This is a genomic window from Methylobacterium indicum (assembly GCF_001043895.1).
Classification (GTDB): Bacteria; Pseudomonadota; Alphaproteobacteria; order Rhizobiales; family Beijerinckiaceae; genus Methylobacterium; species Methylobacterium indicum.
Genome location: NZ_JTHF01000081.1, coordinates 1 through 46,051, shown reverse-complemented (window position 1 = coordinate 46,051; position 46,051 = coordinate 1). Strand labels below are relative to the sequence as shown.

Here is a 46,051-nt window from a genome sequence, read left to right as displayed (position 1 = left end):
GCAATCAGTCAAACAGGCTCTCAGAAAGCCATATCATGAGATTAAATGTCCGGAAAATCGTCGTGACCGGACATTGCTGCCATAGTTTGCGAGGCGCCGCTTTGGGTCAGGACCGGCGGTTCGGGCCGGGGTGAGCGCCAACCTCGCCCTATCGAGCCCGACCCTCGGCTCGCACAGTCATCACCACAGTTGCGGAAGTGCGGGCTGGCGCCGACAACGCCGCTATATCATCAGCGATCATGCCGGTCGGTGCGACAGCGTCGAATTCAGCTGACAACCGCATCAGGCAGGACAGGTTGGTTGCGGTGTGCCAAACAGCCTCCACCAGGCGATGGATCACGTCACCACGGTCGCGGACTTCCCGTTTCCAACTCGCAAAGGCTTTGCGAGCGAAGCCCGCGTATATACCCCAGGGAGATTGAGGCGAAATTCGTCGCCCGACAGCAACAATCAAGCGTCCACGACAGCGTGCCGCGTCACGAGATCATGATACACCGTCGCCACAGAAGTGTGCTACATTGCTGGTACAGGCAACCATGAAAACGCTCAAAAAACAATGTTCTATGGTGACGTGCCTCAATCCCGTAGGGCGCGCCATGCGGTGTAATCATTGAGCTATTGGCTTTTTCGGACTTTCCCGGGAGGGGCGCTAGGACCGGTTGCGATCGTGCCTCCCCGCCATGGGCGATGCGGCGGCCGGAGCCCGGTCCGGCTGACCGCGCCGTCGAAGGGCGGCTGAGCAGCCGTGCCCTGTCTTCAGCCCGCGGGCGCGGTCGCCGTCATCGAGGGGCGCTGCGCAAAATCGGCATACCATGACGCCACGCGCGGACGACCGCTGCGCCAGTCCAGATCGGGGAAGCGAAAATCCAGGTAGCCGAGACCGCACCCAAAGGTGACCGTGCCGATGTCGAGGCGCGAGCCGAGGTCCATCCTCTCCATGCTGTCGATCGCGTCTGTCACCTTCTCGATCTGACCGCGGCTCCAGTCGGCCCAGCGCAGGCTCTCTGGCCGGAGCACCGCTTCGTAGCGTGCAAGCAGGGCGGCCCCGAGCAGGCCGTCTCCCAGGGCCGCGTCAGTCAGGTTGCGCCAGCGCTCCGTGCCCGTTCCGAAGAAGCGGCCGCCGCCGAGATCGTCGAGGTACTCGCAGATCACTCGGCTGTCGTACAGGACGGTGCCGTCATCTGTGAAGAAGGTCGGGACCTGACCGATCGGGTTGTGCTGCCGGATCGTCGCGTCGCGCTGGACCGGACCAGCGGCGCTCGGCAGGCGCTCGATCCGGTCGGCAAGGCCGAGCTCGTGGGCCACCACCATGACCTTCCGGACGTAGGGCGAGGCGGGGGAGTAGTAGATCTTCATCGGGGACGTTTCTCCGGTGATCGGATCAGGCCGGCTCATCGCCGGGCTTGGGTTGAACGCGATCGAAATTGTCGCGCAGGAACAGGCCGGCGAAGTACACGTGCTCGCGCATCAGGTCCTCGGCCCGGGCCGGGTCGCGGGCGAGGAGCGCCGCCAGGATCCGGTGGTGGTCGTCGTGCGAGCGCCGGATCACCCCGTAATCGTGCCAGAGAATCACCCGGCCGGACACGAACGGGATCGAATGGGTCTGACGCACGAAGCGCTCGACCCACGGATTGCGCGAGAGCGAGATAATCGCGTCGTGGAAGCGCTCGTTCATCGCCTGGTAGGGCTGCAGGTCGCCATCCGCCAGCGCGCCGCCCGCGAGGATGCGGTCGCCCTCCTCCAGGCAGGCGCGCAGGGCCGCGGCGACCGCGTCCGGAACGCCGTTCGCCGCGGCCAGCCGGCAGGCCAGCCCCTCGATCGAGGCGCGGACCTCATAGGCGGCGAACACGTCCTCGGCCCCGAACCGCCGCACGACGTAGCCGCGCTTGGGCTGGTAATCGAGCAGGCGCTCGGTCGCCAGCAGGGTCAGGGCCGCCCGCAGGGGCGTGCGCGAGACGCCCAGACGATCGGCCAGGGGCACCTCCTCCAGCCGCTCGCCCGCCGGCAGGGTCCCGTCGAGGATCCAGCCGCGCAGGATCTCCGTCACGTCCTGAGATCGCGTTCGCATCATGGATACATAGACCCGCTTTTGACGCTCTGAAAGAGTAATTTTTCCTTGACAACAGGGATTCATGTATCCAAGTTCGACCTAACAAGAACCGAGGAGGAAACGGCCGTGAACCGCATCGCGCTCGTGACGGGAGGGGGCCGCGGCATCGGGCAGGAAGTCTGCCGCGTCCTCGCGGAGGCCGGCCTGACCGTCGCTGCCGCGGATATCGACGCGGAGTCCGCCCGCCGCAGCGCCGCCGGCCTGCCCGGCCCGGGCCATGCCGGCTACACGGTGGACGTGGCCGACGAGGCCTCTGTCGAGGCGCTGTTCGCCGCGGTCGAGGACGATCTCGGGCCGGTCGCGGTCCTGGTCTGCAATGCCGGCAAGCTCCTCCTGCACGAGGGGCGCCGGCCGCTCATCGCCGAAACCTCGCTGGCCAACTGGCACGACATGCTGGGGGTGAACGCCACCGGGACCTTCCTGTGCGCCCGCGCCTTCCTGCGGCGGCGCCAGAAGCGGCCGGTCCCGCACGGGCGGGTCGTGACCTTCTCGTCGGTGGCGGCCCAGCTCGGCGGCTACAACGCCAGCGCCGCCTACATCGCCGCCAAGGCCGCCATCCTGGGCCTCACCAAGGCGGTCGCCCGGGAGGGCGCGCCGCTCGGCATCACCGCGAACGCGGTCGCCCCGGGGCTGATCGACACCGACATGATGCGGCTCGCCGCCGGCGGAGCCGGCACGACGCCGGCCTCCACAGCCAACGTGCCGCTCGGCCGCCTCGGCCAGCCCCGCGACGTCGCCGAGGCCGTGGCGTTCCTGGCCTCGCCGGCCTCCGCCTACCTGACCGGGACCACGCTCGACGTGAACGGCGGCTACCGGATGCAGTAGATCGGGTCACGCCGACACCAAATCACGAAAAAACAAAGACGACATGAGACGGGAGGAAGCGGTGACGAAGCACAGTCTGAGCCGGATCGCGCTCGCCGTGGCGGCGCTCGCAGGCCTGGCCGCCCCGGCCCGGGCGGACGAGCCCGGGCTGACGCCGACGAGCATCAAGATCGGGATGTTCGGCCCGCTCTCGGGCGCCTCGATGGCCTACGGCTTCGACGTCATGAACGCCGCCCGGATGTACTACGACAAGATCAACAAGGAAGGCGGCATCCACGGACGCAAGATCGTGATCGTCCAGGAGGACGACCGCTGCAACGCCAACGACGTCGTCGCGGCGGTCAAGAAGCTCGTCGAGCAGGACGGCGTGTTCCTGCTCAACGGCGGATCGTGCTCCGCGCCGGTCGTCGCCGCCAAGGACTACGTCGTGCGCGCGGGCGTGCCGTGGGTGATGCTCAACGCCTCGGGCGACGGCGCGCTCTACCCGCCGCAGCCCAACATCTACGGCGCCTTCTCGATCTCGCAGCGCGCGATGGGCGGCTCGGTCGTCGAGTTCGCCAGCAAGGAGCTGAAGGCGAAGAAGATCGCCTACATCAACCACGACGACGCCTACGGCGCCTGGAACCTGGAGGGCGCCCGCTTCCAGGCCAAGGACAACGGCGTCACCTTGGTGCCCGAGTCGGTGAGCCCGTCGATCACCGACGTCACCGCCCCGGTCCTGAAGATGCGTGCCTCGGGCGCCGACGCCCTGGTAATTGCCACCTACGCCCGGCCGGCCCAACTGATCCTCAAGAAGGCGCAGGAGCTCGGCTTCAACAAGCCGATCGTCATCGCGGTGAACGCTATCGCCAACCTGAAGCAGCTCGCCGACAACGTCGGCTCGAAGGACGCCTTCCGCAACGTCTATATCGAGGAGGTGCTATCGGCCAAGCCCGGCTCGGAGAAGCTGTCCTGGATCTACGACCTCTACAAGGCGAACTATCCCGACCTCGCCGGCAAGCCCGACCACCCGCAGGTCTACATGCCCTACGGCATCCCCTCGGCGATGACCGTGGTGAAGGCGCTCCAGGCCGCCGGACCGAACCCGACCCGCGCCAAGGTGATCGAGGCCCTTGACCGCACCGATTTCGACAGCGGCGTCATGGCCGGGCCGATCGTACTGACGAAGACCGAGCACGCCGCCCAGAAGGCGTCGACCTACTTCAAGTTCGACGGAGAGGGGCTGACGGCGGTGCCTGGTAGCTTCGCCAGCCGCTGGACCTATCAGAGCCAGTAATCTCGGGCCGCTATTCTTGGCCTAATAACCTTCGACCCTTCATCTCGGGCCAGTGATCGCCAGACCATGGATTCCGACATCGTCTTCCTGTTCCTCCAGCAGGGCATCGCCTCCGGTCTGGTGACCGGCTCGGTCTACGCCCTGCTGGCGCTCGCCCTGGTGATCGTGTTCCGCACGACCGACGTGGCGAACTTCGCCGAGGGCGAGTTCTACATGGCGGCGGCCTACCTGGCGTTCTTCCTGATCGCGATCGTCGGGCTGCCGCTCTGGGCGGCGGCACCCGCGATGGTGGCCCTGATCGCCGCCGCCTCCGGCCTGTTCCAGCGGGTGGTGCTGCGGCGGGTCGCGGCGGCGCGCGGGGTCTCGGTCAACCTCGTCATCGCGACGCTGGGCCTGTCCTACGTGCTCAAGGGCGCGGTGCGCGCCACGGGCTTCGGCGACACGCCGCGCTCCTTCCCCTCGGTCGTGCCCGATGGGTCGGTCACCCTCGGCCAGGCATCCCTGAGCTACCTCGACCTCGCGATCCTCGTCACTGCGCTGGCGGTGATGGCGGCGTTCTTCGCGGTGTTCAACCTGACCCGCACCGGGCGGGCGATGCGGGCGGTCGGCATGAACCGGCGCGCCGCCCAGCTCGTCGGCATCAATCTCGGCCGCACCGAGCGGCTGGTCTGGATCTTCTCCGGCGGCATCTCGGCGATCGCCGCGATCCTGATCGCCCCGAAGCTCCTGATGACCGCCGAGATGGGGGGCGTCGTCACCCTCGCCTTCGCGGCGGCGATCGTCGGCGGGTTCACGAGCCTGCCGGGGGCGGTGGTCGGCGGCTTCATCATCGGCATCGCCGAGAACCTCGTCGGCCTCTTCGTCTCGACCCGGGCGATCACCGTCGCCCCGTTCGTGATCATCATGCTGGTCCTGATCTTCAAGCCGCAGGGTCTGTTCGGCGGCCGTCTCCGGGTGAGGAAGGTATGAGCGCGCGCACCCTCGCCGCCGTCGCGGTCCTCCTCGTCGGGCTCGGCGTCGCGCTGCCGGCGCTCGCCACCGGCTACGTCGTCTATATCGGCAACCTGCTCCTCGTCTTCGTGGTGCTGTCGCTCGGGCTCCACGTCGTCATCGGCGAGGCCGGCCAGTTCTCCCTAGCGCATGCGGCCTTCTACGGCATCGGCATCTACACGGCGGCGCTCGGCGCGGGTGTGCTGGGACTGCCGTTCTGGGCCGCCCTCCTGGCCGGCGGCCTGCTCGCGGCCCTGTGCGGGCTTGCCATCGGGGTCCTGTCCCTGCGCATGCGCGACATCTACCTGGCCCTGTCGACCTTCGCCTTCGGCGAGGCGATGCAGTGGGTCTTCCTCAACTGGACCTCGGTGACGGGCGGGCCGAACGGGCTCGCGATCCCGCCGACCTCGGTGTTCGGCCACCCGATCCTCTCCGACAAGGCCGCCTTCCCGCTCGTCGCCGGGGTGACGCTGGTCTTCGTCGCCCTGGTGGCGGGCCTGCACGCCTCGGGCCTCGGCCGCGCCTTCCGGGCGGTGCGGGAATCCGAGGTCGCGGCGGCGGCCGTCGGCATCGACGTGCGGCGCACCAAGCTCCTGGCCTTCACCCTCTCGGCCTTCCTCGCCGGGGCGGCGGGCGGCCTGTTCACCACCTTCTCGACCTTCATCCACCCCGACAGCCTCGGCTTCCAGACCACGATCCTGGTCCTGACGATGATCGTGGTCGGGGGCGTCGGCTCGGTGACGGGGGCGCTCGGCGGCGCGGTCGTGTTCGGGCTGGTCTCGGAGCTGCTGCGCCAGGTGCCGTCCTACCAGGAGATGATCTACGGCGGCATCCTGATCCTCGTGATGATGTACGCGCCGCGCGGCGTCTTCGCGCGCCTCGGCCGGCGGTGAGCACCCCGATGGACGATCTCCTCAGCCTCGACGCCCTCACGATGCGCTTCGGCGGCCTCACGGCGGTGAACGGCCTGTCGATGGCCGTGAAGCGCGGCACGATCCACGCCCTGATCGGCCCCAACGGCGCCGGCAAGTCGACCGTGTTCAACTGCGTGTCGCGGATCTACCGCCCGAGCGCCGGCCGCATCCGCTTCGACGGGCGCGACGTCACCGGGCTGCCCGCCCACGCCATGGCGGGGCTCGGCATCGCCCGCACGTTCCAGAACCTCGAGCTCTTCAACGAGCTCACCGTGCTCGAGAACGTGATGCTCGGGGCCTATTCCCGCCACGAGACCCGCCTGATCGATCGCCTGCGGCCGGGCTCGCCCAGGACCCGGGCCTGGGCGGAGGAGATCCTGGAGGGCACGGGCCTGAAGGATTGCCGCGAGACGAAGGCGAACGGCCTCGATTTCGGGCGCCAGAAGCTCCTCGAGGTCGCCCGCGCGCTCGCCCTGTCGCCGACGCTGCTGCTGCTCGACGAGCCGGCCGCCGGCCTGCGCTCGCGCGAGATCGAGCGCCTCGACGCGATCCTGACCGGGCTGAACCGGGAGCGCGGCATCACGGTGCTGCTGGTGGAGCACGTGATGCAGCTCGTCATGTCGATCTCCGACACGATCACCGTCCTGAGCTTCGGCGAGAAGATCGCCGAGGGCACGCCGGCCGGCGTGCGCGGCGATCCCCGGGTGATCGAGGCCTATCTCGGCACGACGCAGCCGGGCGAGGCGGCGCGCGAGGAGACGGCATCCGGGGAGGCGGCGCATGGCTGACCTCCTCGAGCTTGCCGACGTCTCGGCCGGCTACGGCCGCATCGAGGCCCTGTCGGGCGTGAGCCTGCGCGTGCCGGAGGGCGGGATCGTCGCGCTTCTCGGCGCGAACGGCGCGGGCAAGACCACGACGCTCAACGTCATCTCAGGCATCGTCGCGCCGACACGCGGCGAGGTCCGCTTCCGCGGCCGCTCCCTGCGCGGCCTCGGCTCGGACGCGATCGTCGCCGCCGGCATCTCGCAGGTGCCGGAGGGGCGCGAGATCTTCCGCGACATGAGCGTGCACGAGAACCTCGTCATCGGCGCGCACGGAAGGCGCGACAAGGCCGGCATCGCCCGCGACATCGAGGTGATGACCGGCTATTTCCCGATCCTCGCCAAGCGCTTCCGGCAGATGGCCGGCACCATGTCGGGCGGCGAGCAGCAGATGCTGCTGATCGCCCGCGCCCTGATGGCGCGCCCCCATCTCCTGCTGCTCGACGAGCCGTCGCTCGGCCTGTCGCCGCTCCTGGTGCAGCAGATCTTCGACATCATCGTGCGGCTGCACCGCGAGGAGAAGCTGACGCTCCTCATCGTCGAGCAGAACGCCGCCGTGGCGCTCGCCGTCTCGGACCACGCCACCATCCTCGAGAACGGCGAGGTGGTCGCGCAAGGCCCCTCCGCCGCGCTCGCCGCCGACGACAGCCTGCGCGCGGCCTATCTCGGCGCCTGATCGCCCGGGAGCGCATCCGCAAGGAGATCCACCATGAGCGACAGACCCACCGCCCTGGTCACGGGGGCCGGCAGCGGCATCGGGCGGGCGATCGCCGAGCGCCTGGCCGAGGACGGCTTCCACGTGGTCGTGGCCGATCTCGACGCCGCCCGCGCCGAGGCGGTGGCCGACGCGCTGCGCGCGCAGGACCGCTCGGCCGAGGCGCGCCAGGTCGACGTCACCGACGAGGCCGCGGTGACGGCGCTCGTCGCCGACCTCCCGCCGCTGCGGGCGCTCGTCAACAATGCGGGCTTCTTCCGCGACAAGCCGATCGCCACGACGACGCCCGAGGATTTCCGGCGCGCCTACGAGGTCAACGCCATCGCGCCGTTCCTCCTCGCGAAGGCGGCGCTCGCGCGGATGGAATCCGGCGCCCGGATCGTCAACATCGCCTCGCGGGCCTATCTCGGGGCGCTCAACCAGGTCGACTATGTCGCCTCGAAGGGGGCCGTCGTCAGCCTGACCCGGGCGCTCGCCATGGAGGTGATCCGGCGCGGCATCCTGGTCAACGCGGTGGCGCCGGGCCTCATCGACACGCCGCTCCTCCAGCAGATGACGCCGGAGCGGATCGCCGCCCAGCTCGCCCTCCAGCCGACCGGCCGGGCCGGCCGGCCCGAGGACGTGGCCAACGCCGTGTCCTTCCTGGTCTCGCCCCGCACCGACTTCATCACCGGCCAGGTTCTGTTCGTCGACGGCGGCAAGTCGCTCGGCGGCACCGCCGTCTGACCACCCCGGGAGCCCGCGCCATGACCGAACCCTTCGTCGCCCTCGTCACCGGTGCCGGCTCCGGGATCGGCCGCGCCACCACCCTGCGCTTCGTGCGTGCGGGTGCGCGGGTGCTCGCCGTCGATCTCAACGAGGCGGGCCTGACGGAGACGAGCCGCCTGGCAGGCGAGTCCGAGGCGGTCGCGCTCCTCGTCAAGGACGTCACCGCCGACGACGCGCCGAGCGCCGCCGTCGCCGCGGCGCTCGCGCAGTTCGGCCGTCTCGACTGGCTCGTGAACAATGCCGGCATCGGCAACGCCAAGGCGGCGGACCAGACGAGCGACGCGGAGTGGGACCGCTACGTCGACATCAACCTGCGGGCTTTGTTCCGCTTCTCGCGCGAGGCGCTGCCGCACCTGGCGCCGGGCCGGGGGGCGATCGTCAACCTCGCCTCGGTGTTCGGGCTGTTCGGCCATCCGCGGGTCGCGCCCTACGCCGCCACCAAGGCCGCGGTCGTCGGTCTGACCCACCAGATGGCGGCCGATTACGGGCCGAAGGGGATCCGCGTGAACGCCGTCGCGCCCGGGGTGATCGAGACCGCGCTCACGCGCGAGCGCATCGACACGGATGCGCGCTTCCAGGCGCTCAACATCGACCCGATCCCCTTCCCGCGCCTCGGCCGGCCGGAGGACGTCGCCAACGCGATTTACTTCCTGTGCTCGGAGGAAGCCGCCTATATCAGCGGCCACGTGCTGGCGATCGACGGCGGCTGGAGCGTCACCAACTACTCGCGCCGGGGCGACGCGCTGTGAGCGGGCCGCCAGCCGACGCCCTCCCGGCGACCTTCGATGTCGAGACCGACGTGATCTGCGTCGGCGCCGGCGCCGGTGGCATGAGCGCCGCGCTCACCGCCGCGATCGAGGGGCTCTCGGTGATCATCGTCGAGAAGACCGACAAGGTCGGCGGCTCGACCGCCGTCTCGGGCGGGGCGGTCTGGATCCCGAACACCGACCGCGGCGCGGCGGCCGGCCATCCCGACACGCTGGAGCGGGCGAAGCTCTACCTCGACCGCATCGTCGGCAACTGGTCGAGCGATGCGATGAAGCTTGCCTATCTCGAGGCCGGGCCGAGGATGCTCGACTATCTCGAGCGGCACACCGAATTGCGGCTCGCGGCGCGGACCTCTTCGCCGGACTACTACCCCGATACCGAGGGCGCCTCGATGGGCGGGCGCGCGATGGACCCGCTGGCCTTCGACGGCCGGCGGCTCGGGGCCCATTTCGCCACCCTGCGCGACCCGCTGCCCGAGTTCACGGTGCTCGGCGGCATGATGGTGACGATGACGGACGTCTACCATCTCCTCGGCGTGACCCGCTCGCTGGCCTCGTGGAAGCACGGGATGACGCTCGTCGCCCGCTACGCCGCCGACCGCCTGCGCCACCACCGCGGCACCCGCCTCGTCCTCGGCAACGCGCTCGCGGCGCGGCTCTACCGGAGCGTCCTCGATCGCGGGATTCCGGTCTGGCTCGACAGCCCGGCGCGGCGCCTCCTCGTCGAGGGCGGGCGCGTCGTCGGCCTCGTGGTCGCGCGCGAGGGGCGCGAGGTCGCGATCCGCGCCCGGCGCGGCGTCGTGCTCGCCACCGGCGGCTTCCCGCACGATCCGGAGCGCCGCGCCGCCCTGCTGCCGCATCCGGTCGGTCCCTGGTCGATGGCGCCGGCCGGCAACACCGGCGACGGGCTGCGCCTCGGCGAGGCCGCCGGCGCGGTCGTGCGGGGCGAGAACGCCGCGAACGTCTTCCACGCGCCGGTCTCGCTCCTCGAGAAGCCCGACGGCACGGTGCTGCGCTATCCCCACCTCGTCTGGGAGCGGGCGAAGCCCGGCCTGATCGGGGTCAACGGCGCGGCCAAGCGCTTCGTCAACGAGTCGACCTCGTACCACGAGTTCGGCCTCGCCATGCACGAGAGCCACCGGAGCGTGCCGAGCATCCCGGCCTTCCTGATCTGCGATGCGGATTTCCTCCGGCGCTGGGGCCTCGGCCTCGCGCTGCCCGGCGGGCGCCCGTTCCGCAAGCTCGTGAAGGCCGGCTACCTCGTCGAGGGCCGCACCCTCGACGATCTCGCGCGCCAGCTCGGCCTCGACGGCACCGTCCTCGCCGAGACCGTCGCGGCGTTCAACCGCGGCGCGCGGGAGGGGCGCGACGCGGCGTTCGGCAAGGGCGGCGACGCCTACAACCGCTATCTCGGCGACCCGACGGTCAAGGACGGCAACCCTTGTCTCGGCACGGTCGAGACCGCGCCGTTCTACGCCGTGCGGGTCTATCCCGGCGACATCGGCACCGCCGGCGGGATCGTGACCGACGAGAACGCCCGCGTGCTCGACCGCGACGGCGCGCCGATCCCCGGCCTCTACGCCGCGGGCAACGACATGAACTCGGTCATGGGCGGCACCTATCCGGGGCCCGGCATCACGCTGGGACCTGCCCTCACCTTCGGCTGGCTCGCCGGCCGCCACTTGGCCGGGGCGTGAGGTCGGAAGCGTGATCCGATTTCGAGTGGGACAATGGTTTCCGGGCCCGAATTCGGACGTGACGGCGTTGTCCAATACCGCCGCAAGGGCTTCCTCCTTCACAGCGGACATCCAAAGCAGCAGGGCTGATGGTCCGCATGGGGTGGGGAGCGGGATTTGACCAGCCTGCCGTGAGCGGACGTGCTGTCCTGCGCGCGATCCAGACGCAAAGCGGGCCCTACCGCAGCCCCCAAAGATCAGATTTGCGGCGACGAGATCCTCGAGCCTAATGTCGGATACCTCCCCCTCCTCTTTCGGTGAGCGATCCCCGACGATCAGGATCGATACCTTCGGTGCCTGCGGATATGATCCAAAAGGGCGCGCAGCTTCGGGGCCACGTTTCGCCGGCTGGGATAGTACAGGAAGAACCCCGGAAAGAACGGGCTGAACGCTTCCAGTAACGGGACGAGTTCGCCCCGTTCGATCCATGGCCGAAAAGACTCTTCCAAGCCGAACGTGATGCCGCCACCCGCAACGGCCATGCGGATCATGAGGGCCATGTCGTTGGTCGTCACCTCAGGCTCGACGTCGACCACGAAGTCCCGCCCGGCTTCCGTAAATTCCCAGCGGAACGCCGCTGCACGCGGTGCCGGCCGCCATCCGATGCAGCGATGCGTAGCGAGATCGCGCGGATGGGTTGGCGCGCCCTGCTGCGCCAGGTAACTGGGCGCGCAAACGGCGAGCTGCCGCTGGTCGTCCGAGACCGGTAGCGCGATCATGTCCCCCTCAATCACCTCGCCAAGGCGCACACCGGCGTCGTAGCCGTGCGCAATGATATCGATCTCCTCGTCGCTCACGAGCACGTCGAGTTGGACGTCGGGGCAAGCCTCGGCGAAGCCGACGAGGAGAGGGCCCGACAGGAAGCCCTCCGCAATGGACGACACGACGAGGCGCAGCTGACCACGAGGCCCGGCCCCGAGGTGGCGGATCGTCCCCAACGCGGCCCGAATGTTGCCAAGAGATGGTGCGATCTCCGCGTGGAGCAGTTCGCCGGCTTCCGTGAGGCCCACGCTCCGGGTGGTCCGCTGGACGAGCGCGACGCCCATGGCGTCCTCCAGGCGGCGGATCGTCTGGCTCACCGCCGAGCGAGTAACGCCCAGGCGATCCGCCGCCGCACGGAAGCTACGTTCCTCGACAACGAGGATGAAAGTTGCGAGCGCATTCAGGTCGGGTATCATTGTTAAGCCATTCTAACCAAATTGTCGTGCAAGAGCCAGCTATCGACGACGGCGCGCATCACTCACCCTCCTCGTCACGATCCGGAGCAGGCGAACGGGCTTCGCGCATCGGTCGAACTGACGAGGAGGTTCAGGATGTCCTTGAACAAGACGGTACTGGTGACGGGGGCATCGAGCGGCATCGGCGTCGGCATCGCCCGGGAACTCGCCGCCGCCGGCGCCCGGCTGATGCTCGGAGCGCGCCGCACCGACCGCCTCGAGGCTCTCGCCGAGGAGCTCCGGCGCGCGGGAGGCTCCGTCAGCACGCGGCGCCTGGACGTGACGGAACGGGGCGACGTCGCAGGCTTCGCCGATGCCGCCCGGCGAGAGTTCGGGCAGGTCGACGCCATCGTCAACAACGCGGGCGTGATGCCGCTGTCGCTTATGGCATCGCTCAAGGTTGACGAGTGGGACCGCATGATCGACGTGAACGTCAAGGGCGTCCTCTACGGGATCGCCGCAGTTCTCCCGGAGATGACTGCCCGCGGCTCGGGCCATGTCGTGAACATCGCCTCGATCGGCGCGCTCGCCGTGTCGCCTACCGCCGCTGTGTATTGCGCGACGAAGTTCGCAGTGCGTGCGATCTCGGATGGCCTGCGCCAGGAGCGCGGCGATATCCGGGTCACTTGCATCCATCCGGGCGTGGTGGAGAGTGAGCTGGCTGACACGATCACCGATCCGGCGGCGGCAGAAGCCATGAAGGTTTATCGCGCCATCGCTCTCCAACCCGACGCTATCGGTCGGGCGGTGCGCTACGCACTGGAACAGCCCGACGACGTCGACGTCAACGAGATAGTTGTTCGTCCGACGAAGGCGCCGCACTAGTGCGAGTGATCGTCCTGGTCGCAGCGACGAGCCTCATTGGATCTCTCGGAACCCTCGCGCGTGCGGAGACCGTGGTGGCGACGACTGCGCACCCATATGCTGGCCTGTGGATCACCGACGATGCCCGGGTTCGCCATGAACTGCTTCCGAGCGGCCGCTACATCGAGGCGCGTGGCACGCGCGAAGGCGCCTATCGCGGGCGCTACGAGGTGAGCGGCACCCGTATCGAGTGCTGGGACGATACCGGCTTCACGGCCGACGGTGTCTTCGTCGATGCCAACACGCTCCACCATGGCGGCATGGTGCTGCGCCGTCGGGAGCAAGCACCTCTCGCATTACCGGCTCGATAGACGCCGCCGCCATAGGCACGTGCCCCAACGCAAGGTCGCCCCCTGAGCGCCCTGCTATCCTCCCCTCACGGAGATCGACGATGACGACAACCCCGATGTTCCGGCTCGCACTCCCTGTCCGGCGGCTCGCTCTCGCGGCGGCCGTCGCGCTGAGCGTCACGCCCATGCTCGTCTCCAGAGCCTCGTCCGACACGCCCGTCGCGAAGCGTAACGAAACCACCGTGCGCGAGGCTTTTCAGCGGTGGGCCGCAGGCGCCAGCATCTTCCCGACGCTGCTCGCCCCGGACGTCGTCTGGACGATCCCGGGCTCGGGCCCGGTGGCCGGCACCTATAGAGGTCTGACGGACTTCTCCGAGCGGGCGTCTGGACCGCTGTTGAGCCGTCTCGCGACGCCAATCGTTCCGCAGGTTCACCACATCTGGGCGATCGCGGACACGGTCATCGTCCGCTTCGAGGCGAGCGCTACGACGACCGCCGGGCATCCGTACCGAAACCAGTACGTCTGGATCCTCCGCATGAAGGACGGTGTCGTCGCCAATGGGGAAGCCTTTCTGGACCTCGGCGCCTACCAGCAGGTCGTAGACGATAACCCGCGTCGGCCGCGATAGGAGCGTCTTGTACGAAATTCGGTTGATTGCGTCGCAATGCGGATTTCGGCTTTGCTCATGTGGGTCGAGGAAGCTGCGCCGCGCGGGCTGGCGAGCCGGGTTCCGGCGGAGGATCACCGTTTGGCCGAGCAGCGGGACGCCCAGGTATCCGTGCAACATGCCCGGCTCGAAGCTCAGGCCCAGTAGTAGCGGCTCGCTCTGACCATTGCCCCGCTTTTCATTCGGCGTCAGGCTGCCGCGAGGGATGAGCCGCCTGGAAAGCGGGATGCGCCTCGCCAAGCGCGACCGCGCGCGCGATCCTCGGGAATGGGTCTAAGGAAACCGCGAAGCGCCGGGCGGCGTAGACCTGTGGGACCAGGTACACGTCGGCGAGCCCGGGCTCTGGGCCGAAGCAGAAGCCGTCGTCGCCGATCAGCGCCTCGATCGCTGCGAAACCCTCGGAGATCCAGTGCCCGATCCAGGCCGCTACGTCCTCGTCGGAGCGGCCGAGGTCGCGCCGCAAGTGGTTGAGCGGCCCGACATTGTGAAGCGGATGGATGTCGCAGCCGATGATCGCCGCCGCCGCCCGCACCCGGACCCGCGCGACCGGATCAGCCGGTAGGAGCGGCGGGTCCGGGTAGACCTCCTCCAGGTACTCGATGATCGCCGGGGACTGGATCAGCACGCTCCCGTCGTCGAGGACGAGACTCGGCACGCGTCCCTGCGGGTTGATCCGCCGGTAGGCCTTGCTGCGATGCTCGCCGCCGTTGCGCACGAGATGGACCGGCACCTGGTCGGGCGTTAGGCCCTTCAACGCCAGCGCGCTGCGCAGGCGATAGGACGAGGTCGAACGCCAGTAGCTGTAGAGCCTCATGCGACCGCTCCGAGGATGACCGCGCGACACTCGCCGAACCCGACAGTCGCAAAGCCTTCGCGCACGCCGCGGGCCCGCAGGATGATCTCATCGCCATCCTCCAGGAAACGGCGCTCCTCCCCTGAGGCGAGCCGGATCGGCTCCTTGCCCCCAAGAGTCGCTTCGACAAGGCTGCCGCAGGCGTCGCGGCCTGGCCCAGAGATCGTCCCAGTGCCGAGGAAGTCGCCCGGCTGGAGATTGCAGCCACCGCTGGCGTGATGGGCCACCATCTGAGCCATGGTCCAGTACATGTGCCGGGTGTTCGAGGTCGAAATCCGGTGCGGGGCGAGGCCGGCCGCGCGCAGGCCCGGCGTCATCAGGAGCACGTCGAGACTGATGTCGAAGGCGCCACCGCGCTGGTCGGCGGCGTCGAGGAGGTAAGGCAGGGGCGTCGGATCGCCCGCAGGCCGAGCCGCCTGCGGCACGCGGAACGGCGCCAGCGCCTCCGGGGTGACGATCCATGGCGAGATCGTCGAGGCGAAGTTCTTGGCAAGGAAGGGGCCGAGGGGCTGGTATTCCCAAGCCTGGATGTCGCGGGCCGACCAGTCGTTGAGCAGGCAGTAGCCCGCGATATGGTCCTGCGCCTCTCCGATCGGGATCGGCGTGCCGAGCTCGTTGCCGGGCCCAATCCAGACGCCGAGCTCGAGTTCAAGGTCGAGCCGCTGCGACGGCCCGAAGGACGGCTCTGCCGCGTCCGGCGCCCTGGACTGTCCATGCGGCCGGCGCACCGGTGTGCCGGAAGGCCGGATCGATGAGGCGCGACCGTGGTAACCGATCGGCACGTGCTTGTAGTTCGGCAGAAGTGGGTTGTCGGGCCGGAACTGCTTGCCGATGTTCTCGGCATGGTGGATGCCGACGTAGAAGTCGGTGTAGTCGCCGATCTGCGCTGGCAGATGCAGTGTGCAGGCGGCCGCCTCGTGCAGGAGCGGAGCGATCCTGCCGCGTTCGGTACAGCCCTCGCTGAGCAGCTCGGAGAGGGCTGCGCGCAGGGCGCGGCGCGGCGCGGCGCCGAGCGCGAGCAGCGCGTTGAGGCCAGTGCCCGTGGCGGCCTCGGCCGCTGCTCCGGCCGCGCCCGAGAGCAGGTTCGCGGAGAGCAGAGCCGGCAGATCCAGGATGGAATCGCCAATCGCGACGCCGGCCCGCGGCGTGCCTTGCGGCGGCGAGAAGATGCCGAGCGGCAAGTTCTGGATCGGGAAGTCCGCGTGGCCGGCGGTACCAGGAACCCAGGACCGCAAGGCGGGATCGTGGGTATGGTCGAGAGTGTCCAGAGGTTTGGAAGGGTGTGTCATCGTGACCGCTCTCACTGCAGGAGGTCCGTGCCCCGGGTTTCGCGGGTCGTCACCATCGCCCAGATCCCAGGCACGACCATCACCGCCGCGTAGATCCCGACCGCCAACGGCGTATGGAAGACTTCCAGCAGCCATGTGCCGATGACGGGAGCCATCGCCCCGCCGAGTACGGCCGCGGCGGAGTAGGCCGTCGACATGGCCGTGTAACGAACGCGAGCCGGAAACAATTCGGTGAAGTAGGCCGACATCCCACCCACGATCACACCGTGGCAGGAGAGTGTGAGAAGCGTCGCTGTCGTGAGTTCCGCGGAGGACGCACCCTTGCCGAGCGTGAAGAGGTAGAAGGCGGCCATCACGCCAGTGACGAGACCAACCAGCGTTACGGGCCGGCGCCCGAACCGGTCCGCCGCGGCACCCGCAGCCAGGATCGCTGCCACTTCGAGGAGAGAACCCCAGAACAAGGCATTCAAGGCGTCCGATCGCGAGGCTGCTAGATAGACCGTAGCGAGGACGATGAAGAACGACGAGAAAAGATAGAATAGAGCGCTCTCAGCCGCCTTAACGAAGAGGACGCGGGCCATATCCGACGGATGTCCGGCGAGCGCCTCGCGCAAAGGTGCGCGTGGAACATCGTGCCGGTTCTTCTGCACTTCGATAAAAGCAGGGGACTCCTCGACACGGCGGCGCACCCAAAATCCGAACAGTATGAGCACCGCCGAGGCGAGGAACGGCAGGCGCCAAGCCCAGTCCGCGAAGGCAGCCTGACCGAAAAAGCCGAGCGCTGCACCAATCGCGGCCGTCGCGAGTACGTTACCGGCTGGCCCGCCGACCATCGGGAAGCCGGTCCAGAGGCCGCGCTGTCGGGCCGGAAGGCTCTCGGCGACGATGACGAGGGCGCCGGTAGACTCACCGCCGACAGCGAAACCTTGAAGAAGGCGTAGCACCACGAGGAGAATGGGTGCGAGCGCACCCACCTGGGCATAGGTGGGCAGTAACCCCATGGCGACGGTCGAGCCGCCCATGAGCAGGAGGCTCGCGACAAGGCTGCGCTTGCGGCCGATCCGATCACCGAGCGCCCCGAAGAACCAACCACCTAGCGGCCGCGCGACAAATCCTACGGCCTGGGTCGCCAGAGCTGCGAGCAGACCTGCGAGTGGATCCGACACAGGAAAGAACGCGGTGTTGAACACCAGGGCCGCGCAAACGGCGAAGATCGCGAAATCATACCATTCCACGATCGTCCCGATGCTACTGGCAACCAAGAGGCGCACTCGCGCTGCCTGATTAGATCGCAATTTTTGCGCGCCGACAGACTGAACATTCATGGAACCTCCTCCCTAAGATCGATTTTTTACTCAAGCGATAGTTGCCCGGCTTTGAGCCGCAACAACATGCGTGCGTATTTGGCGTAAACCAAAATGTATTCCGCGGACTATGATTTTTATAGCCACAGTACGTAATGCAAGATATATGTTGTCAATCCAATATTGATTACGTGTTGGCAGGCGGGTTGAAGTGCCTGGCGAGCTTGCGCCCGTAGCGACCGTAGTCCTTCTGCAGCGCCGGGATCTCGGCGGCGAAGCGGCTGACCTTCTGGGGAAACCGCGTCTCGAACATGAAGGCGAGCGTGCCTTCCAGCTTGTGGGGTTTCAGCTCGGCGTTCGAGGCTTTCTCGAAGGCATCCATGTCGGGCCCGTGCGGCAGCAGCGTGTTGTGCAGCGAGGCGCCGCCCGGCTGGAAGCCGCCGCCGGTCTTGGCGTCGTAGACGCCGTAGACCAGCCCCATGAACTCGCTCATCACGTTGAGGTGGTACCACGGCGGCCGGAAGGTGTTCTCGGCCACCAGCCAGCGGTCGGAGAAGATCACGAAGTCGATGTTGGCGGTGCCGGGGGTCTCGGAGGGCGAGGTCAGCACCGTGAAGATCGACGGGTCGGCGTGGTCGAACAGGATCGGGCCGACCGGCGAGAACTTCCTGAGGTCGTACTTGTAGGGCGCGTAGTTGCCGTGCCAGGCGACCACGTCGAGGGGCGAGTGGTCGATCTCGGCCGCCCATACGGTCCCGCCCCACTTCACCAGCATCGTGCCGGGGGCGTCGCGGTCTTCGTAGGCCGCGACCGGTGTGAGGAAGTCGCGCTGGTTGGCGAGGCAGTTGGCTCCGATGGGTCCGCGCTCCGGCAGGGTGAAGGCGCCGCCGTAATTCTCGCAGAGATATCCGCGAGCGGGGCCGTCGAGGAGGTCCACGGCGAACTTCACGCCGCGGGGGATCACCACGATCTCGCCGGGCTCGACGTTGATGATTCCGAACTCGGTGCGGAAGCGCAAGCGGCCCTGCTGCGGCACGACCAGCATCTCGCCGTCGGCGTTATAGAAGTATTCGTCCTGCATCGAGCGGGTGGCGAGGTAGAGATGCGCGCCCATACCGGCTTGGGACCCGGCATCGCCGGCGGTCGTCATGGTGCGGATGCCATCGATGAAGGAGAGAGGCTCGGCCGGGATCGGGATAGGGTCCCAGCGGAGCGGCGCCGGCGGCAACTCGATGGCCTCGGCGGGCGATGTGAGCCAGAGGTGGGCTTCAACCTTCCGGAAATCGCCCCAGTGCATGACCGTGGGTCGGATGCGGTAGAGCCAGGAGCGCTCGTTGGTGGTGCGCGGCGCGGTGAAGGGCGAGCCGGAGATCTGTTCGGCGTAGAGGCCGTAGGGGCATTGCTGGGGCGAGTTGCGGCCGACCGGCAGGGCGCCGGGCAGCGCCTCGGTCTCGAAGCCGTTTCCGAAGCCCGACATGTAACCACGAGTGATCCCGACCTGGGTCGTGATTCCGCTCTCCGGCGACGCTTGCACGTTCATGGGGTTGCCTCCCTGCACGCCCGCATATAGTTTCATTCGAAACCAACTGAGGAGCTGTTAGTTTCTTATGAAACCATTGTCAACCGCGAGTGAGCCGCTGGCTGTGCATGGTGGGGCGGATGAGCCGAGCCCGGCGCTGCGGTTGGCGACGTTTATGCCTTACCGGCTCAATGTCCTCGCAACGGTCATCAGCGAGGGTTTGGCTCAGCTCTATGCAGAGCGCTTCCTCCTCGACATCCCAGGCTGGCGGGTGCTCGCAACGATAGGAGAATTCGGGGAAATCACTGCCAAGTCGATTGGGCAGCACGCGCACATGAACAAGGTGAAGGTGAGCCGCGCGGTTGCAGATCTTGAGGCGAGAGGATGGATCGAGCGACAACAAAACCCCGATGACATGCGGGAATCCTTTCTCACGCTAACGGTAGAAGGCCAACGCAACTACCGTGAGATTGTACCGCTAGCACATAGCTACGAAGCTCGACTGAGAGCCAATCTTAATGAGCAGGAGCAGCAAATATTCGATCTTGTAATCGACAAAATTCTTGCCAGTGTTTCTGCACGAGAGACACATGAGAATTAATCGCGCTGGTAGAGCAGAATTCATAGTGCCCGAGTTGAATTATGCATAAATTTAATTAGCTCAGAAACACTCGAATGATTCGTCGTAGGTTTCCTTATAATCGCTACGATAGTTACGTCATGAAAACAACCAATAAATATTTGCAATGATAACTGGGAATTTATGCAATGAAATCGAAATAATTTGATGTTTCGAATGCCGCTGTAAATATTAGCTCGATCTTCGAGCTCATTTTGTGCGTTATATTTGTCTAGTCCGGGCATGGTAAGGCAATCTCGCCAGATACAACTATTGCATACTTTGCCGAAATCGGACTTACGTTACCATATGCGGCTTATGCTGTCACAATCATCATCGAACTGGTAGTTGGAATAATGTTTGTTTTTGGGTTATTTACAAGACTTGCCGCACTTATTTTGGCTGTTTGGTGCATCTCAAAAGCATTAACCGCACACTATAATTTTGCTGATAGAAATATGCTTATTAATTTCCACAAGAACGTCGCGCTGCACGGCGGCTTTGTCTATGCCGCTCTTCTTGGCGCAGGTGCATACAGCCTGGATGCTATCTTGAGCGCAAGGGGTTCAAACGGCCGTACCTCGACTTAACATTACTCTGCCAGGTTGGTGTCTCCTATCTCTTGTTTGCTGAGGCGAGCGGGAGAACCGTAATGGATGAGCTCGGGTCGAAGGCGTGGCTGGACCACCTGGAGACATGGCTGGCTCCCTTTCTGGCCGCCTTGCCCCGCGCCGAACAGCGACGCTGGGCGCCGCTCTATCTGCGCGGCCCGCTCCTGGCCCGGCGAGCGCAAGAGCGTGGAACCGATGTCAGCGCGCGTTGCTCCCGGCAACGTGCAGCAACTGCACCACTTCGTATCCGCCTCGCCCTGACGACGCCGCTCCTGCGAGCGCTCCTCGCCGAAGTGCTGGCGATGCCGGTCCTCTACGACGAACTCGGACGGGAGGGCCGGCTCGTCGACCTCCTGCTCGCGGAGATCGGCCGGATGCCCGCCTCCTCGCTCCATGTCGCGGTGCCGCAGGACGATCGTCTCGGCCGGATTTGCGAGAGCGTGCTCTCCCGCGCCGGCGAGATCCGCACCCTCGATGAATGGGCGCTCCTCACGGGCTTGAGCCGCCGGACGATCACGCGCCTGTTCCGCCGCGAGACCGGGATGAGCTTCTCGGCCTGGCAGCAGCGGGTGCGGCTCATGGAGGCGCTAGCCCGCCTCGGCGGCGGCGCCTCCGTCACCAGCGTCGCCCTTGACGTCGGCTACGACAGCCCGAGCGCCTTCACGGCGATGTTCAAGCGGGTCCTCGGCACCTGCCCGCGGACCTACCTCGACTGGGCCTGAGCGCCGGGCTCCGCGAGGCCATGACGGGACAGGGCGGCCTTCAGGATGGCGGCGGTCTCGGGCCGCCGCGCGAGGCAGCGCGAGGTCGGCCCCGCGACGACGATCGAGAGCCGGCGGTCGCCGAGGGGAAGCGGGAGGGCGACGCCGGCGAGGTCGGCGATGTACTCGGAGTCGCTCTGGTGATAGCCGCGCTCCTCAGCCTCCAGCAGCGCACGCTCCACAATCTCTACGCCCAACGGCGTCGTGTCGGAGAAGCGCTCGAACGCGACGCGGCGGTAGATCGCCTCGCGCGAGGCCGCAGGATACTGGGCGAGGATCGCCCGCCCGGCGGAGCTGGCATGGACCGGAACCCGGTCGCCGACCCGGGCGTGGTAGCGCACCTGGTGCCGGGATTCCGCCACGACGAGGAACAGGGCGTGGATGCCGGTCAGGGTGCCGACCGCCGTGGTCTCGCCGGTGGCGGCCGCCACATCGGCCACGAGGTCGTCGACGACGCCCGGCAGCGGCTCGGCCTCCGCCACCGTGAGGGCGAGCGTGAGCCAGCGAGGGGTCGGGTAGTACCCGGCCCGCGGCCGCGGCTCGTAGAGATAGCCCCTCTCGACGATCGTCCCGACAAGGTTGAACGTGCTCGAGCGCGGCCAGCCGAGATCGTCCGAGATCTCGGCGAGGGTGGCCGGCCGCCGCCGCTCGGCGAAATACTCCAGCAGTTCGAGAACGTTGGCCGCCTGCTTGACCTGCATCTGTCCCGTCGCCCCGTGCCGGTGCGGGGTTCGACCGCCGCCCGGGTTCATGGCTGCGCAACCTAACGGCTGGTGCTTCGGGGCACCACACGCATCCCGCCTCCCCCTCTGCCTCTCAGAGCGCTTGACTTATTCATAATCAGGAATGAAAAATTCTTACATAAGAATTTAGCGGGCCGCGACGATCGGCACCGTGATGCGGACAGCCGCGACAAGTCGGCCCGCCGCAGGGAGGAATGCATGTCGCTTCGCCGTACCCTCGGGACGCTCGCCCTCGCCGCCTCGACGACGCTGTCTTCGGCCGCCCTGGCGCAGGTCCCGGTCAAGATCGGCGTCCTCGCCGACATGTCCGGGATCTTCTCGGATATCGGCGGCGCCGGGGCCGCCGAAGCGACCAGGATGGCCGTCGAGGATTTTGCCAAGCTGCCGGAGGGGAAAGGCCTGACGGTCGAGGTCGTCGCCGCCGACGCCCAGAACAAGCCCGACGTGTCTAGCACCATCGCGCGCAAGTGGTTCGACTCGGACGGGGTGGACGCCGTCGTCGACATGCCGACGAGCGCGATCTCCCTCGCCCTCGCGCCGCTCGTGCGGGAGAAAAACAAGGTCGCGCTGTTCACCGCGTCCGGCTCCTCGGACCTGACCGGCAAATCCTGCACGCCGAACTCCGTGCATTGGACCTACGACACCTGGGCGCTCGCCCACGGCACCGCGGAGGCGATCACGAAGGCCGGCGGCAAGTCCTGGTACTTCATCACGGCCGATTTCGCGCTCGGCCATGCGCTCGAGCGCGACGCCAGTGCCGTGGTGAAGGCCGAGGGCGGCCGGGTGGCGGGAACCGTGCGCCATCCCACCGACGCCAAGGACTTCTCGTCGTTCCTGCTGCAGGCCCAGGCCTCGCAGGCGCAGGTGATCGGCCTGACCAATGCGGGCGGCGACACGATCAACGCCATCAAGCAGGCGGCGGAGTTCGGCATCGTCCAGAGCGGGCAGCAGCTCGCCGGCATGCTCTTATTCCTCTCCGACATCCATTCGCTGGGCCTGCGCACCGCCCAGGGCCTGCGCCTGACGACAGGGTTCTACTGGGACCTGAACGCGGCGACGCGGGCCTTCGGCGAGCGCTTCGCCGCCCGCAACAACGGTCGCTACCCCACCATGAACCAGGCTGGCGCCTATTCCGCCACGATCGCCTTCCTTCGGGCGGTCGCGAAGGTCGGATCGGCCAAGGACGGGGGCGCGGTGGTGAAGGCGATGCGGGAAGCGGGCACCTTCGACGACCCGCTCTTCGGCAAGACGAGCTTACGCGCCGACGGCCGCGTGCTGCACGACATGATGCTCGTCGAGGTCAAGAAGCCGGACGAATCGAAGAAGCCCTACGATTACTACAAGGTCTTGGCCACCATCCCGGGCCCGGAGGCCTTCCGTCCCCTGAAGGACGGCGGATGCCCGTTCGTGAAGTAGCGGGCGCCGCCCCGACGGCATCGACGCAAGCTAAGGATCAACGACCATGCGACTGGCCAACAAGCTCGTGGTGGTGACGGCCGCGGCCTCCGGGATGGGACGCGCCGGCGTCGAGCTCTTCCTGCGCGAGGGGGCGCGGGTCGCGGCCATCGACGTGAACGCCGAGGGGCTCGCGCGGCTTTCCGCCGATATGGCGGCGCAGGGCCATGACGTCGCGACGGTGCGGGCCGACCTCTCGCAACCCGAGGAGATGCGTGGCTCGATCCACGATGCCGCCGCCGCTCTCGGGGGCATCGACGTGCTGTGGGCCCATGCCGGCATCCCCGGGCCCGGCGGCATCGAGAACCTCGACGTATCGGCCTACCGGCTCGCCATCGACCTCAACGTCACCGCGGCGGCCCTCGCCGCCGGCGAGGCGATCGGGCACATGCGCCGGCGCGGCGGCGGGTCGATCGTGTTCACCGCCTCGGTCTCGGGCCTCGTCGGCTCGATGTGGAGCCCGATCTACTCCGCCGCCAAATTCGCGGTGGTCGGGTTGACGAAGTCCCTCGCCCAGACCTTCGCGCCCGACAACGTCCGGGTGAACGTCGTCTGCCCGGGCCTCGCCGAGACGCCGATGAAACTCGGCTTCACCGGCCGCTCGGGCGATCCGGCCGAAGCCGCCGCCGCCGAAGCGCGCATGGTCTCCGCGGTACCGATGGGGCGCCTGTGTCGGCCGGAGGAGGCTGCCCACGCGGTACTCTGGCTCGCCTCGGACGATGCCTCCTACGTGACGGGCGTGGCCCTGCCCGTCGATGGCGGCTTCACGGCGCGCTGAGCGCGCCGGGGCCCGAGTACGAGGAAGGGAGAAGCGCCATGCCGGGTCCGCTCGCAGGCATCAGGGTCGTCGACCTGAGCACGGTCGTCGCGGGGCCCTTCGCGACGCAGATCCTCGCCGAGCTCGGCGCCGAGATCGTCAAGGTCGAGGGACCGAGCGGCGACATCCTGCGCGCGCCGGGCCCTGCCCGCTCGCCCGGCATGGGAGCGGCGTTCCTCAACTGCAATCGCGGCAAGGACAGCGTCGTCCTCGATCTCAAGCAGGTGGGAGACCGCGCCCGGCTCGACGACCTCGTCCGGAGCGCCGACATCCTCGTCCACAACATGCGGATGAAGGCCGCCGCCCGGCTCGGCCTCGACGATGCGCGCCTGCGCACGATCAATCCGGGGCTGATCACCTGCGCAATCGTCGGCTTCGGCCAGGACGGGCCCTACCGCGACCGGCCGGCCTACGACGACATCGTCCAGGCGGCGTCGGGCTGGGCCGATCTCGAGCGGCGGGCCGGGGGCGAGCCCCGCTACGCGCCGACCATCGCGGCCGACAAGACCGCGTCGCTCTACGTCACCACCGCGATCAGCGCCGCCCTGTTCCACCGCGCCCGCACGGGAGAGGGACAGGCGATCGAGGTGCCGATGTTCGAATCCATGGTGTCGTTCCTCGCCGTCGAGCACCTCGCCGGCCTCACCTTCCGGCCGCCCCTCGGCCCGTCCGGCTACGCGCGCCTCCTCTCGAAGCACCGCCGGCCCTACCCGACCCGCGACGGCCACATCGCGGTCCTGCCCTACAACGCGAGCCACTGGCGCGCGGTCTTCCGCGCCGCCGGCCGCGAGGATTGGGCGCAGGACGCGGCGCTCGGCTCCGATGCAACCCGCGCCGCGATGATCGACACCCTCTACGAGCGCCTGGCCGGCTGCCTCGCGCAGGACACGACCGAGGCGTGGCTCTCGCGCCTCGCCCCCCTCGACGTGCCCTGCACGCGGGTCAACCGGATCGAGGACCTGCTCGACGATCCTCACCTCGCGGCCACCGGCTTCTTCGAGGCGGTTGACCATCCGACGGAAGGGCCGCTCCTGGCGACGCGGCCGCCGGTCCGGTTCTCGCGCACGCCCTGCGGCGCGACGCGGCCCGCGCCGCCCCTGGATTCGGGCAAGCCCTGAGGCCGGCACCCGGAGGGCGCGGGCCGCCGCGGCATCACCGCGTCGCGAACTTGATGCTGAACGCGGCCTTGGCCGTCAGGCCGGGGCTCGGCAGCAGGTTGAGCTACTGCGTGTGGCGCTTGTCGAAGGCGTTCTGCACGATGACATCGGCGCGGATGCGATCGTCGAGCCGAGCGCAGACCGACGCCGGTATGCCGGGGGATGGTGGGAACGAAGAAGTACAAGCCGGAAGAAGTGGTGGCCGAGCCGCGGCAGGTGGACGTGCTGGTCTCGCAGGGACAGAGCGTGGCTGACGCGATCCGGGCGATCGGCGTGACGGAGGTGACCTACGATCGTTGGCGCAAGGAGTTCGGCGGGCTGAAGTCGGACCAGGTGCGCCGAATGAAGGAGTTGGAGACCGAAAGCCAACGGCTGCGCAAGGCGATCGCGGATCTCACGCCTGACACGCTGATCCTGCAGGAGGCCGGCCGGGGAAACGTCTGAGCCCCGCGCACTGGCGCACATGCATCGAGTCACGACCTGATGCCAAGGACTGGAAAGCGCCACTTCCGGACCTCCGATCCTGGTCGTCCGAATGGCCGCTCGCAAGGCGGCACCGGACATTCGAGCTTCGATGGTTGCGCTGCAGCCTCTGCGACCAGCCGCGCAAGATTGGCGCGTGGAGCGCTACGTATTCATTGAACGTGCGTACGTTCGGAACTGCCCGCCCGGGGGCAGTGCGCCGTTGACATCGGCTATGGCGGCTTTGCCTCCCGGGCCGGGGTTCCTCTCATGCGGGATCCGCGACCCAGGCCCGCGTGTCCTCCAGAGCCTGTGCGAAGCGGGAGACGACCTCGTCGACCTCGTCCTCGGTGATGATCATCGGCGGGCAGAAGGCGATCGTGTCCTGGATCGCCCGAACAATCAGACCGTGCTCCTGTGCGCGCTCGAACAGGTGGAACGCGGTTCGCCCGGGCGGGTCGAACTTGCGCTTCGATGCCTTGTCGGCGACGAGCTCGACGGCAGCAATCAGCCCGACGCCGCGGACCTCACCGACGAGCGGGTGGTCGGCGAAGGGGGCGAGCCGCTCCTGCAGCCGGGCGCCGGAGCGGGCGGCATTCGCGACGAGGCCGCGCTCCTCGATGATCGTCAGGTTCTCGAGCGCCACCGCGGTTGCCACCGGGTGGCCGCTGCCGGTGAAGCCGTGGCCGAAATTGCCCAGGGCCTCGGTGTGGTCGGCGAGCCCCTGGTAGACGGCATCGCTGAACAGGACCGCGGCGAGAGGCTGGTAGGACGAGGTGATCTGCTTGGAGACCACCATCAGGTCGGGGCGGATGCCGTAATGCTCGCAGGCGAACAGCGTGCCGAGGCGCCCGAAGCCGTTGATGACCTCGTCGGCCACCACCAGCACGTCGTGGCGCCGGCACACCGCCTGCACCTTCTCCCAGTAGGTGCGCGGCGGCGGCAGCACGCCGCCGGCGCCCATCAGCGGCTCGCCGATGAAGGCCGCCACGGTCTCCGGTCCCTCCTCGAGGATCGCCGCCTCGAGCTCCGCCGCCAGCCGGTCGGCGAAGGCCTCCTCGGTCTCGCCGGGTAGCGCGTTGCGGTAATGGTGCGGGCAGGTGACGTGGCGCACGAACGGCAGCGGCAGGTCGAAGCCGCGCTGGTTGGTCGGCAGGCCGGTCAGGCTCGCCGCCGCGATGGTGATACCGTGATATCCACCTTGGCGGGCGATGAATTTCTTCTTCTCCGGCCGTCCTCGCCCGTTGTTGTAGTACCAGACGAGCTTCACCACCGTATCGTTTGCCTCAGACCCCGAGTTGGTGAAGAACACGTGGTCGAGGCCGTCCGGCGACATCTGGACGAGTTTTTCCGCGAGCAGGATCGCCGGCTCGTTCGCCTTGTGGGTGAAGGTGTGATAGTAGGGCAGCCGGCTCATCTGCCGGGTGGCGGCCTCGACGAGCCGCTTCTCGCCGAAGCCGACCCCGACGCTCCAGAGGCCCGCCATCGCCTCGATGTATTGCCGGCCCTGGTCGTCGTAGACATGGATCCCCTCCCCTCGCTCGATGATCATCGGCCCGACCCGCTCGTGCCGCCGGGCATTGGTGTAGGGGTGGAAGTGGTAGGCGACGTCGCGCGCCTGGAGCGAGTTCGGCAGGAGGGTCATCGAGAGCGTCTCTCCGATAGGTGCGAGGCGGCTTTCAGCCGGCCGTGTAGACGGTGCGGGCCTGCTCGGGCGTGATGAACCCGTCGACGAGGTCGTCGCGGACGCGCTCGGGATCTCGTGCCTCCGGCGGCCCCCAGCCGCCGCCGGCCGGGGAGCTGATGCGGATGCGGTCGCCGGGGGCGATCGGTACGTTGGCGAACTTGCTCGGCGAGACCTTGCCGAACGCTTGCGTGACGGTGAGCCACTCCTCGCTGCCGGCCCGCATCATCAGGAGTTCGGCCTTCGCGCCCTCGTGCCCGCCATGGAGGCCCCAGGGGCTGACCTTCTGGCGGTCGCTCATGTAGCTGAAGGTCATCGGAGTACCGGTGCTGCGCACGGTCTTCGAGAGTGCGAGGCCGCCCCGGAAGGTGCCAGGGCCCCCCGAGCCGTCGACGAGGCGGAACTCCTCGACGTGCCAGGGGAAGCGGTACTCGAACACCTCGACCGGGATGTGCGGGCAATTGCCGTTGATGCCGCCGACCGCGTCGTTGCCGTCGGCGAAGCTGCGTCCGCCCCAGCCGACCGGGGTGAGGTCGTAGCAGCAGAAGAACTCGCCGGTCGCCGGATCGGTGCCGCCGAACAGGAAGTTGCTGTGCGTCGCCCCGTCGGTCGCCGCCGAGCGCTCCTTCAGGCCGGGCGCCAGCGCGCCCATCACGCAATTGGCGATCCGGCAGTGGGTCTCGGTGTTGCCGCCGACCGAGGGGCCCGGGAAGTTCACGTTCACCACCGTGCCGGGCGGGGCCAGCACCCGGATCGGCCGGAAGCAGCCGGAATTCTTCGGGATCGTCGAATCGGTGAGCTGGAGCACTGCGTTGTAGGCCGCCCCGTAGGCGACCCCGAGGGTGCCGTTGATCGGCCCCTTCGCCTGGGGCGAGGAGCCGTGATAGTCGACCACGAGGTCGGAGCCCGCCACCGTGACCTCGGCCCGGATGCTGAAGGCCCGATCCTCGATGCCGTCATCCTCCATGCAATCCGAGAAGACGTAGCGCCCGTCCGGGATCTTCTCGATCTCCGCCCGCATCCGGCGCTCGGAATAGTCCATCAGCGCCGCGACGTGCTCGCGGAAGGCCGAAACCCCGTGCTTGCGCACGAGGTCGGCCATGCGCCGCTCGCCGAGATCGGTGGCGGCGATGAGGGCGCGGAAGTCGCCGTAATTGTAGCGCGGCGTGCGCACGTTCGCGAGCATCAGGCGCCAGACATCATCGACGTCGCGGCCCGCCCGCTTGATCTTGACAGGCGGCACCCGCAGCCCCTCGTGGAAGACCTCCGTCGCCTCGCCCGCGAAGCCCGCCGGCGCCATGCCGCCGACCTCGCAGACATGACCGATCGCGACCGAGAAGCCGATCAGGCTGCCCTCGACGAAGACCGGCTTGAAGAAGGTGTGCTCGGGCGTGTGCAGGCCGCCCCGGTAGGGATCGTTGTGGACGAGGACGTCGCCCTCCTCCAGCTCGGCGAGCGCGATCTCCTGCACGCAGGAGCGCAGCAGCAGCGGCATGCCGCCGATCATCGAGGGACAGAAATCGCCGGTGGCGACAAGCTCGCCGGTCGGCAGGGCGAGGCCGCAGGTGAAGTCGAGGGATTCCGAGAAGATCGTCGAGTAGGAGGTGCGCATCAGCGTCACCCCCATGTCGCGGCAGATCGAGACCAGGATGCCGCCGACGATGTTGAGCGAGACCATGTCCATGGCGATTGGCTCCCCGGGCTTCAGGCGCTGATCAGCAGGTTGCCGGTGCGGTCGACCGTTAGGCTCTTGCCGGGATCGAGCACCGTGACTGACGCCGCCTCCTCGACCAGCGCCGGGCCGGCGAGCGCGTGGCCGGCTCGCAGGTCGTCGCGGGAGTAGACCGGGGTGTCGATGAAGCCGTCGCCGAACCAGACCTGGCGGCGACCGCGTGGCACAGCCGGGCCGTCGGCCTCCGGGATCGCGGGAAAATCGAGGTTGCCGGTGCGGGCCGTGCCTGTGACCAGGAAGTTGACCATCTCCATCGGGTCGTCGAGGCGAAAGCCGAACCGGACCTCGTGCTGGGCGTGGAAGGTCGCGAGCAGCGCGGCAACCTCCTCCTCGGTGAAGGACTCGGCTTCGGTCGGGATCTCGAGCTCGTAGTTCTGCCCGAGATAGCGCATCTCGACGCTGCGCCGGATCGCGACCTCCGGATGGCCTTGCGCGGCGAGCTCGGCCAGGCACTCGGCGACGAGGTCGCCCATCGCGGCCGCCGCGCGGGCGCGGTCGAAGGCCCGGGAGGTGAGCTGCACCGTGCGGGCGCGGTCGACCCGGGCATCCGCCATGGTGAATCCGAAGGCGGAGAACTGGCCGGGAAAGTTCGGCACGAGGCCGCGGGGGATCGCGGCCTCGCTCATCAGGTCGCTGACATGAGGAGGCCCGGCGCCCCCGAAGGCGACGAGGACGAAGTCGCGCGGGTCGAGACCCTGCTCGGTCAGCACCGTGTGCAGCGCCCCCACCATGTTGTTGTTGGCGATCCGCACGATGGAGAGCGCCGCCTGCTCGACCGAGAGGCCGAGCGCCTGCCCGATCGGCGCGACCGCCGCGCGGGCGGCCTCGGCATCGAGCGCCATGGCGCCGCCGAGGAAGTTCGCCGCGCCGATGCGGCCGAGCACCACGTTGGCATCGGTGACGGTCGGCAGGCGGCCGCCGCGGCCGTAGCAGGCAGGTCCCGGATCGGCCCCGGCGCTCTCGGGGCCGACCACCAGCATGCCCCCGGCATCGATCCGGGCGATCGAGCCGCCGCCGGCGCCGATGGTGCGGATGTCGATCATCGGGACCTGGATCGGACGGCCCCAGGAGATCTCGAAATCGGTAGTGAACTTCTCCTGCCCGTCCACCACCGTCGAGACGTCGGTGGAGGTGCCGCCCATGTCGAGGGTGACGAGGTTCGGCAGGCCGAGATGGGCTGCGACGCGCTTGGCGGCGATGACCCCGCCGGTCGGCCCTGAGACGGCGATCTGGATCGGCTGCGCGACGGCGGCGTCGAGGCTCATCTCACCGCCGTTCGAGCGCATCACCACGATGCCCGCCGCGACGCCTTGCTCGTCGAGCTGCCGGCGCATCGCCCCGAGCTGGCGCCCGACCACTGGCTTGATGAAGGCATCGCAGATCGTGGTCGAGGCACGGAAATGCTCCTTCCACTTCGGCAGCACCTCGTAGGAGATCGAGACCGGCAGGCCGGGCAGCCGTTCTGCGAAGATCGCCTTGATGCGCCGTTCGTGCTCGGGCGCGAGGTAGGAATGCAGCAGCACCACCGCGACCGCCTCGACCGCGCCCTCGGCCGCGAGCCGGTCGGCGAGGTCGGCCACCGTCGCCTCGTCGAGGGGCTGGAGCACCGCCCCGTCGGCGCCGACCCGCTCGTCGACCTCGTGGGCGTCGCGCCGCATCACGAACGGCTTCGGCTTGACCCAGGCGAGGTCGTAATGGTGGCGCCGGTTGCCGCGGCCGATGAACGGCACGTCGCGAAAACCCCGGGTCGTCACGTAGGCGACCCGGGCGCCCTTGCCCTCGAGGAGCGCGTTCGTCGCCACCGTGGTGCCGAGCCGGATCGCCCGGATTGCCGGGATGTCGCCGAAAGCGCGAAGGCCCGTCATGATGCCCTGGATCGGATCCTGGGGCGTCGAGAGGTTCTTCCAGGCTCGCAGCGCCCGGCCCGATTCGTCGTAGGCGACGAAATCCGTGAAGGTGCCGCCGATGTCGATGCCGAGGCGGTAGGCCATGGTGCGTCCTCCCTTCGTCAGGCCTCGCCCGCGGCATAATCGACCGGGGTCGCGTGCCAGCCCCCGGCGCGCTTGCCCCAGAAGGCGTCGTGCAGGCGCCGGAAGACCGGGCCGGGTCGGTCGTTGCCCATGATCCGGCCGTCGATGCGCGAGGCCGGCATGATCCCGCCGGCGGTGGTGACGAGCAGGATCTCGTCGGCGTCGCGCAGCTCCGCCACGCCGACCTTCCGGACCGCGACCGGCATCCCGAGCTCGTCGGCGAGCTCGATCACCGATTGGCGCGTCAGCCCTTCGAGCACGCCGGCATCGGGGGTCGCGAGGCGCCCTTCGGCGACGACGAACAGGTTGAAGCCCGGCCCTTCCGTCACGTGGCCGTCCTCGTCGAGGAGGACGCAGAAATCGGCGCCGCGGTCGCGGGCCTCGAACTGGCCGCGGGTCAGGTCGGCCCAGTGGAAGTTCTTCGCCCGCGGATCGACCGAGCGGGTCGGGATGCGCAGGGTCTCGGCCACGACGAGGTGGGCGCCGCGCTCCATGACGTCGGGCCGCACGAGCGAGATCCACGGCAGGGCGAAGGCCGCGAGGTAGTTGCGGGCGAAGGCCGGGTGATAGGGCTGCCCGGCAGGCGGGCGGCCGCGCAGGCAGTCCATCGCCACGTAGGCGTCGCGAAGCCCGGCGAGCGCGACGCAGCGATGCAGCACCCGCTTGATCGCCGCGTCGTCCTCCGGGGGTTTCAGCCGGAAGGTCTCCATCGAGGCGCGAAATCGCCGGACGTGGTCGTCGAGCCGGAAGAAGGCGCCGTCGCGCACGCCGACCACGTCGTAGGTGACGTCGGAGCGGCGATAGCCCCAGTCGGTGATCGGGATCGCGGCCTCGGCGATCGGCATGAAGCGGCCGTCGATGTACGCGGCGCCGGCCGCCCAGGGGGTCGGGGTCTGCGTGGACGATGTCTCGGTCACGGGCATCCTCCGGGCTGTCACGAGGCCGCCTTCGGGCGGGGGCTCAAGGCCGTCCGGGCGGCGCGGGCGGACCGGCCCGCCGGCAGGGCGAGCTCGCGCCCGCGGCTGAGGCCGTCGGGACGGAAGATCAGGATCAGCGCCATGACGAGGCCGAGCCCGATCTCCTGGCTGCCGGCGGGCAGCGCCAGGGTGGTTCCGCCAAGCGCGATCCCGCGCTCGAGGAGGCGCAGCACCTCGACGACGGCCGTGACCGCCACGACCCCGGTGACGGCGCCGGTGAGGCTCGCCTGGCCGCCGACCACCAGCATGGCGATCGTGATGAAGGACAGGCTGAGGTAGAACGGGTCGACCGTCAGGATGCCGAGGAACTGGGCGTAGAGCCCGCCGCCCATGCCGGTGATCGCGGCGCTGAGCACGAAGGCGACGAGCCGCATCCGCACCACCTTGACGGCCGAGGCGCGCGCCGCGACCTCGTCGTCGCGGGAGGCCCGCAGCATCAGGCCGACGCGCGAGACCTGGAACCCGTAGGCCGCGAGAATCGCGAGCCCCGCGAAGGCATAGGCGGTCCAGGGGCCGACCACCGTCGGGATGCCGACGATCGAGCTGACGCCGGCGGTGACCGAATCCCAGTTGGCGTACACGCTGTTGACGATGATCAGGAAGGCGAAGGTGGCGATCGAGGCCGCCGTTCCCGACAGCCGCATGATCGCCAGCCCGAGCCCGAACGCCACGAGGGCCGGCAGCAGGGTCGCCCCGAGGATCGCGGCCCAGAACGGCAGCTGGTTCTCCTGCAGCAGCGCGGGCAGGCCCTGCAGCATGATCTGCTTGAACGACGGCTCGGCGGTGGCCCAGGCCGCCGCGTAGGCGCCGATGCACATGAAGCCGACCTGGCCGAAGGAGATGATGCCGGAATTGCCGATGAAGACGAACAGTCCGACCACGACGACGACACGGATGAACATCTCGGTCAGCGTCACCTGCACGGCGTCGCCGCCGATGAGGCTGAAGCCTGCGATCAGCCCGAGGAGCCCGATCAGCAGGAGCGGCGTCTGATGGCGGGCGAGGAGGCGCATCGCGGTTCCCATCAGACGCGCTCGATCGTGCTGCGGGCCGGCACCAAGCCGCTCGGGCGCACCAAGAGGACCAGGATCACGAAGGCGAAGGCGAAGGCGTCGCGGAAGGCGCGCAGGTCCGGCGGCAGGTAGGCCTGGAGCATCGTGACGATGAGCCCGATGGTGAAGCCGCCGACCACCGCCCCGACGAGGCTGCCCATGCCGCCGACCACCACCGCCACGAAGGCGAACAGGGCCAGCGGCACGCCCATCATGTGGCTGAGCGATCCGGATTGCGTGGTGGTGAGGAGCGAAACCACGCCGGCGAGCACGCCGCTGATCGCGAAGGCAAGGCCGATCACGAGGTTGCCGCGCACGCCGAGATACTGCGCCATGCGGAAATCTTCCGCCGCCGCCCGCATCTGGATGCCGTAAGGCGTCTTCTTGAGGAACAGCGTCAGGCCGCCCATCAGCGCGAGGGTCACCACCAGCGTGACGAGCTGGAGCATCGGCACGCGCAGCTCCCCGATCAGGATCTGGCTGTTGGCGCCGCTCCACAAATCGACGGCCTTCGGCCGCGCGCCGTAGGCCATGAGGACGCCGTTCTGGATGATGTAGCTCACCGCGAAGGAGGCGATCATCAGGGAGGGCGAGGAGGCGCGCCGCAAGGGGCGGAACACCAGGGCGTCGGTGAGGAGCGCCGCCACGATCACGATCAGGCAGATCGTCGGGATCATCACGGGCCAGGGCCAGCCGCCGATGAGGAGGCGAGCGGTCACGTCGGTGGACGGCACGATCAGCGCGTAGGCGCCCACCGTGATGAAGTCGCCGTGGGCGAAGTTGATGAGGCGCAGGATGCCGAACAGGAGCCCGATGCCGAGCGCCACCAGGGCGTAGATGCTCCCTAAGCTGACCGCATCGATGAGGTTCTGCAGGAACGGGATCACGCGCTCGCCTCCGCCGGTTGGGCCGCCCGCTCGCCGAAGCCGAAATACGCCTGCCGGATCGCCTCGCCGTCCTTCAGGTCGGCCGCCCGGCCCTCGAGCTGGATGCGCCCGCCGCGCAGGACCGAGATGCGGTCGGCGTGCTTGAGGATGCGGTTCGAGCTCTGCTCGTTGATGAGCAGGGTGAGGGAGGCCTGGCGGCGCAGGTCGAGCAGGATGTCGTAGATCTGGTCGATGATCTTCGGCGCGAGGCCGAGCGACGGCTCGTCGACGAGGAGCAGGCGCGGCCGGGTCATCACCGCGCGGGCGACTGCCAGCATCTGCTGCTCGCCGCCCGACAGCCGTCCGGCCGGGCTGTGCAGCCGCTCGCCGAGGCGCGGCAGCAGCGACAGGATGCGCTCGCGGTCGGCCCGCGCCGCGGCGCGCTCGCCGCGCAGGTGGCCGCCGATGGCGAGGTTCTCGTCCACCGTCAGGGTGCCGAAGACATGGCGGCCCTCCGGCACCAGCGAGACGCCGAGCCGGGCGATCTTTTCCGGTCGCTCGCCCCGGATGCTGGCGCCGTTGAGCCGGATGTCGCCGGCATGGAGCACGACGCCGCCGGCGATGGCGGCCATCGTCGTCGACTTGCCGGCGCCGTTCGGCCCGATGATGCAGACGACCTCGCCCTCGGCGACCGACAGCGAGACGCCGCGCAGGGCCACGAGGTCGCCGTAGCGGACCTGGATATTCTCGACGCTGAGCAGCGGCGCCATGGGGTTCAGGCCTCCATGCCGAGATAGGCGGCGAGCACCGCCTCGTGGCGCTGGATCTCCTCGGGCGTCCCCTCCGCCAGGGTGCGGCCCCCGTCGAGGACGTGGATGCGCTGGCTGATGCCCATCACCACCCGCATGTTGTGCTCGATCAGGAGGACGCCGCAGGTGAAGGTCGCGGGGATCGAGGCGACGAGCTCCATCAGCTCCTCGCACTCGGCGTCCGACATGCCGGCGGCCGGCTCGTCGAGGAGCACGAAGGCCGGCGACAGGACCAGCGCCCGGGCGATGCCGAGGCGGCGCTGATCGGTATAGGCGAGCGCGCCTGCCGACAGCGCCGCCTTGTCGGAAAGCCCGATCCAGTCGAGCATCGCCCGGGCGTGCTCGCGGGCGGCGCGCAGGGAGAGGCCGAGCCCCGCCCCCGTCACCTCGACGTTCTCGATCACGCTCATGTCGCGAAACAGCCGGCCGGCCTGGAAGGTGCGGGCGACGCCGCGGGCGCGGAACTCCGCGGCGCTCCAGTCCGCCGTGTCGGCCTCCCCGAGCAGCACCTTCCCCTCGGTCGGGCGCTGGAAGCCGGTCAGGCAGTTGACGAGCGTCGTCTTTCCGGCGCCGTTCGGGCCGATCAGCCCGAACACCTCGTGGCGGTGCAGGGTCAGGCTGACGCCCGCGATCGCCGCGAGGCCCTGGAAGCGGACCGCGAGCCCGTCCGCGGACAGCAGCGAGGCGTTGGTCAGGCCGCGGTCGACGCCCCGGGCGGCCGGTTCGACGTAAGCGTGCTGCATGGAAGGCCGTATCCTTCTCGCCCGAGGAGCCGCCGGCTACTTCTTCAGCCGGTAGAGGACGGCGTCCGGAATGGTCTCCTTGATGGTCCATTCCTCGACCGGGCTCTCCTTGCCGTCGGCGTAGGAGACGACGATCATCGGCATCTTGGTCTGGATGTGGAGCTTCGGCGTGAAGGTGCGCGGGCCGAGGATGGTCGGGGCGTTGTCGGCCTTGTTGAGCTCGGCCACGACCTTGGCGGCGTCGGTGGTACCGGCCGTGGTGACCGCCTTCGCCCAGAGGTCGAGATAGGCGTAGATCGGATAGGCGTACTGAGTCGTCGGCGGCTTGCCGTACTTCTTGGCGTAGGCCGCGGTCAGCTCGTTCACCGGGGGCCGCGGGTCGTCGACCGTGAGCGCCTGGACCGGCAGGTAGAAGTCCCTCAAGCCCGGCGTCGAGTTGAGCCAGTAGGTGCCGTCCATCGCGGTGGCGCTGAACACCGGCAGGTTGACGCCGGCGGCGCGCAGCTGGCGCACCGCGCTCGCCGCGCCCGGATTGGTCGAGCACAGCATCACGTGATCGACGCCGCCGGTGCGGATCGCGTCGTTGAGGCGGGTGATCTGCGAATTGATGGTCGGATCGAGACCCTTGAAGGTATCCTGGCCGATGACCTTGCCGCCGACCGTGGGGAAGTTCCACTCGTAGCCGGCGCAGACCGACTTGTTGTACTCGATGGTCTCGTCGACCAGCATGTAGCCCTTGCGCACGCCCTTCTTGGCGTAGCCCCAGCCGGCCATGACGGCGCCTTCGAGCTGGCCGGCATTGTTGGCGGTGAAGGAGAAGGGCCCGACGCCGATCACGCCGGCCTTCGGGTCCGAGGCGCCCATGAACACCGAGACCACTCCGGCCTTCTGGGCCTGGAGCGCGGCCGGGGCGCCGTAATCGTAATCGGCCGAGACCAGGAGCAGGTTGGCGCCCTGGTCGATCAGCTGCTTGCCGACCTTGGCGCCCTCGACCCGGTCCGTCTTTGTGTCGGCGGTGACGACCTTGATCGGCTTGCCGAGGAGCCCGCCCTTCTGGTTCGTCTGCTCGATCCAGAGCTGGGCCATCTTGGCGGCCTCGCCGTCATAGGCCTCCATCCAGCCGGAGAAGGCCACGGCGAGCCCGATGGTGATGCCGTCGGCGGCGGCCGCGGGCCGTGCCCCGAGGGCGAGGGCCGTGGCCAGCACCGCGCCGATGATCCGCTTTCCCGTCATCGTTGGTCCTCCTGGATCGTGGGTCTCGAGCCGAAAGCCGGTTCGCGCCGGCCGCCTCTGGTCCGCTCGCGTGTCGCCGGGGGGCTCATGGCAGCCGCGCCCGTTCGAGGCCCGGAGGGCCGCGCTGGATGTCTCGTTTCGGTGTCCGCCCGACGCGTCCGCCAAAAGAAGTCACGCGGGATCCCTCTCCCATATGGGAGAGGGGAGGCGCGCCCTTTTCTGGAAAATCAGGACAGAGTCTGCCGTATATTTACAGAATGATTATTTTATAATCGATAGTAGCGATAGATTCGCTAAGTCCCGGCCTCACCTGCCTTCCGCCGCCGCTCCTCCCGCTCCGCCTCCCACTCGACGCACCAGGCGGAGCAGTAGACCTTGCCGTTCGCCCGGACCGTGTCCGGCGCCTCGTTGGCCGGGTTCTCGTAGAGGAGGATGCCGCAATTCGGGCACTTGGCGTAGCTCTCGACGTAGAGCCGGTTCGGCGCGAACTTCATCCCCGTGTCCTCCGGACCTGGCTCGGCGACGCGTCCCCCGCATCGACCAGCGGTTCGCCGCGGCCGCTCCGGCCGTACATCCGGTGGACGAAGGCCCAGGTCGTCTCGAGGTGGTGCTGCATCGCCGCGACCGAGCGCTCGACGTCGCCGGAGGCCAGCGCCTCGACGATCGGCAGGTGGGCGAGCGCCGATTGCAGCGGCGGCTCGCGCTCGAGGTCGACATAGGCGATGAGCATCTGCACCTCGGTGTCGATGCCCTCGTGCGCCCGCAGGGTCTGGCGGTTGCCGGACAGTTCGCAGATGCGCCGGTGCAGGGCCATATCGGCCTGGTGCAATTCGGCGAGGCGCCCTGCCCGGGCCGCCGCGATCATGCGCTCGACGAGACGCGCGAGGTCGTCGTGGTCGGGCTGGCGCATCCGCGGCAGCGCCTGGCGGATCGCGAAGGATTCGACGCAGATCCGGAACGAGAACACGTCGTCGACGTCCTGCGGCGTGAACCGGCGCAGGAAGTGGCCGCGCCGCGGCGCCGAGACCAGGAAGCCGCGCTGGGCGAGGCCGGAGACCGCCTCCCGCACCGGGTTGCGGCTGATGCCGAGCGTGCGGGCGAGCTCGGCCTCGTTGATGCGGTCGCCCGGGCGCAGGCGCCCGGAGGTCAGCGCGTCCAGCAAGTAGTGCCGCACCTGATCGGACAAGCTCAGCGTGTCGATCAACCTCTGCACGGCATTTGTCTCCGGAAATCGGGACATGAACGGTCTTCCTCCTGCGGGCAGCGGGGCCGGAGCGGATCGAAAACCAAAGATCTGCTTTCGAAAACATAAACTGCAGACAGTGGACAGTTTAAGTAGGCATTTCCGACTGTCAACGTGAGATCTTGCAGGAATGTTGAGCGGCGCCTGCCTGCTTCATGGGCAGGCGCTTCTTTGGGTCAGGCGTCGCGCCAGGCAGTGGCCGAGCGCTTGGCGAACTGCTCGCGGAACTGCGCGGTCGAGCGCGGCAGCAACGTGCCCTTGTCCCAGTCGAGGAGCACGCCGTAGCGGCGCACCACGTCGAGGATGTCGAGGCTCCCGGCCCGGTACTCTTGCGCCACGTGCTCCGGATCGGTCGCGAGCCAGCCCCGGCGCTGCCCGCGGATCTCGGCCCGCAGGGCCTCGGTCGCGGCGGCATCGACCTCGTAATGGCACAGTTCGGCGTCGATCACCCGGATCACCACGCCGTAATCCTTGGCCGCGCGCGCCACCGTGACGTAGTCGTCGGCGACGTCCTCGACGACCTTGGCGGGATCGCGGTCCAGGGGATCGCCGAAGCCGCCGCCGCCTGCGGTCGGGCGGCTGAAGGTGTCGCCGGGACCGATCGGCACGTCGGAGAAGACCGAGCCGAGCCATTCCGGCTCCCGGCCGGCCCGGGTCAGGGAGAGCCCGTGCGGCATGGAGGGCAAGCCGCCCTCGATGCCCCAGACCACCGCCCGCTCGCGGTCACAGATGTAGGAGATGACGCTGCCCTCGGCCTCCAGCATCACCGAGGTCTTGCGCACTCCGGCGCCGCCGCGCCAGCGCCCGGGCCCGGCGGAGTCGGTCAGGATCTCGTACTCGGTGGTCAGGATCGGGTTCGCCCGCTCCTGGCCCTCGACCGGCTGCGACATCAGCCCGGTGCCGAAGCAGGCGGTGGTGACGTTGCTGCCGTCCTTGCCGTTGCGGCCGCCCCAGCCGCCGGGCAGCCAGTCGTAGAACATGTAGATCGGCTTCTCGGCCCGGCGCCCGTCGCGGCCTCCGGTCAGCAGGTATTCGAGGTTGAACGCGCAGGCGATGGCCCGCTCGGGCATGATCCGCGACCACATCTCGTAGATCGCGTTCATGATCTTCTCGAACGGCATCAGGAAGCCGGTGACGGCGACCGGCCACTTGGCGTCGACGATCGAGCCCTCCGGCGCGACGATCGAGAAGGCGCGGTAGAAGCCGCTGTTGAGCGGCAGATCGGGGAAGAAGGTCTTCATGCCGGCCGCCACCGCCGAGAAGGTGGCGCCGAAGGCCGAGTTGTAGATCGACCCGATGGTCGGGTGGCTGCCGGTGAAGTCGTACGTGACGGTGTCGCCGCGGATCGTCATCTTGATCCGGATCGGGATCATGCCCTCCGGCCCGCTCGGGTCGCGGTCGATGAAGTCCACGGTCTCCCACTCGCCGTCGGGGAGCGCGGCGAGGCGCTGGCGCACCGCGCGCTCGACGTAGTCCTGAACGGCGGCGAGGCCGGTCTCGACGGTCTCGCGGCCGTATTTCTCCACGAGGCGCAGGATCTCGCGCTCGCAGACCTGCGTCGCCTCGGCCTGGGCCTGGATGTCGCCGATGATCGAGGCCGGGTCGCGGGTGTTGGCGGCGATCAGGCAGGCGACGTCGGCGCAGAAACGGCCCTTCGAGAACAGCCGCACCGGGGTGATGCGTAAGCCCTCGCGGAACATGTCGCGGGCGGTGACGTCGAACGAGCCCGGCACGCTGCCGCCGACGTCGGACCAGTGCCCGTTGGACTGGCTGAAGGCGATGATCTTGCCGTCGGCGAAGATCGGCCGGATCAGCCGCACGTCGCAGAAATGGGTGCCGCCGGCATAGGGGTCGTTGATGGCGTAGACGTCGCCCGGATGCATGTCGCCGGCAAAGGCCCGCATCACGTCCTGGCAGGTGAAGTGCAGGGTGCCAACATGGACCGCGATGTCCTGGTTGCCCTGCGCCGCCGAATGGCCGTGCGCGTCGTGCAGCGCGCTCGAGAAGTCGCGGTTGTAGATCACGAAGGAGTAGCAGGTCCGCAGGATCTGCTCGCCCATCTGGTCGACGCTGGTGATGAAGGCGTTCTTCAACACCTCGAAGGTGACGGGGTCGAGGGTCTCGGCCATGGCAGTCACTCCTTCACCCGGATCAGGATGTTCAGGTAGCGGTCGACCTCCGCGCCGGTGCCGGGCGGGACCAGGACGGTCGAATCGACCTGCTCGACCACCGCCGGGCCGGTGAGGCGGAATCCCGCCGGCAGGGTGGTGCGGTCGTAGACGGGGGTGTCGTGGGCGGCGCCCTCGAACCACACCTCGCGACGGCCCGCGGGCGCGGGCGTTTCGCCGGTGGGCGCGTGGGTGGCCAGCGCCGCCTTCGGCACCACGCCGACCGCCTTGAGGTTGAGCCGGAAGAACCCGACCGGGGCGTCGTCGCGGCGGAAGTTGTACTCGCGCTCGTGGTGGCGGTGGAACGCCTCGGTGAGATCCGCGATCGCCCCGATCGGCCGCGGCGCCGGCACCGCGAGCGAGCGCCACTGGCCCTGGTACATCATGTCGATGCTGCGCTGGAGCACGATGTCTCCGTCCGCCACGCCCTCGTGGGCGAGGCGGGCCAGCGCCTCCGCTTCGAGCCGGCCGAACTCGGCCTCGATGACGGCCGGATCGGCCTCGGCGGCGCCGACGAGGTAGCTCTCCGAGAAGTCGTGCTGGATGTCGACGAGGAGGCAGCCGAGCGCCGAGGTGACGCCGGGATTGGGCGGCACGATTACCACGGGAATCGCCAGTTCCCGGGCGATGTCGACCCCGTGCAGGGCGCCCGCGCCACCGAAGGCCACGAGGGCGAAGTCGCGCGGGTCGTAGCCGCGGCTGATCGAGATCAGCCGCACCGCGTCCGACATGTTGGCGTTGGCGACCCGCAGGATCGCGTCGGCGGCCTCCGGCAGGGAGAGGCCGAAGGGCTCGGCGACGCCCTCGCGCACGGCCGCAGCCGCCAGATCCCGGTTTAGGGTGATCTTGCCGCCGGCCAGGCTCGTGCCGAGGCGGCCCAGCACCACGTTGGCGTCGCTGTTGGTCGGCTGGCGGTTGCCATTGCCGTAGCAGGCCGGCCCGGGGAAGGCTCCGGCCGATTGCGGGCCGTTGCGCAAGGAGCCGGCCTCGTCGGTCCAGGCCAGCGAGCCGCCGCCGGCCCCGATGGTCAGCACCTCGATCGAGGCGAAGCGGATCGGATAGCCGAACTCGATGTGCCAGTCCTTGGTCACCCGCGACTGGCCCTCGTAGGCGAGCGACACGTCGGTCGAGGTGCCACCCATGTCGAGGCCGATGGAATTGGCGTAGCCACACAGGCCGGCAATGTGGCGGCTAGCGATGGCGCCGGCCGCGATGCCGGAGCCGGCGAGCCGCGCCGCGAAGTCCTTGACGCTGCCCGGCGTCATCACCCCGCCGCCGGTGTGCAGCAGGAGCAGGTCGCGGGCGTAGCCCCCCTCGCGCAGGCGCTCGCCGAGGCGGGTGGTGTAGTCGACGACGACCGGGCTCAGTGCCGCGTTGACCACCGTGGTCGAGAAGCGCTCGTGCTCGAAGATCTCCGGCAGCACGCCCGACGAAATCGAGACCGGCACGCCCGGCAGTTCCTCCTCCAGGATTGCCTTCATGCGGCGCTCGTTGGCGCCGTTGACGTAAGCGTTCATGAAGCAGACCGCGACCGCCGCGACCTCGCGGCGCCGCAGGATCCTGGCGACCCGGCGCGCTTCCGCCTCGTCGAGGGGGGTGACCACCTGGCCTTGCGCGTCGATCCGCTCCGGCACGGTGAGGCGGTCGCGCCGGGGCACGTAGGGGCGCACCACGTCCTTGTAGGTGTCCCAGAGATCCTCCTTGTTGGCGCGCCGGATCTCGATCACGTCGCGAAAGCCCGCGGTGCAGACCATGGCGGTGCGCGGCAGGCGCCGGGTGATCAGGGCGTTGGTCGCGACCGTGGTGCCGTGGGAGAACAGCGCGACCCGGGACAGGTCGATGCCGGCCTTGTCGACGCCCGCCATGATGCCGTCGATCGGATCGCGCGACGAGGCGGTCTTCTCGATCCGGATCAGCCCGGTCGCCTCGTCCATGATGCAGATGTCGGTGAAGGTGCCGCCGACATCGACGGCCACGCGCAGGTCCTGCACGAGGTAGCCTCCTTGTTCGTGGAATTATTGTTGCGATCGTGGCAGACATGCCCGTGCATGGCAGCTGCGAACACTGTTCGGTATTACACGGTAGCGCCAGATGGTTGTGCGATACGATCTACAATTGCTCGATTCGTATAAAGATTAGGCGCTCTCCCCTCTCCCGTGTGGGAGAGGGGCCGGGGGTGAGGGTGGCTCGGGTTCAGGATGAAGCTTCGAACGTCGAGCTGCGCAGTTCGACAGTTCAGGATCATTGCGGAACCCGAGCCACCCTCACCCCTACCCCTCTCCCACACGGGAGAGGGGATCCCGCGCTTCACTGGTTTTGGAACGGATCAAGCTGATCTCTAGATCACCCCCTCGCCGACGCCCGCGCCTCCCGCGGGGTGCAGCCGAACTCGGCCCGGTACTGTCGGCTGAACTGGGCCTGGTCGCCGAAGCCCCAGCGATAGGCGATCTCGGAGAGCGAGCGGCGGCAGGCGGGGTCGCGCAGGGCCTCGTCGCACATCGCCAGGCGCTGGCGGCGGACGAAGCCGCAGACGCTGGTCCCTTGCGTCTCGAACAGCTGGTGCAAGTAGCGCACCGAGAGGCCGCAGGCCTCGGCGATCCCCTGCGGCCCGAGATCGGCGCGGGCGAGGTTGGCGCGGATGTAGCGCTCGACCCGGTGCAGGTGCGCGCCCTGGACCGAGGAGGCCTGGCTGCCCAGCGTCCGCGGGTCGGCCTCGACCGCGAGAGCCAGGAGATCGACGAGGTGGCGCCCGGCCATCGCCCGGCCCGCCTCGTCCAGCTCCTGGACCCGCGGCGCGGTCAGCCGCAGCATGTCGACGAAGAGCGCGCCGACGCCCTGCGTCGCGTCGAAGCTCAGGGTGGCGAGGCGCTCGGGCGCCCCGATCCGGGCGCGCAGGACCGGGCTCGGCACCTTGAGCACCCAGAGGGCGTTCGGCTCCGTGTAGGCGAACTCGTAGGGCAGGTGGCTGCGCTCGATCAGGAAGGCGCCGGGCCGGCAGCGCACGTCCTTGCCGTCCTGGCGGAAGCTCACCTCCGCCCGCTCCGGGACGGTGATCAGGAAGCTCTCGTCGTGGGCGTGGAGCAGGTGGCGGGCGTGGCGGCGGTAGACGAGGCCGTCCGAAACGTTACGCGAGATCGCGAGATCGCCGAGGTTCCAGACCTCGAGGGCGCCGGAGAAGGCCGGGCCGGGGCGAAACCCCAGCTCGAGCGGGAAGTAGGTCCGGCTCACCGCCTCGCTCCAGGCGGACTTGCGCTCCGCCGGCTCGGCGTGCGCGGTCGAGAACGCGGTTCGCATCACCCGATCCTCCTCCTGCTGGCACGGTCCCGATCGCTGCCCGGCACCCGATTGCCGGCTCAAGCCAGCACAGTAGACGGCGTTCCGGCGTCTCGCTCTTGTCGTTGAGTGCGCGAAGACTTGCCTCCCAGCGCAGTGATCTTCACGCCGACGGGCGCGACAACGTAAGCCCGGAGACGGGTCTCCGGGTTGCTTGACGGTGTGGCGCCGCCCCGCTCACGCGAGGGCGTCGCGGATCCGGGCGAGCCGCCCCGCATTCTCCGCCCGCGCCGCGAGCGCGCCCGCCATGTCGGTGCGGGCGAAGTGCACGGGCTGGTGCGGCTGGAGCTGCCCGATCAGGTCCATGTCCGCAGCAATCACCGTGCCAATCATGAAGTAGCCGCCGCCCGACACCGCGTCGCGGTGCAGCACGATCGGCTCAGTGCCGCCCGGCACCTGGATCGAGCCGTAGGGGTAGCAGCTGTCGACGATGTTCGACGGGTCGGAGCCGGCGCCGAAGGGCGGCTCGCGAGGAACGAAGTCGAGGGCGTGCCCGCCTCGGAAGCGGTAGCCGATCCGGTCGGCCTCCGGGGCGACCTTCCAGGTCTCGGCGAGGAACCGCTCGGCGGCCTCCTCCGTGACCCGGTGGTCGTAGAGGCCGGGCAGCATCCGCAGCACCGGCTCCGCCTTGCGGCGCAGGTCCGTGTGCAAGCTGCGCCCCTCCCCGACCGGAGGACCAGCAGGCCCGAACGCGAGTCGGTCGCCGGCCTTCAGCGCCCTCCCCTCGTGGCCGCCCAGCGCCCCCAGCGCGTAGGTCGCCCGCGAGCCGAGGACCACCGGCACGTCGATGCCGCCAGAGACCGCGATATACGCGCGGGCACCGGCCTTGAGGAAGCCGAAGGACAGGACCTGCCCGGCCCGGACGGCCAAGGCGGTCCAGCCCGGCCGTTCGACCCCGTCGACCTTGGGCGGCATCTCGGCCCCGGTCACCGCCACGGTGGCGTCGGCGTGGAAGCGGATCTCGGGGCCGAGGAAGACCGCCTCGAGCCCGGCCGCCCCCTCCTTGTTGCCCACCAGCAGGTTGGCGGCGATCAGGGATTTCCGGTCCATCGCCCCGGAGAGCGGGATGCCGAGATGGTAGTAGCCGGGCCGGCCGAGGTCCTGCACCGTGGTCGACAGGCCGGGCTTGACGATCTCGATCATGGATGCAGCCTCAGCCATGGAGCTCCTCCAGGAGCGCGGCGTTGGTGCCGGTGGGATCGGCCTGGAAGGCGGAGAGCGAGAAATCGACCTCGCGGATCAGCGGGGTGAACCGCCCGGCCTCGACCTCCTCCACCGCGGCGTCGTACGCGTCCCGCCCGACGGGCCGGAACTTCACGATGTCGCCCGGCCGGAACAGGATCATGAACTCGCGCAGGTAGCTGATGGTCTGCGTCGGATCGTAGATCGGCATCGGGGTGATGCCGAACATCTGGTAGCCGCCGGCGCCCCGCACCGAGTAGATCGCCCCGAAGCAGCCGCCATGGCCGACGGTGAGCTTCGGCGTGTCGGTGCGCGGGCGCAGATACTTCGGCGCCTGGATCTGCTTGTCACGCTCGACCATCTGGGTGAGGAACGGCAGGCCCGCGACGAACCCGACCATCGAGACGAACCACGGCGAGCCGGAATGCGCCGCGATCAGCGACGTCACGTCCGGGTAGCCGTTGATCCGGGCGGTGTATTCGAGGTCGGTCGCTTCCGGGTCCTGGTGGCGCTCGCGAAAGCGCATCAGGGTCTCGCGGGTCCAGGGATCGTCGTAGAAGACCGGCATCTCGATGATCCGGGTCTTCAGCTCGGCCCCGCCGGCGCCGGCGCCCTCCAGGCTCTTCAGCTCCTTGAGAAGGTCGCCGGGCGCGATGACGTCGGGGTCGAACTTGATCTGGAACGAGGCGTTGGCCGGGCAGATCTCGGTGACCCCGCGGATGCGGCTGTCGCGCACCGCGTTGGTGATCGAAAGGCTGCGGAAGAAGGCTTCGAGGGACATCGCCTCGTCGACCTCGACGAAGAGGTGCTCGTCGCCACCGAACGTGTAGCGCATGATCGCGAAGGCCCCTTCTATCAGGTGTCGAGCGGATGGGCGTCGAGCCAGGCTTCGAGCCAGCGGGTATGGGTGTCGCCCGCCCTCACGGCCGGGTCGGCGAGAAGCGCCCGGTGCAGCCCCGCGGTGGTCGGCAGGCCCTCGACGGCGCATTCCCGGAGCGCCCGTCCCAGGCGGGCGAGCGCCCCCTCGCGCGTCTCGTCGTGGACGACGAGCTTGGCGAGCAGCGAATCGTAGAAGGGCGGCACCGCGTAGCCGGGATAGAGCATCGTATCGACGCGCACGCCGGGCCCGCCGGGGAGACTCAGGGCCGTGACCGTGCCGGGCGCCGGCCGGAAGCCCTGGCCCGGATCCTCGGCGTTGATCCTGACCTCGATCGCGTGGCCGCGCGGCCGCACGTCGCCTTGCGAGAACCGCAAGGGCTCGCCGCCGGCGATCCGGATCATCTCGCGCACGAGGTCGATCCCGGTGATCATCTCGGTGACAGGGTGCTCCACTTGAATACGCGTGTTCATCTCGATGAAGAAGAACTCGCCGGTTCCGGCATCGTAGAGGTATTCGAGGGTTCCGGCGCCGCGGTAGCCCACCGCCTTCGCTAGTGCATTGACGCATT

42 protein-coding genes and 3 pseudogenes are annotated in these 46,051 nt (G+C 68.7%); 20 read left to right on the top strand and 25 right to left on the bottom strand.

Features of this window, described 5'->3' with window-relative positions:
• Positions 1-756: 756 nt before the first annotated feature.
• Both QR78_RS10210 and QR78_RS10205 read right to left on the bottom strand, forming a co-directional pair.
• A complete protein-coding gene (locus QR78_RS10210; protein WP_048427404.1) occupies positions 757-1,356 on the bottom strand; it encodes a glutathione S-transferase in 600 nt (199 codons plus the stop codon).
• A 25-nt stretch (positions 1,357-1,381) separates the two neighbouring features.
• Positions 1,382-2,047: a GntR family transcriptional regulator gene (locus QR78_RS10205; protein ID WP_202972667.1), complete on the bottom strand. Its 666-nt coding sequence runs from the start codon at positions 2,045-2,047 to the stop codon at positions 1,382-1,384.
• Positions 2,048-2,176: 129 nt separating this feature from the next.
• On the opposite strand from QR78_RS10205, the gene QR78_RS10200 reads away from it, so the two are divergent.
• From QR78_RS10200 to QR78_RS10160, 9 genes are all read left to right on the top strand, one after another.
• Entirely contained in the window at positions 2,177-2,935 is a 759-nt protein-coding gene (locus QR78_RS10200; protein WP_053220862.1) for an SDR family NAD(P)-dependent oxidoreductase, read from the top strand.
• Between the two features lie 61 nt (positions 2,936-2,996).
• Positions 2,997-4,211, top strand: coding sequence for an ABC transporter substrate-binding protein (locus QR78_RS10195; protein ID WP_202972668.1), 1,215 nt, complete (start codon positions 2,997-2,999; stop codon positions 4,209-4,211).
• 66 nt (positions 4,212-4,277) lie between these two features.
• Positions 4,278-5,180: a branched-chain amino acid ABC transporter permease gene (locus tag QR78_RS10190; protein WP_048427402.1), complete on the top strand. Its 903-nt coding sequence runs from the start codon at positions 4,278-4,280 to the stop codon at positions 5,178-5,180.
• The gene (locus QR78_RS10185; RefSeq protein ID WP_048427401.1) at positions 5,177-6,094 is read left to right on the top strand and encodes a branched-chain amino acid ABC transporter permease; all 918 of its coding nucleotides are present in this window, start codon (positions 5,177-5,179) and stop codon (positions 6,092-6,094) included. The genes QR78_RS10190 and QR78_RS10185 overlap by 4 nt, the downstream gene beginning before the upstream one ends.
• Before the next feature lie 8 nt (positions 6,095-6,102).
• The gene (locus tag QR78_RS10180) at positions 6,103-6,903 is read left to right on the top strand and encodes an ABC transporter ATP-binding protein (protein ID WP_082171553.1); all 801 of its coding nucleotides are present in this window, start codon (positions 6,103-6,105) and stop codon (positions 6,901-6,903) included.
• Positions 6,896-7,612, top strand: a complete 717-nt coding sequence (locus QR78_RS10175) for an ABC transporter ATP-binding protein (protein WP_048427399.1) — start codon at positions 6,896-6,898, stop codon at positions 7,610-7,612. The genes QR78_RS10180 and QR78_RS10175 overlap by 8 nt, the downstream gene beginning before the upstream one ends.
• A gap of 33 nt (positions 7,613-7,645) precedes the next feature.
• The gene (locus tag QR78_RS10170; RefSeq protein ID WP_048427398.1) at positions 7,646-8,377 is read left to right on the top strand and encodes an SDR family NAD(P)-dependent oxidoreductase; all 732 of its coding nucleotides are present in this window, start codon (positions 7,646-7,648) and stop codon (positions 8,375-8,377) included.
• Between the two features lie 20 nt (positions 8,378-8,397).
• Positions 8,398-9,168, top strand: a complete 771-nt coding sequence (locus tag QR78_RS10165; RefSeq protein ID WP_048427397.1) for an SDR family NAD(P)-dependent oxidoreductase — start codon at positions 8,398-8,400, stop codon at positions 9,166-9,168.
• Positions 9,165-10,883 carry an FAD-dependent oxidoreductase gene (locus QR78_RS10160; RefSeq protein WP_048427396.1) on the top strand — a complete coding sequence of 573 codons (1,719 nt, stop codon included), beginning with the start codon at positions 9,165-9,167 and terminating at the stop codon, positions 10,881-10,883. The genes QR78_RS10165 and QR78_RS10160 overlap by 4 nt, the downstream gene beginning before the upstream one ends.
• A 314-nt stretch (positions 10,884-11,197) precedes the next feature.
• Here QR78_RS10160 and QR78_RS10155 read toward each other — a convergent pair whose 3' ends face one another.
• Positions 11,198-12,100 carry a LysR family transcriptional regulator gene (locus QR78_RS10155; protein WP_048427395.1) on the bottom strand — a complete coding sequence of 301 codons (903 nt, stop codon included), beginning with the start codon at positions 12,098-12,100 and terminating at the stop codon, positions 11,198-11,200.
• A gap of 135 nt (positions 12,101-12,235) precedes the next feature.
• On the opposite strand from QR78_RS10155, the gene QR78_RS10150 reads away from it, so the two are divergent.
• The 3 genes from QR78_RS10150 (at position 12,236) to QR78_RS10140 (ending at position 13,922) form a co-directional block, all read left to right on the top strand.
• Positions 12,236-12,964, top strand: coding sequence for an SDR family oxidoreductase (locus QR78_RS10150; protein WP_048427394.1), 729 nt, complete (start codon positions 12,236-12,238; stop codon positions 12,962-12,964).
• 35 nt (positions 12,965-12,999) lie between these two features.
• On the top strand, positions 13,000-13,314 hold the full coding sequence (locus QR78_RS10145) for an Atu4866 domain-containing protein (RefSeq protein ID WP_048427408.1): 315 nt from the start codon (positions 13,000-13,002) through the stop codon (positions 13,312-13,314).
• Between the two features lie 80 nt (positions 13,315-13,394).
• On the top strand, positions 13,395-13,922 hold the full coding sequence (locus QR78_RS10140; protein ID WP_048427393.1) for a nuclear transport factor 2 family protein: 528 nt from the start codon (positions 13,395-13,397) through the stop codon (positions 13,920-13,922).
• A 217-nt stretch (positions 13,923-14,139) separates the two neighbouring features.
• Here the strand turns inward: QR78_RS10140 and maiA are convergent, their stop codons facing one another.
• The 4 genes from maiA to hmgA all read right to left on the bottom strand — a co-directional run bounded on the left by maiA (position 14,140) and on the right by hmgA (position 18,947).
• Positions 14,140-14,775: a maleylacetoacetate isomerase gene (maiA, locus tag QR78_RS10135; protein WP_048427392.1), complete on the bottom strand. Its 636-nt coding sequence runs from the start codon at positions 14,773-14,775 to the stop codon at positions 14,140-14,142.
• Positions 14,772-16,103 carry a fumarylacetoacetase gene (gene fahA, locus QR78_RS10130; protein ID WP_048427391.1) on the bottom strand — a complete coding sequence of 444 codons (1,332 nt, stop codon included), beginning with the start codon at positions 16,101-16,103 and terminating at the stop codon, positions 14,772-14,774. Before fahA ends, maiA begins: the two co-directional genes overlap by 4 nt.
• An 11-nt stretch (positions 16,104-16,114) precedes the next feature.
• Entirely contained in the window at positions 16,115-17,428 is a 1,314-nt protein-coding gene (locus QR78_RS10125) for an MFS transporter (protein WP_048427390.1), read from the bottom strand.
• 166 nt (positions 17,429-17,594) lie between these two features.
• Entirely contained in the window at positions 17,595-18,947 is a 1,353-nt protein-coding gene (gene hmgA / locus QR78_RS10120) for a homogentisate 1,2-dioxygenase (RefSeq protein ID WP_048427389.1), read from the bottom strand.
• 67 nt (positions 18,948-19,014) lie between these two features.
• Between hmgA and QR78_RS32600 the strand changes: the two genes are divergently transcribed.
• The 4 genes and pseudogenes from QR78_RS32600 to QR78_RS36590 all read left to right on the top strand — a co-directional run bounded on the left by QR78_RS32600 (position 19,015) and on the right by QR78_RS36590 (position 20,878).
• Entirely contained in the window at positions 19,015-19,527 is a 513-nt protein-coding gene (locus QR78_RS32600; protein ID WP_089504096.1) for a MarR family winged helix-turn-helix transcriptional regulator, read from the top strand.
• Positions 19,528-19,796: 269 nt separating this feature from the next.
• Positions 19,797-20,135, top strand: a pseudogene (locus tag QR78_RS36680) (DoxX family protein); the annotation flags it as partial.
• Positions 20,136-20,297: 162 nt separating this feature from the next.
• Positions 20,298-20,414 (top strand): annotated as a pseudogene (locus QR78_RS36675) (transposase); the annotation flags it as partial.
• A 44-nt stretch (positions 20,415-20,458) separates the two neighbouring features.
• Positions 20,459-20,878 (top strand): helix-turn-helix domain-containing protein, encoded by a 420-nt coding sequence (locus QR78_RS36590; protein WP_053220861.1) that lies wholly within the window; start codon positions 20,459-20,461, stop codon positions 20,876-20,878.
• Here the strand turns inward: QR78_RS36590 and QR78_RS10110 are convergent.
• Entirely contained in the window at positions 20,860-21,618 is a 759-nt protein-coding gene (locus QR78_RS10110) for an IclR family transcriptional regulator (RefSeq protein WP_048427388.1), read from the bottom strand. The genes QR78_RS36590 and QR78_RS10110 overlap by 19 nt on opposite strands.
• Positions 21,619-21,858: 240 nt before the next feature.
• Here QR78_RS10110 and QR78_RS10105 point away from each other — a divergent pair, with 240 nt between their 5' ends.
• The 4 genes and pseudogenes from QR78_RS10105 to QR78_RS10090 form a co-directional block, all read left to right on the top strand.
• A complete protein-coding gene (locus tag QR78_RS10105) occupies positions 21,859-23,076 on the top strand; it encodes an ABC transporter substrate-binding protein (RefSeq protein ID WP_048427387.1) in 1,218 nt (405 codons plus the stop codon).
• 46 nt (positions 23,077-23,122) lie between these two features.
• The gene (locus tag QR78_RS10100; RefSeq protein ID WP_048427386.1) at positions 23,123-23,893 is read left to right on the top strand and encodes an SDR family NAD(P)-dependent oxidoreductase; all 771 of its coding nucleotides are present in this window, start codon (positions 23,123-23,125) and stop codon (positions 23,891-23,893) included.
• 38 nt (positions 23,894-23,931) lie between these two features.
• Positions 23,932-25,050, top strand: a complete 1,119-nt coding sequence (locus QR78_RS10095; protein WP_048427385.1) for a CaiB/BaiF CoA transferase family protein — start codon at positions 23,932-23,934, stop codon at positions 25,048-25,050.
• Between the two features lie 204 nt (positions 25,051-25,254).
• Positions 25,255-25,559 (top strand): annotated as a pseudogene (locus tag QR78_RS10090) (transposase); the annotation flags it as partial.
• Between the two features lie 260 nt (positions 25,560-25,819).
• On the opposite strand, the gene QR78_RS10085 reads toward QR78_RS10090, so the two are convergent.
• The 17 genes from QR78_RS10085 to QR78_RS10005 all read right to left on the bottom strand — a co-directional run.
• Positions 25,820-27,196 (bottom strand): aspartate aminotransferase family protein, encoded by a 1,377-nt coding sequence (locus QR78_RS10085; protein ID WP_048427384.1) that lies wholly within the window; start codon positions 27,194-27,196, stop codon positions 25,820-25,822.
• 34 nt (positions 27,197-27,230) lie between these two features.
• Positions 27,231-28,919, bottom strand: a complete 1,689-nt coding sequence (locus tag QR78_RS10080) for a hydantoinase B/oxoprolinase family protein (RefSeq protein WP_048427383.1) — start codon at positions 28,917-28,919, stop codon at positions 27,231-27,233.
• A gap of 20 nt (positions 28,920-28,939) precedes the next feature.
• A complete protein-coding gene (locus QR78_RS10075) occupies positions 28,940-30,958 on the bottom strand; it encodes a hydantoinase/oxoprolinase family protein (RefSeq protein WP_048427382.1) in 2,019 nt (672 codons plus the stop codon).
• A 17-nt stretch (positions 30,959-30,975) separates the two neighbouring features.
• Positions 30,976-31,914 (bottom strand): aminotransferase class IV, encoded by a 939-nt coding sequence (locus QR78_RS10070; RefSeq protein ID WP_244276263.1) that lies wholly within the window; start codon positions 31,912-31,914, stop codon positions 30,976-30,978.
• Positions 31,915-31,931: 17 nt separating this feature from the next.
• Positions 31,932-32,999: a branched-chain amino acid ABC transporter permease gene (locus QR78_RS10065; RefSeq protein WP_048427380.1), complete on the bottom strand. Its 1,068-nt coding sequence runs from the start codon at positions 32,997-32,999 to the stop codon at positions 31,932-31,934.
• Positions 32,999-33,913: a branched-chain amino acid ABC transporter permease gene (locus QR78_RS10060; protein ID WP_048427379.1), complete on the bottom strand. Its 915-nt coding sequence runs from the start codon at positions 33,911-33,913 to the stop codon at positions 32,999-33,001. The genes QR78_RS10065 and QR78_RS10060 overlap by 1 nt, the downstream gene beginning before the upstream one ends.
• The gene (locus QR78_RS10055; protein WP_048427378.1) at positions 33,910-34,662 is read right to left on the bottom strand and encodes an ABC transporter ATP-binding protein; all 753 of its coding nucleotides are present in this window, start codon (positions 34,660-34,662) and stop codon (positions 33,910-33,912) included. The genes QR78_RS10060 and QR78_RS10055 overlap by 4 nt, the downstream gene beginning before the upstream one ends.
• Before the next feature lie 5 nt (positions 34,663-34,667).
• The gene (locus QR78_RS10050) at positions 34,668-35,444 is read right to left on the bottom strand and encodes an ABC transporter ATP-binding protein (protein ID WP_048427377.1); all 777 of its coding nucleotides are present in this window, start codon (positions 35,442-35,444) and stop codon (positions 34,668-34,670) included.
• 36 nt (positions 35,445-35,480) lie between these two features.
• A complete protein-coding gene (locus QR78_RS10045; protein ID WP_048427376.1) occupies positions 35,481-36,677 on the bottom strand; it encodes an ABC transporter substrate-binding protein in 1,197 nt (398 codons plus the stop codon).
• Between the two features lie 293 nt (positions 36,678-36,970).
• Positions 36,971-37,171, bottom strand: a complete 201-nt coding sequence (locus QR78_RS10040) for a hypothetical protein (protein WP_048427375.1) — start codon at positions 37,169-37,171, stop codon at positions 36,971-36,973.
• Positions 37,168-37,890 carry a GntR family transcriptional regulator gene (locus QR78_RS10035; RefSeq protein ID WP_158004032.1) on the bottom strand — a complete coding sequence of 241 codons (723 nt, stop codon included), beginning with the start codon at positions 37,888-37,890 and terminating at the stop codon, positions 37,168-37,170. The genes QR78_RS10040 and QR78_RS10035 overlap by 4 nt, the downstream gene beginning before the upstream one ends.
• A 206-nt stretch (positions 37,891-38,096) precedes the next feature.
• Positions 38,097-40,049 (bottom strand): hydantoinase B/oxoprolinase family protein, encoded by a 1,953-nt coding sequence (locus QR78_RS10030; protein ID WP_048427374.1) that lies wholly within the window; start codon positions 40,047-40,049, stop codon positions 38,097-38,099.
• 5 nt (positions 40,050-40,054) lie between these two features.
• Positions 40,055-42,079, bottom strand: a complete 2,025-nt coding sequence (locus QR78_RS10025; RefSeq protein ID WP_048427373.1) for a hydantoinase/oxoprolinase family protein — start codon at positions 42,077-42,079, stop codon at positions 40,055-40,057.
• A 352-nt stretch (positions 42,080-42,431) separates the two neighbouring features.
• A complete protein-coding gene (locus QR78_RS10020; protein WP_048427372.1) occupies positions 42,432-43,382 on the bottom strand; it encodes an AraC-like ligand-binding domain-containing protein in 951 nt (316 codons plus the stop codon).
• Between the two features lie 216 nt (positions 43,383-43,598).
• Positions 43,599-44,582, bottom strand: coding sequence for a 5-oxoprolinase subunit C family protein (locus QR78_RS10015; protein ID WP_082173740.1), 984 nt, complete (start codon positions 44,580-44,582; stop codon positions 43,599-43,601).
• Positions 44,575-45,438, bottom strand: a complete 864-nt coding sequence (locus QR78_RS10010; protein WP_048427370.1) for a 5-oxoprolinase subunit B family protein — start codon at positions 45,436-45,438, stop codon at positions 44,575-44,577. Before QR78_RS10010 ends, QR78_RS10015 begins: the two co-directional genes overlap by 8 nt.
• Before the next feature lie 20 nt (positions 45,439-45,458).
• Positions 45,459-46,051 (bottom strand): ATP-binding protein (locus QR78_RS10005; protein WP_048427369.1); only part of this gene is annotated, 593 nt, incomplete at its 5' end.

Coding starts and splice junctions, on each gene's coding strand:
- QR78_RS10210 (WP_048427404.1), bottom strand. CDS start 1,356: ATGAAGATCTACTACTCCCCCGCCTCGCCCTACGTCCGGAAGGTCATG.
- QR78_RS10190 (WP_048427402.1), top strand. CDS start 4,278: ATGGATTCCGACATCGTCTTCCTGTTCCTCCAGCAGGGCATCGCCTCC.
- QR78_RS10185 (WP_048427401.1), top strand. CDS start 5,177: ATGAGCGCGCGCACCCTCGCCGCCGTCGCGGTCCTCCTCGTCGGGCTC.
- QR78_RS10180 (WP_082171553.1), top strand. CDS start 6,103: ATGGACGATCTCCTCAGCCTCGACGCCCTCACGATGCGCTTCGGCGGC.
- QR78_RS10175 (WP_048427399.1), top strand. CDS start 6,896: ATGGCTGACCTCCTCGAGCTTGCCGACGTCTCGGCCGGCTACGGCCGC.
- QR78_RS10170 (WP_048427398.1), top strand. CDS start 7,646: ATGAGCGACAGACCCACCGCCCTGGTCACGGGGGCCGGCAGCGGCATC.
- QR78_RS10165 (WP_048427397.1), top strand. CDS start 8,398: ATGACCGAACCCTTCGTCGCCCTCGTCACCGGTGCCGGCTCCGGGATC.
- QR78_RS10155 (WP_048427395.1), bottom strand. CDS start 12,100: ATGATACCCGACCTGAATGCGCTCGCAACTTTCATCCTCGTTGTCGAG.
- QR78_RS10150 (WP_048427394.1), top strand. CDS start 12,236: ATGTCCTTGAACAAGACGGTACTGGTGACGGGGGCATCGAGCGGCATC.
- QR78_RS10140 (WP_048427393.1), top strand. CDS start 13,395: ATGACGACAACCCCGATGTTCCGGCTCGCACTCCCTGTCCGGCGGCTC.
- maiA (WP_048427392.1), bottom strand. CDS start 14,775: ATGAGGCTCTACAGCTACTGGCGTTCGACCTCGTCCTATCGCCTGCGC.
- fahA (WP_048427391.1), bottom strand. CDS start 16,103: ATGACACACCCTTCCAAACCTCTGGACACTCTCGACCATACCCACGAT.
- QR78_RS10125 (WP_048427390.1), bottom strand. CDS start 17,428: ATGAATGTTCAGTCTGTCGGCGCGCAAAAATTGCGATCTAATCAGGCA.
- hmgA (WP_048427389.1), bottom strand. CDS start 18,947: ATGAACGTGCAAGCGTCGCCGGAGAGCGGAATCACGACCCAGGTCGGG.
- QR78_RS32600 (WP_089504096.1), top strand. CDS start 19,015: ATGAAACCATTGTCAACCGCGAGTGAGCCGCTGGCTGTGCATGGTGGG.
- QR78_RS36590 (WP_053220861.1), top strand. CDS start 20,459: ATGCCGGTCCTCTACGACGAACTCGGACGGGAGGGCCGGCTCGTCGAC.
- QR78_RS10110 (WP_048427388.1), bottom strand. CDS start 21,618: ATGCAGGTCAAGCAGGCGGCCAACGTTCTCGAACTGCTGGAGTATTTC.
- QR78_RS10105 (WP_048427387.1), top strand. CDS start 21,859: ATGTCGCTTCGCCGTACCCTCGGGACGCTCGCCCTCGCCGCCTCGACG.
- QR78_RS10100 (WP_048427386.1), top strand. CDS start 23,123: ATGCGACTGGCCAACAAGCTCGTGGTGGTGACGGCCGCGGCCTCCGGG.
- QR78_RS10095 (WP_048427385.1), top strand. CDS start 23,932: ATGCCGGGTCCGCTCGCAGGCATCAGGGTCGTCGACCTGAGCACGGTC.
- QR78_RS10085 (WP_048427384.1), bottom strand. CDS start 27,196: ATGACCCTCCTGCCGAACTCGCTCCAGGCGCGCGACGTCGCCTACCAC.
- QR78_RS10080 (WP_048427383.1), bottom strand. CDS start 28,919: ATGGACATGGTCTCGCTCAACATCGTCGGCGGCATCCTGGTCTCGATC.
- QR78_RS10075 (WP_048427382.1), bottom strand. CDS start 30,958: ATGGCCTACCGCCTCGGCATCGACATCGGCGGCACCTTCACGGATTTC.
- QR78_RS10065 (WP_048427380.1), bottom strand. CDS start 32,999: ATGGGAACCGCGATGCGCCTCCTCGCCCGCCATCAGACGCCGCTCCTG.
- QR78_RS10055 (WP_048427378.1), bottom strand. CDS start 34,662: ATGGCGCCGCTGCTCAGCGTCGAGAATATCCAGGTCCGCTACGGCGAC.
- QR78_RS10050 (WP_048427377.1), bottom strand. CDS start 35,444: ATGCAGCACGCTTACGTCGAACCGGCCGCCCGGGGCGTCGACCGCGGC.
- QR78_RS10045 (WP_048427376.1), bottom strand. CDS start 36,677: ATGACGGGAAAGCGGATCATCGGCGCGGTGCTGGCCACGGCCCTCGCC.
- QR78_RS10040 (WP_048427375.1), bottom strand. CDS start 37,171: ATGAAGTTCGCGCCGAACCGGCTCTACGTCGAGAGCTACGCCAAGTGC.
- QR78_RS10030 (WP_048427374.1), bottom strand. CDS start 40,049: ATGGCCGAGACCCTCGACCCCGTCACCTTCGAGGTGTTGAAGAACGCC.
- QR78_RS10020 (WP_048427372.1), bottom strand. CDS start 43,382: ATGCGAACCGCGTTCTCGACCGCGCACGCCGAGCCGGCGGAGCGCAAG.
- QR78_RS10015 (WP_082173740.1), bottom strand. CDS start 44,582: ATGGCTGAGGCTGCATCCATGATCGAGATCGTCAAGCCCGGCCTGTCG.
- QR78_RS10010 (WP_048427370.1), bottom strand. CDS start 45,438: ATGCGCTACACGTTCGGTGGCGACGAGCACCTCTTCGTCGAGGTCGAC.